This window comes from Micromonospora rhizosphaerae, from assembly GCF_900091465.1.
Taxonomy (GTDB): domain Bacteria; phylum Actinomycetota; class Actinomycetes; order Mycobacteriales; family Micromonosporaceae; genus Micromonospora; species Micromonospora rhizosphaerae.
In genome coordinates this window covers 3437451-3495121 of record NZ_FMHV01000002.1, presented here as the reverse complement: position 1 = coordinate 3495121, position 57671 = coordinate 3437451, and the positions used below count along the sequence as shown (strand labels likewise).

The following is a 57671-nucleotide window of genomic DNA, read 5'->3' as shown; positions in this document are numbered from 1 at the left end:
AGGAATGCCCGAGGTGGTAGAAGGGCGAGGACGAGGGCGTCGGCGTCTTACCAACCGTCAAGCCCCGCCACCGGCCGCTCTCGATCGAGTGCGGCCGGTGGTGGACCGTCGGGGTCAGCACCCGCGGTCGCCAACCCGAGCTGGGCCGCTCGTGTAACCGTGCACGCAACCGGCGTCACGCCCATGAAGGTTGCGGCCGTCCTCGGTGTGGACGTCGGCATCTGGTGGCACGAATTCGTCGCCCCCAGTCGCCCACTGCTGGCCCTGGTGAAGCGGATGTGGTCGCCGTCGGGGTGAGTGGCATGGGCCCCCGCCTGGGTCGCGGACAACGAACCCGAGTTGCTCCAGCGCGCCCGTCGCCTCTTCATGCCCAGCTCCTGGCTCGCCTTCCAGCTCACCGACCAGTACGTGCTCGACCAGCAACTCCGCCAGCCAGTGCACACCGCTCTACGACACAGACAACCGGGACTGGTACCTGCCGTGGGCCACGGCGATCGCGCCGGAGTTGATCCTGGGGACGTTGCCGGCCGCGTGACGGCGGAGGCGGCGGCGGTGACCGGAGCCCGGGACCTCAATCTCGCCGGCGGTCTGGCGACCTCCGGAGCGATCACGGCCTGGCTGCGCGACCTGTTCGGCTCACCCGACTTTCCCGAGTTGCTGCGTCTGGCCGAACTCTCCGGTCCGGGCGCCAGGGGCTGGTGATGCTGCCGTACAGGCGGCCAGCGGCGACATCCGGCGCATCGTCACCGTCGGCGGTGGCACTCAGGGCTGACTCTGGACGCAGATCAGCTCCGACATCACCGGCCGTGCCCGGCCGATCCCGCCACAGACCGTCGGTGCGAGCTACGGGGCCGCCTTTCTGGCCGCCCAAACGGTCTGGGCCATCTTGATCGAGGCGTGGAACCCCATCAAGGAGATCCGCAAGCCCCGGCCAGAGCTCGCCGGCGAATACGACGAGCTGTACGGGCTGTACCGCGAGCTGTACGCGAGTTCGAAGGGGTAGCCCACGCGCTCGCCGCCCGTCAGGCGCGTCTCATGTCCACCCCCCAGTCGATCTCCGGCTGAAGCGTGACGCGATGAAGGAGTCGCCCCATGACCAGGTACACGCTGCCCGTGTTGGCCGACCCGCCCAAGGCGACACCCGGCACCGTCCACGACACCAGCCATGTCCGCGATCTGCCCCCACTGCCGGACGATCCCGAGGTCGAACTCGATCGGGCGCTGGCCGCCCAGCTGGTCCGGGAAAAGGCGATCATCGGCGTCTTCGACGAGGGTTGTATGGGCATGTACAACGCGATCTTCGACGATGCCGGTGGCTGGACGACGCCGGCATGACCTTCACCTCGGCACGGACGAGGCCCCCCGAGGTTGAGGGCTCGACGTGACGACACTGGTGTGATGGGCTAGTGGTGGATTACAGTCCGGACCGGAATTACCCCTGCCACTCACCGGAGGGCCTGTTGCGACGCAGAACCTTGACCGCCGTCCTCGCCCTGACCGCCTTGGCCCTCGCCGTACCGACGGGGCCCGCTCACGCCGAAGAACCAGCGGTACGAACTGACGACCGGCGGCGGCGCCTGGGCCACCACCAGTGTCGGCACGGACCTCTACGTCGGCACGTACGAACCCGGTGACCTGTACCGGGTGGACACCACCGGCACCGCCGTCACCAAGGTCGCCGACGTCTCCCCCGACCGGTACATCTGGGCCCTGGACACCGCGCCCGACGGGGTCGGCTACGGCGGCACCTACCCCGGCGGGCGGGTCTTCTCCTACGACCCCACCACCGGCACCCAGCGCGACTACGGCGTGGCGGTCCCCGGGGAGCAGTACGTCCGCAGCATCGCCGTCGACGAGACCACCATCTACGCCGGCGTCGGATCGCACGCCCACCTGATCGCGATCGACCGGGCCACCGGCGCGAAGCGGGTAGAAGGTCTCGTACTCGCGGAGTGCGTGGAGAAGCTGGGCCTGGTTCAGGATCAAGGTGCGGTCGAGGAGTTCGGCTCGGCATGAGCGCACCCAGCGTTCCATGATCGCGTTCATCCGTGGTACGCGGACACCTGTCTTCACGATGGCGATGCCTTCGTTGTGGAAGACCGCGTCGAGCGTAGCCGTGTACCTGCTGTCGCGATCGCGGATCACATACCTCACCGTGGCGCCGGTGTCCTGGAGGTCCATGACCAGGTTCCTGGCCAGTTGGGTGGTCCAGGCCGCGGTGGGATGGGCGGTGGCACCGAGCACGCGGACGCGGCGGGTGGCGTGTTCGATGACGGCGAAGACGTACAGGCGTGCGCCGGTCAGGGTGCGGGTTTCGAAGAAGTCGGCGGCGAGGATCGCGTGCGCTTGGCCGCGGAGGAAAGTGGCCCAGGTCTGGTGGTCGCGTTGGGGTGCGGGCTCGATGCCGTTGCGGTGGAGGATCTCCCATCCGGTGGAGGGGGCGACCTTGACGCCCAGCACGGCCAGTTCGCCGTGGACTCGCCGGTAGCCCCAGGTCGGGTTCTCCCGGGCCAGGCGCAGGACGAGGGTCTGGACGCGGCGGTGGGTGGGCGGTCGGCCTGGCCGTTTCGGGCGGGATGCGTTGGCGTGGTGGCGACGGAGCAGGTCGCGGTGCCAGCGTAGGACGGTGTCGGGGGAGACGATCAGTTGCAGTTGTCGCAGCGTCGGCCTCGGTAGCCGGTGCAGGAGGGCGGCGAGGAACGCCCGGTCGGGCGGCGTGAGGCGGGGCTTGTCGATCTGGCGCTGCAGGATGGCGAGTTGGTGGCGCAGCGTCAGAATTTCGATGTCTTTGTCCGTGTCGCTCATGGGCAGCAGCCGTAGAGGGTTGCTGGTGGGATTCAAGTCCCAGCTTTCAGGATCCATGCCGACGCCAGCACGGCGCCATCCAGAGACCCACGTCGATGCAGTGAGACCCTGGTAGCTGGCGTCGGCGGGATCCAGACGACTATCGACACCAGCCAAGCGGGGAGCAGCGAAGCTTGACCTCTTCGGTGTTCTCTGGGAGGTCACGCCGGTCCGCTCTCCCACATCGCCGCAGGTCAGCGCGCCGTCCCTTTTCCGGTCTCGGTGAGCACTCGGACGCGGTGACCACTTCGCCAACCTGCACCCAATCTGCACCCACATGCAAGGCCAGGCCATCCGGCGACTCCTTACCGCCCTGACCTGCACATACTCTCCTGCCAGGCGACATGGAGGACCGTCGACTGCTGCGCAAAACCGCTGAGCACTCCGTGTGAAGCAGGACGCTGCACCGACTCTGACCTGCGCAAACATTGATCCGCAGGTGGGCGTGGTTGCCGTTAAGCGCTGTTCGGTGCCGTTGGGTGCGGTTGACTGCCGTTCGGTGCACCCGCCTGCTCCCATCTCGCTCCCCAATCCTGGGCCCCACGGCAGGCGGCTTCGGTCGCTGAGCCGCTGCAGGGCCGCTACTTCTCCGGCCCGCACACGCCTTTGCCTCCGCGTCGCGACCAGCCGACTCAACGAGGACATCGACGAAGTGGCCGACCTGCTCGCCTTCGCCGCATTCGAGGAGCATGATTCCCCGCAACCGCCCATCGTCCGGCACTGACCGGGCCCTCCGTCAACACAGTCGCGCGCCGCATCCGTGGAGTCGGCGCCTCACAATCGGTTCGGCCGGTTGTTGATGAACCGACGTCGCGCACCGGCCGTGCTGCGCGGCCAGTGGGTCGGCCACCTGGGGGTGGCCGACCCGCTGGATTACGAGCGCCGCACCGGCTGAACGTGTTCAATGGCCTGTTCGGCGGCAGCCGCCAGGCCGAAGCCGATGGGCTCGGTTCTCTCCTCGAGCAGGTGGGCGACGAGGCTCATCGTCCGGCCGATCAAGGGCACCCCCTTCATGGCCTCAAGCGGGAAGTCGACGTCCAGCAGAACTGCCGGGATCGCCCCGGAGACGTTGAGCGCCAGCCTCTTGCCGTACACGTGTTCAACAGCAGCGACCAGCGCGTTTACCGCCTCCACGTGTGGGCCCTTTGCGCCAAGCCGGTCCACCAGTGCCAAGAGGGCTTCCGCTCTGGGGTCGCTTTCCCGGTGCACGGGGTGCCCCACGCCGGGAACGTGCCGCCCCCCTTGACGAAGCTCACCAACAATCTTCAAGGCCACATTGTCAGGCGTCTGGCCTGACCGTTCGGCGTCTTCGACGATCTGCCGCAGTACCTTCGCCGTGTCCTCGGAGCTGCCCAAGATCACGGACCCGCAGCCCAAGAGTCCTGCAGCCACGGCGCCCTGCAGCGCCTCCGGGCCCGACGCGTACGTCATGCGTGCCGCTTGGACGGAAGGCACCAGGCCGTGCTCGGCCAAGGCGACGATGCAAGCGTCCAGCATCTGCACCTGGACCGGAGACGGTCGTGCCCCGGTGAGCAGGATGTAGAAGTACTCGGCCGCGCTGGTCGACCCGATCAGCTCCGACGACAGGTCGAATCCCCTGACCACCACGCGGTCGGGGGAGACCCGCGAGATACCGGTCCGCATTGCCTTCGACGCCACAGTTTCAGTCCTTCCAGTGGTCGGTGGACCCCAACGCAACCTCTTGACGGGTCGCCCGCGTGTACGTAGCTTCGCATAGCGCAGGAGTTTGCGCTATGCGAAGACCTTGAGTAGAACTGGACCGAATTTGATGATTCCCTCTCCTCACCCAGCACCCACCGGGCCACGGAGTGGGCATCCGCTGCCCCTTGAGGGCATCCGGGTGGTCGAACAGGGGGCGTTCATCACCGGCCCCTACGCAGCGATGCTCCTTGCCGACATGGGGGCGGACGTCATCAAGGTCGAGCGGCCCGGCTCCGGGGACGTGTTCCGCTCGTACGACGGCACCATGTACGCGCCCACATTCCGCGCCTTCAACAGGAACAAGCGCAGCATCACGATCGACAACCGTGACGCCGAGGACCAGGCGGTGCTGGACGAGCTGATCAGGACCGCAGACGTGTACATCCACAACTTCCGTCCCGGCGTGGCGGCTCGTCTCGGCGTTGACCACGACCGGCTCCTGGAGATCAACCCGCGGCTGATCTACTGCGCCATCAGCGGGTTAGGCGCCGACGGCCCGTATGCGGACCGGCCGTCGTACGACACGGTGGCCCAGGCCTACAGCGGGATGTTGAGCTTGACGCTGGACCCGGACCAGCCCAAGATCACTGGCCCCGCGGCTGCGGACGCCGTGACCGGACTGTACGCGGCACAAGGTGTCCTCGCTGCGCTCGTCCGGCGATCCGTTGACGGTCTCGGTCACGTCGTGGAGATCTCCATGCTCGAGGCGATGAGCCACTTCCTCATCGAGCCCTTCAACAGTCTCTTCGGGTCCGGGACGAACCCGGGTCCCTTTGGGCGCGCCGCGGTTTCTCAGAGCTTTGCCATGCGGTGCGGGGACGATTCCCTCATCGCCCTTCATCTGTCCTCCCCGCCGAAGTTCTGGCTGGGCCTGCTCGCCGCGGTGGACATGCCGCACCTCGCCGACGATCCGCGCTTCGCCGATCATCAGGCGCGGGTGCGGCATCACGAGGCGCTGCGGGTGGAGCTTCAGGCCAAATTCGCCACTCGATCTCGAGACGAGTGGTTGGAGTGCCTCGTCCTCAACGACGTCCCCCACGCACCCGTCCTTGAGCTCGACGAGGCACTTGACGACCCCCAGTTCAAGCACCTACGCCTGCACACCGTCGCCAGGCATCAGGTTGAGGGCGAGGTGCGGTCCATCAGACCCCCACATCGCTTCGATGGGCAGATCCAAGATCAGATCCAGCCGCCTCCCACGCTCGGAGAGCACGACGCGGAAGTCCGGGCCGAGCTTCAACGGACGCCCGAGGCCCGCGTTACCAGGTGACCGGGCCCGGACTCTCAGCCCGTGAAATTCCCCCACACACCGATTCACACCCCCAAGGAGCAACGGCAGTGACTACTTCAAAGATGAGAAGAGTCGTCGGTGCGGCATCGCTCGGGACGGCCCTCGAGTGGTACGACTTCTTCCTCTACGGCACCGCGGCAGCGCTGGTGTTTCCCCACCTGTTCTTCCCCAAGGACGACCCCACGGTCGGCACTCTCCTGTCGTTCGGCGTCTACGCCACGGGCTTCGTCGCCCGTCCAATCGGTGGGGTGATCTCGGGCCACATCGGTGACCGCTTCGGACGCCGTAGGGCACTTCTGGCGACCCTGCTCGTGATGGGTCTGGGTACCGCCGGCATCGGCCTTCTCCCGACCTACGGCCAGATCGGCGTGGCCGCGCCGGTCCTGCTGGTGGTCCTGCGCATCATCCAGGGACTCGCCACGGGTGGCGAATGGGGCGGAGCATCCCTGCTGACCCTTGAGCACGCTCAGAACCGCCGGGGCTTCTTCGGGTCCTTCATCTCCGCAGCGGTATACGTCGGCCTCATCATCGGCAGCCTCATCTTCCTCGTGTTCGACAAGCTCCTGACCGACAGCCAGCTGCTGTCGTGGGGCTGGCGAATCCCGTTCCTTCTGAGCCTGCTGTTGGTGCTGGTCGGGCTCTACATCCGCCGCCAGGTGCCGGAGACCCCCGAGTTCCAGGAGATGCAGCAGCAGCAGCGTCGGTCCAAGGCTCCGGTGCTCGAGGCCTTGAAGGAGAACCCGCGGAACATTCTTGCGATCTTCCTGATGCGGCTCGGCCAGAACACCAGCTTCTACATCATCTCCGTCTTCTGTCTCTCCTACGCGACGGTCACGCTCGGCGTGTCAAAGTCAGTGACCCTCACCGCTCTCATGATCGGCTCCGTTGCGGCCGCGATCGCGGCCCCGGCCTGGGGAGCGCTGGCCGACCGGATTGGCTACACCAAGATCATGGTGGGCAGCCTGGTGGCCTCCGCGCTCCTTGCGTTCCCGATGTTCATGGCGCTGGACACCAAGTCGACAACCATCATCATCCTCACGCTTCTGGTGATGATCGCGGGGGTCAACGCGGCCAACGACGCAATTCAGCCCGGCTACTTCACGACCATGTTCGGTGCAAAGGTTCGCTACAGCGGCACCTCCATCGGGCGTGAGGGCGGCAGTGTCATCGGCGGCGGGCTCTCGCCGTTGATCGCCGCCAGCCTTCTGGCCAGCACCGGGCACTGGTACGCCGTCGCTGGCTGGATCGTTCTGACAAGCCTCTTGGGTGTTGTAGGTGCGCGCCTGGTGCGGCCGGCAGCCGACAACTCCCCGCGTGGCGCGGATGCCGGCGCGTTCTCGAGCCCTGCCGTCAAGGTCCGCTAGCGATCCCCACCGTGAGTGAGGGGCCCGTTCGCATCGGCCCCTCACTCACGCGGCAGCTGACATGTTGCAAAGGAGCCAGCCAGCCCGCCGCCGTGCTCGGGATTACCAGGCCAGGGTGCCGTCCGGCGCGTCAACGACCCGGACCACGATGATCTACAAGACCTGCACCCGGCTACCATTGCCCGAAGAAGCGGTAGGTCATAATGGCTGACCCTTCAAGAGTCACTTGCCAAGGAAAGGAGGCGGGACGTGGCCTCTGACTTCATCGGATCTCTTGCGAAAGGTTTGGCGGTCCTTCAAGCGTTCAACCGCGAGCGACCTGAGATGACCGTCAGCGAGGTCGCAAAGGCGGTTGACGTCACGCCAGCGGCTGCGCGACGTTGCCTCCTGACTCTCGAAGAGCTTGGTTTCGTCACCAGACACGAGCGGCGCTTTCTGTTGACTCCGAGAGTGCTTCGCCTCAGCGAGGCTTTCTTGTCCTCGGTCAGCATGCAAGAAGTCATGCAGCAGTTCCTGCAGGAAATGGTGGATGCGACCGGCGACAGCGCCTCGGTTGCAGTGCTCGACGGCACGGATGTCCTCTACGTGGCATCCGTGTCCGCCAAGCGTTCCTATCAACTAACGCCCACCATTGGCACCCGCTACCCCGCCTATGCGACTTCCCTCGGCCGCGCGATCCTCTCGCGATCGCCGAGCGACCTGGTGGACAGAGTTCTTGGCACCACTGACTTCACACAGCTGACGGCGAAGACCGTGGTCGACCCCGAGCTGATCAGGAAGGCGATCCGAACGGCGTCCGTCACTGGGATTGCGGGGTCCGACGAGCAGTTGACGTACGGCGTTGTCTCGGTCGCGATGCCCCTCCTCGATTCCTCAGGGAACGCGGTTGCAGCCGTCAACTGTTCGACATCTCCCCATCGCACGAGCCTGAAGGACATGCTCGAGACACGACGGGACGTGCTGGCGAAGGCTCGATCTCAGATCACTTCGGCGCTTCGTCAACATCCCGTGCTGACGCACGCTGTGCTTGGCCTCGATTCGTCGCGGGCTTTCCTGGCTGACTGATTCGGCGCCGCTCGGCGGTAGCCGCCACCCCGGCAGCAGTGGACACCAAGCCAATCACCAGTGACGCAGCGGCCCGAGACGAACCATCGCAGTGACAGGCAGCCTGAACTCTTCGGCCTCGCCGAAGAGGTCAGCGAACAGGAACGCCTGGTCAGAGCGGTGCGGCTGGGATTGATCTCCCAGAGAGTAGGACGGCTGCGGACTGAGAGACAGACGCGCGCAGAGACCTCCGCCTATCCCCGGGCCGCATCGCCGGCGTGCCTCAGCCATCCACTCGCTACCTGAAGTTGCTCGGCGTCCAGTCGTCGGGCGGGTGACCACTTCGGTCTTCTCTGGGAGGTCACGCCAACTCGCTCGCGCACATCGTCGCAGGTCAAGGCGCCATTAGCCGTCCGCCACTGTTGAGCACTTCGGACGCGGTGACCACTTCGCCAACGTGCACCCAATCTGCACCCACCTGCAAGGCAAAAGCAGTCTGGAACTCCTTACCGCCTTGACCTCCGGATACTCCCCTACCAGGCGACATAGAGTGCCGTCGACAGCTGCCCAATGCGGCTGAACACTCCGTGTGAAGCAGGACGCTGCACCCGCCCGGACCTGCGGAAACGTGGAACCGCAGGTCGGGGTGGGTGCAGTTGAGTGCCGTTCAGCGCCGTTGTATGCCGGTCAATGCCGTTCAGCGCACCCGACTGCTCCCACCGTGCTCCCCGACCCCCGGCCCCAAGCGGGAAATTAGGTCGGGCTGCAGTGGTGGCGGTGAGCATGCTTGAGGCCGATTGGGACCGTAAATCGGACCGACGTGTACCGGTTCCTCGTCGCCGAAAAGATCACCGCGACACGAGAGAATCGTCCGGTGTCTGGACGGCTCTCTCCCGTGTGAGCCGGGCCGCTTCATCTTTTGCGCTTGCGGATCTCCTCGGTGGCCTGGGGGACGACCTTGAACAGATCGCCCACCACACCGAAGTCGGCCAGCTCGAAGATCGGGGCCTCGCCGTCCTTGTTCACCGCGACGATGGTCTTCGAGGTCTGCATGCCGGCCCGGTGCTGGATCGCGCCGGAGATGCCGAGCGCGATGTACAGCTGCGGGGAGACGGTCTTGCCGGTCTGACCGACCTGGAACTGGTGCGGGTAGAAGCCGGAGTCGACCGCGGCGCGGGAGGCGCCGACGGCACCGCCGAGAAGGTCAGCCAGTTCCTCGACGAGCTTGAAGTTGTCGGCGTTGCCGACGCCGCGGCCGCCGGAGACGACGACGGAGGCTTCGGTGAGCTCGGGGCGGGTGCCCTTCTGCTCGGCGACCCGGTTGACGACCTTGGCCAGCTTGTCGGCGTCGCCGACCTGCACGGTGAGCTGCTCCACGGCCGGGGTGGCCGGGGCCGGGGCCGGGTTGACCGAGTTCGGCCGGACGGTGACCAGCGGCAGCCCCCGGGTCACCTTGGACTGGACGATGGTGGAGCCGGCGAACGCGACCTGCGTCGCGGTGCCGTCCGCGGTCAGGGCGACCACGTCGGTCAGGATGCCGTTGTCCAGCTTGACCGCCAGGCGGGCGGCGATCTCCTTGCCCCTCTGCGACGAGGCGAGCAGCACCGCGGCCGGCTGCACCCGCTTGACCAGGTCGGCCAGCACGGTGGCCTTCGGCGCCACCAGGTAGCCGTCGATCTCCTCGCTCTCGGCCGCGTAGATCTTCTCCGCGCCGTACTCGCCCAGCTTGGCGCTCAGCGCCTCCGCGGCGCCGGCGCCGCCGAGCACGACCGCGGCCGGGGTGCCCAGCTCGCGGGCGAGGGTGAGCATCTCCAGGGTGACCTTCTTGACGCCGAATTCCCGGGTGGCTTCGACGACGACGAGAACCTCAGACATGTCCAGACCTCTCACACGAACTTCTCGGTGGCGAGGAACTCGACCAGCTTCACGCCGCCGTCGCCCTCGTCGGTGATCTTGGCGCCGCCGGAGCGCGGCGGCCGCTTGGTGTGCTCCAGCACGGCGCTGGTCGCGCCGTCGAAGCCCACCTCGGCCGGGGCGACGCCGAGGTCACCCAGGGAGAGCGTCTGCACCGGCTTCTTCTTGGCGGCCATGATGCCCTTGAAGGACGGGTAGCGCGGCTCGTTGATGGTGTCCCAGACGGAGACCACGGCCGGGGTCGAGGCGGTGACCACCTCGTAGCCCTCCTCGGTCTGCCGCTCGATGGTCAGCGTGGCGCCGTCCACGGTGAGCTTGCGCGCGCCGGTCAGCGCGGCGACGCCCAGCCGCTCGGCGATCATGTGCGGCATCACCTGAACCCGGCCGTCGGTCGACTCGGCGCCGCAGATCACCAGATCCGCGCCCAGTTGACCGAGCACGGCCGCCAGGACCTTCGAGGTGGCCACGGCGCACGAGCCGTGCAGCGCGTCGTCCACCACGTGCACGGCCTTGTCCGGACCCATGGAGAGCGCCTTGCGGATCGACTCGGTCGCCCGGTCCGGACCCATGGTCAGGATGGTGACCTCGCCGCCGTGCGCCTCCTTGATCTTCAACGCCTCTTCGATGGCGTACTCGTCCATCTCGTTGATGACGTTGTTCGCCGAACCGCGGTCGACGGTGTTGTCGTCAGAACGCAGGTTGCGGTCCGCGCCCGAATCGGGCACCTGCTTGACGAGTACGACGATGTTCATCGCGCTTCGACCACCCTCCTTGCCCGCGGCATACCGCGTCAGGCCGCATCTCAGCCGTATTGCATACTAGTTGCATGCCATTTCCAGCGCAGCCCTCACCCCCTCGCCGGATAGCGGTGATCCGCGGCGACGGCATAGGCCCCGAACTTGTAGACAGTGCGGTGGAGGTGCTCTCCGCCGTGGCGGACCGGGAAGGCCTGGAGCTTCACTTCTCCACCGAGCCGGGTGGGGCGGCCACCTACCGCGAGACCGGCCACGCCATGCCGCCGGAGGCTCTCGACCGGCTGCGCACGGAGTACGACGCGACCCTCAAGGGACCCGTCGGGCTACCCGAGGTCCGTAAGGCAGACGGCACCGAGGCCGGCCTGCTGGGGGGCGTCCTTCGCCTCGGGCTGGACACGTACGCCAACGTCCGGCCCATCCGACTCCTGCCCGGCGTCCGGACACCGGTGCGATTCGAGCCGGGCCAGATCGATTACGTCATCGTCCGGGAGAACACCGAAGGCCTCTACCTGTCCCGCGGCGCGGGGGTGGGCAACGAGCGGGCCGCCGCCGACCAGTTGATGGTGACGCGGGAAGGCTGTGAGCGCATTGTTCGCTTCGCCTTCGAGCTCGCACGGACGCGCTCCGGCGCCCCGGCCGACGGCCGACGGCGGGTGACCTGTGTGGACAAGAGCAACGTGCTCCGCAGCTTCGCCTTCTTCCGCCGGGTCTACGACGAGGTCGCCGCGGACTATCCGGACATCGAGCGCGACTACCGCTACTCCGACGCGGCGGCCCACGATCTTGTGGCCGACCCGGCGCACTTCGACGTCATCGTCACCGAGAACTTTCTCGGCGATCTCCTGAGCGACCTCGGTGCGGCCACGGTGGGCGGGCTCGGGATGTGCCCGTCGGCGAACATCGGCAGGGCATCCGCGTACTTCGAGCCGATCCACGGCAGCGCACCGGGGATCGCGGGCCAGGACCGCGCCAATCCCACGTCGCAGGTGCTGTCGTCGGCGATGCTGCTCGACCACCTCGGCGAGCACTCCGCCGCGGAGCGGATCCGGCGGGCGGTCGCGGCGGCGTACGCCGAGGGCGCCGTCGAGATCGACGAGCGAGGGCAGCCGACCTGTGGCACCCGCGGCGTCACCCGGGCCGTCGTCGAACGTCTCTGAGCGCCAGGGGCTGGCGTCCCGCGACGTCAGCCCCCGTGTGGTCCTGCTCCACCTTCCCTGCCCTCCGCCACACGGATGCCGCGGGTCCCGGTCAGGCCGTCGAGCGGGCGTCACAAGCCGACTGGCCGCGACAGGCCGGGTTCTTCCGGTCCTGTCGCGGCCAGTACGCCCTTGCCCGCTCCCGCTAGGACTGCCGGGCGGCCGCCTTGACGGCGAGGACGGGGCAGTTGGCATCGAGCAGGATTCGCTGGGCGTTGCTGCCCAGGAGGAACTTGCCCACCGCCGAGCGGCGGCGCAGACCGATGACGATGAGGTCGGCATCGGTCTCTTCGGCGACGTCCACGAGTTCGTCCGCCGCTTCCCGGCCGCGCACCAGCCGGCGGACCTCATGGTCCACGCCCTCGCGCTCAAGCTGCTCGCGCAGCCCGTTCAGCTCGGAGTCGGCCAGCTCCAGATTCGGGTCGAAATCCCCGCCGACGTGCGCATGCTCACCGGAGACGTTGACGACGACCAGCCGGGCGCCCCGTAGTTTGGCCTCCTCGATTCCTCGCTGCAACGCCGCTCGTCCCTCGGGCGAACGGAGGTACCCCACTACAACGGTCACGGTTCCGATCCTTCCTCGTTCGCGATCTCAGCCAGCTGCTCCGTTGCCGGTCAGGTCGGTCAGGCCGCAGCCGCGGCCGTGGCGGCACCGCGTCCGGCGATCTTGCCGAACACCGAGCCGTTCGTCAGGCCGCTGCCGCCCGGGTAGTTGAAGTAGAAGATGCCGCCGACGAGTTCGCCGGCGGCGAAGAGTCCGGGAATGGGCTTCAGATCCGTGTCCAGCACCCGGGCAGAGGTGTCGATCCGCAGGCCGCCGAAGGTGAAGGTGATCCCACAGGTCACCTGGTACGCCTCGAAGGGCGCCTCGTCGATCCGGTTGGCCCAGTTGGTCTTCGGCACCTCCAGGCCGCGGGTTCCTCGTCCGTCCTTCACGTTCGGGTTGAACGGAGTGTCGACGTCGACCGCGGCGTTGTAGGCGGCGATCTCCTTGAGGAACGCCTCCGGGTCCACCCCTTCGAGCTTGTCGGCGAGCTCTTCGAGGGTGTTGGCCTTGACCTTCGTCACCTGGCGGATCCGGTACTCGTCCCGCAGCAGGTGGGTCACCTTGGCGTCGAAGATCTGCCAGGCGAACTGCTGCGGCTGCTCCAGGATGACCCGGCCGTACTTGGCGTACGTGTAGTTGCGGAAGTCCGCGCCCTCGTCGACGAAGCGGCGGCCGTGGGCGTTGACCATGATTCCCCACGGGTAGCTGTGCTTCTGGAAGTGGTCGCCGACGGCGAGGTCGCCGAACTCCGGGGCATTGCGCTCCCAGCCCACGGCGTGGCAACCGGACCAGTTCCCCGCCGGGCTGGCCCCGATCTCGAGCGCCATCTTGATGCCGTCCCCGGTGTCGTACATCGTCCCGCGCACCTTGGCGAGGTCCCAGTTCGGACCGAGGTAGCGGGCGCGCATCTCCGTGTTCGCCTGGAAGCCACCGCTGGCCAGCACGACGGCGTCGGCGGCGAGCTCGGCGGTACGCCCGTCCTGGCGAACCCGTACGCCGTGCACACCCTCGTCATCGGCGATCAGCGAGAGCGCCCGGGCGCCATACCGGATCTCCACGCGGGCGTCCAGCGCCGCCCGGGTCAGTGCGTCCACCAGGCCGGGCCCGCCGCCGGACGCCTCCACCGTCAGGCCGCCCCAGAACTTGAACCGCCCGTCGACCTGGAAGGCCTGCCGGCCGTAGATGGGCAGGAACCGAACGCCCTTGCGCTGCATCCACTGCAGCGTCGGCAGGCTCTCCTCGACCAGCAGCGAGGCCAGCTCCGGGTCGGTGCGGTACTCGGTGACCCGGGCGAGGTCGTCCAGGAAGGCATCCTTCGGGTAGGAGCCGAAGTCCGTGATGGCCCGCTGCGACTCGTCGAGGTCCGGCATCAGCGTCATGAGGTCGTCGACCCCGTCGTACGCGACCCGCATCGCGCCCGCGGTGAAGGTGCTGTTGCCGCCCTTCGCTTCCTGCGGGGCCCGCTCGAGGAGCGTCACCGCCGCCCCCTGCTCCCGGGCCGACAGCGCGGCGCACAGACCCGCGTTGCCACCTCCGACCACGATCACCTGGCGCTGAGCCGTCATCCCGTCCTCCGCTGTCTCCAACGCGAATGCAAGTTGTATTCAATCGTAGAGGATTTGGATTCACTAGTCGACCCGCGTCCAGTACTGTTGACCGGGTGGAGAGCACGCAACGCAAGCGCGCGGCAAAGGCGCCGCGGACGTCCGACCAGGCCGCCCCCCGGACGCGAGGCCGGAGCGCCTCGGCTGCGGAGGCCGACCTTGCGCGGTACCTGCGCGACGCACCGTCGTGGGGCGGGACGACCGACGCGGTGACCAACGCCCTCCGGGAGGCCATCCTCGACGGTGCGCTGCAGCCGTCCGCATGGCTACGGGAAGACGAGCTGGCCCGGACGCTTCAGGTCAGTCGCACGCCCGTCCGGGAGGCCCTCCGCCGGCTCGCCGACGAGGGCCTGGTCATCAAGACCGCCCACCAGGGGACGGTCGTGGCCAGCCTGTCGCTGGAGGACATCCTCGCCCTGTACGTGGTGCGGGAGAACCTCGAAGGCGTCGCCGGGCGCCTGGCGGCCGTGCGTTGCACCCCCGAGCTGCTGGCCGGGCTGGAGGCCTCGCAGGAGCGCCTGTCGCTGGCCGTCGCCGACGGCGACACCGCGGAACTGGCCCGCGAGAACCTCGAGTTCCACCGTCTGTTGCGAACCGCCGCGGGCAACCCCTACCTGGAACGATTCCTCACCCAGGTCGAGCACGCCGTGCGTCGTCTCCCCGTGAGCACCTTCGCCAAGCAGGGTCGACCGCAGGCCGTCCTCGCCGAGCACCAGGCGATCATCGACGCGATCCGCGCTCGCGACGGGGACGCCGCGGAGGCGGCGGCGAAGAAGCACATGCATGAGGCGCGCAACGTCCGCCTCGCGCTGGTGCTGGGTTCCTGACCGGCCCATCATTCGGCGGGTCCGTCGCCCTTTCCGTCGCGGCGCAGCCACCGCACCGCGAAGTGCAGTGCGGTGATCACCACGAGCAGGCGTACGAAGTGCATGCCCGCGACGAGGGCACTGTCGCCGCCCAGGCCCGCCACGGCCGCGACCATCTCACCGACGCCACCGGGCACCATGCCGAACACGGACTCGACCAGACCCGCTCGTCCGGTGGCCCAGATGGCGAGGCCGACACCGATCCCGGCCGGGATGATGACGAGCACCGCGGTGATCCCCGGCACCAGGATCGCCCGAAAGTCCTGCAGGACCGACGGCCCCAGGCGGGAGCCCACCGCGCTGCCGACGGCGATCTGCGCGATGAAGGCCCACCACCACGGCAGCCCTCCGGCACCGCCAATGGTCAACTGAAAGGCGGCCGAGCCGAGGATCGCTCCGGTGAGCGCCCACATGGGTAGGCGCAGCAGGCGCCCGGCAACCGCGCCGATCGCGCCGCTGGCGAACAGTCCCAACAGGGCGGGGAGGCTCATGCCGGCCCCAGGATCGCGATGAGCAGGGGCAGCGCCACGAGTACGACGATCAGCACCCGGACGACGTGCACGGCGATGACGATCCCGCTTCGCGCGCCGACCTGCTCGGCGACCACGGCGATCTCACTGACTCCGCCCGGTGCGCAGGCCAGCAGCGCGGTGACGGGATCGATCCCGTACTTCTTGGTGAGCAGGGCGGCGAGCAGCCCGTCGACGAGCAGCATGGCGGCGACGGAGGCCAAGAGCGGGACGGCCAGGTGGAGCAGCGTCTGCAGGGTCTGCGGTTGCAGCCGGATCCCCGCGGCGCAACCGAGCAGGATCATGCCGATCAGCCGGACCTGGGCGGGCACCGGCGGACGGGCCCGGACAGTCGACACCGCAGCACTGCCAGCAACCGCTCCCACGATGCCCCCTGCCGGCACGTGCAACAGCGTCAGGAGTGTGCCGCCGGCCAGTCCGCCGAGCAGCGCCGGGAGCCCCGGCGGCAGGAATCGTCCGAACCTGCCGGCCGAATCACCGGGCGCGCTCACGACGACCCGGCCTCCGCCAGTCCGCCGGCCCGGCCGGGTGCCGGCTGGATGTCGGGATCGAGGAGTTCGTCCCGCCACAGCACTCCCCCGAGGTAGTCGCGCACCTGGTCGGCGGCGATGGCCGCGAACTCGGTGAACACCTCCTCGACCGTCCACCCGAGGTGCGGCGTCAACACCGCGTTCGGCAGCGATCGGAGTGGACTGCTCGCGGGAAGCGGCTCCTCGGTGAAGACGTCCAGGCCAGCCGCGGCGAGCGGGCCGTCCCGCAGTGCCTCCACGAGCGCGTCCTCGTCGACGATGGCCCCTCGGGCGGTGTTCACCAGCACGGACCGCGGCTTCATCGACTGCAGCCGCGCGCGGTCCAGCAGCCCCCGCGACTGGTCGGACAGTCGCAGGTGCACGGTGAGCACGTCGGTGCTTCGGAGCAGGTCCTCCAGCGGCAGCAGGGGGACGCCGTCGACACCGGTACGCGCCGTTCCCGTCCCCCGGTCCTCGCCCGCTCTGTCCCAGGCGACCACGTCCATCCCGAACGCCCGCCCGAGCCGGGCGACGTTGCGCCCGTGCCGACCCAGTCCAAGGATGCCCAGCCGCCGGCCGGCGAGCAGCCGACCGGTCAGCGGCGCCCACTCCCCCGCGGACATCTGACGGGACGCTTCGCCGAGCCGGCGCAGGCAGGCGATGGCGAGCATGAAGGTGAGCTCGGGCATGGCGGCTCGGACCACCTGGGCCCGCCGGCCCAACGCGGTGACGATCCCGCGCCGGCGCAGCTCGTCCCGGTCGACGTGGTAGGCGTGTCCGCCCGTCTGCAGCAGCAGTTCGAGCGCGGGAAACCGGGCCAACGTGGCGGCGTCGAGCCGGGTCCGCTCCCGGATCGCGAGGAGGAATCGCACGTCGCGCAGGTCGGCGTCGGGCACCTCGGCCAGCGGCCGGTCGAGGATCGACACCTCGCACAGCTCGCGCAGCGCGGCGGTGCCGGGTGCCGCGGCGACGAGACCCTCGCGGTCGTCCAGGACCAGCAGGCGCGGGCGGTCGACGCTCGATCCACTACCCACGCCGCGCCGCCTCCGCCCTCCGCTGCGCCGCCTGCCGGGCCGCGGCCTCGCCGGCGATTCGACCGAAGACCGCACCGCGTACGAGCCCCGCTCCCGCCGGGTAGTTGTGGTAGAAGAACCCTCCGGTGATCTCGCCCGTGGCGTAGAGCCCGGGCATCGGTCGACCGGCGAGGTCGTGGACCCGCGCATCCGTGTCGATGCGCAGACCCCCGAAGGTGAACGTGATGCCGCAGGTGACCGTGTAGGCGACGTACGGCGGCCGGTCCAGCGGTTGTGCCCAGTTGGACTTCGGCGGTTGTCCCGCCGGGCACGCGGCGCGCCCGTCCTTGCGGAAGGGGTCGATGGAACCGTCGGAGCACGCCGCGTTGAAGGCATCGACCGTTTGCCGAAGGCGGTCGGGATCCACGTTGAGCTTTTCCGCGAGCCCCTCGATCGTGTCGGACTCGACGGGCACCCCGGTGCTGTACCGGGGCTCCAGCAGGTGCACCGTACGCTGATCGAAGATCTGCGCCGCCCAGGCCCGCGACTGTGCTCGGACGGCGGCCCCCGTCTTGGCGTAGGTCAGCCAGACCTCGTCCTCTCCCTCGTCGACGAAGCGTTGCGCCTCGGCGTTGACCATGAGCCCGTACGGGTAGCTGTACCTGCTGTACTTGTCGGTCATCTTCAGCTCGCCGACCGGTGGGGCGTCCGCGTCGAGGGGAACGGCGTGACAGCCTCCCCAGTGCCCGAACGGCTGGCCGCCCTGACGCAGGGCGGCCTCCAGCGGAACACCCAGGTTGAATCGCGTCCCCCGGACCTTGACGAGGTCCCAGCCGGGCCCGAGCCACCGTTGCCGCATCTCGGGGTTCGACTCGAAGCCTCCGGACGCCAGCACGACCGTCCCGTAGACCCGCTCGTCGCCGGTGGGACGTCGCACGATCACGCCCTGGCAGGAGGAGCCGTCCATGATCAGGTCGACCACCGGCGCGTCGTACCACACCTCGATTCCGGCCCGCTCGACCGCGCCGAACAGGTCCTCGACAAGTCCCACGCCCTCGCCTGCCGCACGCAGCGCGCCGCCCGGCGGCAACGAATAGGCCTCGCCCTCCGGCAGCTTCGCCGGGTCGATCAGCTTGCCGACGCTCAGTTCCCACCGCACCCCGCGCTCGTGCATCCAGCGAACAGTCTCGTAGGACTGGCCGACGAGGATGTCGACGAGGTCGGAATCCGCACGTCCGTCGGTGGTGGTGGAGATCTCGTCGCGGTACCGCTGGGCCGGATAGGGACCGACCGAGACCTTCTCCGACCACCCCCGCGACTCATCCGTCAGCAACGGCAGCAGATGGGCCAGACCATCGTGGGCGATGCGGAAGATGCCGCCCGTGAACCGGCTGTTGCCGCCGCGGAGTTCCTGCGGGGCCGCCTCCAGCACGAGCACTCGCGCTCCCGCCTCGTGCGCGGCCAGCGCTGCGACGAGAGCCGCGTTGCCGGCGCCGACGACCACGACGTCGGCGACGTGATCCGCTGTCTCGGCGCTGCCCACCGACGTCGTTTCGAGGAATGTCACTTGAGGACCTCCGGGGTGTAGAGACCGACCGGTAGCGAGATCTCGGCGTACTGGTGCAGCACCCACAACGCCGCCAGCACACCCAACGTGTAGATGACGATCTTGAGCGGCTGCCACCTGCCCACCCGCCAGAGGAACAGCGGGATGAACAGCGCAGCGGCGATCATGGTGCCCGCGACGTAGACGAACACCAGGAACACCACGAGCCAACCGAAGGCGACCGCGACGTTGGCCACCTGACCGCGCCAGTCGGCGGGAGCCCGCTGCCCGGTCCTGCGGCGGGTGCGGAGTTCGGTGGCGACCACGCCCGCCGCGAGCAGCATGCCGACCACTGCGATGATGCGCGGCATCAGCGCCGCCCGCTCGCTGAAGCCGGCGCTCAGGACGAGCGCGCCGGCGAAGAGGGCGAGGAACACCGCGGCGAGCCCGACCGGGAGCAGGCTCTTGTCGAGGGCGCCGGCCTGCGGGCCTTCGTCCTCGTCGTCGAGGTGCTGACCGTCCTCGGCACCGGCTTCGGGCGCCTCCACCTTCGGCCGGGCCAGCTTCCGGCGCAGCGCCAGCAGCAGCGGCAGGACGAGCACCGCCATCATGATCAGAACCCCGGGGCGGCTGAGCCATTCGCCGGTGGTGTACAGGCGGTCGGTCAGGAAGTAGTAGCGCTCCATCGGGATGCTCAGCACGAAGCCGATGAGGAAGGGCGCCCGGGGAAACCCGCCGACCTTCATCAGCCAGCCCAGCAGCGCCAGCAGCAGCATGACCTGCAGGACGGCGAACTGCTGCGGCTCCTGGTAGGCGCTGACGAACATGATGACGACGAGACCGGCGCCGAGGATCGGGAACGGGACGCTGCTGAGCCGGGCGAGCGGCACGCTCACCCCGAAGCAGAGGGCGGCACCGAGGACGCTGGCCAGGGCGAAGGACCACACGATCGTGTAGACGAGGTCGAGGTGGTCGGTGATGAGGCGGGGGCCCGGCTCGACGCCGTACAGCAGCAGCGCTCCCATGAGCAGGGCGGCCGGTGCGCCACCGGGGATACCGAAGAGGAGCGTGGGGATGAGGTCGCCCGCCTCCACGGAGTTGTTCGCGCTCTCCGGTCCGATGATGCCCCGCGGGTCGCCCTTGCCGAACTTGCGCTTGTCCTTCGACGACGCCACGGCCTGGCCGTAGGCCATCCAGGTGCCGGCCGTCGCGCCCACGCCCGGGAGAACGCCGGCCCAGATGCCGATCAGCGCTCCGCGGATCACGTGGGTCCAGTGGGTGAAGAAGTCACGGATGCCCACCCGCCAGCCACCGCCGATGCCCGACACCTCGGAGACGGCGCCGCGACGCGCCACGAGGTGCACGACCTCGGCGAGGCCGAAGATCCCGAGCGCCACGGCCACGAGGTCGAGGCCCTCCTGGAGGAACAGCGAGTCGAAGGTGAAGCGGTAGTCGGCCGCCGCGGGAGCACCGCCGACCTGGCCCAGGAGTACGCCCAGGGCGCCGGCCAGCAGGCCCTTCATCATGTTTCCGCGGGACAGTGTCGCGGTGAGGCTGATGCCCAGGATGGTCAACATGAACAGCTCAGGCGAGCCGAAGGCCAGCACGAGCGGCCGCGCGATCGGGATCGACAGGGTGAGTCCGATGGCCCCGAGCAGGCCGCCGGCCATGGAGGAGAGGAAGGCGATCGAGAGCGCGCGGGCGGCCTGCCCCTGTTTGGCCATGGCGTGGCCGTCCATCAGGGTGACCGTCGATGACGCAGAACCGGGCACACCGATCAGCACGGCCGAGATGGTGTCGGAGGTGTGTACGACGGCGACCGCTCCGATGATCAGCGCGAGCGCCTGCTGGGGTTCCAGGATGAACGCGAAGGGCAGCAGCACGGCGACCGCGCCCGTGCCGCCGAGACCCGGGATGATGCCCATCACCAGGCCCGCCAGCACCCCGCAGGCCAGTAGGAGGAACAACGAGGGGTCGAGTAGTGCGCCCAGCGCGCTCAGCGCGGCGTCGAACATGGAAGGGGCCTTTCAGGTGCCGGGAGGGGACGCGGACAGGGGCCGGGCCCGATCGCCGGGCCCGGCCCCTGCGCACTACTTCGTCTCGATCTTCGTCTCGTACTTGGTGGCCAGCAGGTCCAACACGTACTTGCGTGCCGCGTCGCTGATGGAGAACGACTGGCGGACCTGGTCCGCGACCTTGTCACCGGGGTAGATCGGGTACCCGCCGAGGACCTTCTCGCCCTTGGCATTGAAGTCACTGTCGTCGACCAGCTTCTGCGCCGCGGCGTAGAACGGCGTGGTGATCGAGTCGGGCGTCTCCTCGTTGACCCAGATGCCCTTCTGGTACGGGAAACCGGCCGCGAGGAAGGCCTTGTACGCGTCGTAGGCCTCGCCGCTGGGGGCCTTCCCGTTCAGCTGCTGGTAGACCTCCTCGACGGTGGGCAGGTCCGGCAGGTTCGGGTCCCGAACGACCTCGCCCTTCTCGTTGATCATCCCGAAGGACATGAGCGGGACGGCCTGCTTCTTGTCGACCATCGGTACGACCTCGGTCTTGTACGCGGAGGTGGTCTGGTAGTCGATGTTGACCTCGCCCCGCTCGACCGCCAGCCGCGCCGGGCCCCGGCCCTCGAAGCCGAACGTGGCGTCGACGTCAAGGCCGAGGAGGTCGAAGGCGAGCAGAGCGCTCAGGTCCAGACCCGTGGCGCTGATGCCGCCGTACTTCAGCGGCTTCGGCGGGTTCTTCAGGTCCTGCACCGAGTTGATGCCGGCGGCCTTCGACGCGTAGATGACGCCGCCCGTGCCGTTGAGGATCAGCGGCCTCATCTTGGCGAAGTCGAACTTCACCTCCTTGCGCCCGAGCAGGGACTGGAAGTAGGTGGTGCCGGAGGTGACCAGTACCTGGGCACCGTTGGTGCCGCCGGACTCGACGAACTGGTTGGAGCCGGTGATGCTCTCCCCACCGGGCCGGTTCTCCGGGATGAAGGTCGGCTGGCCGTCCACCGTCTTCTGGAGGTAGGGAGCCATGAAACGGGCCCAGGTGTCCGTGCCGCCGCCCTCGCCGTAGGGGATGACCAGGGTGACCCGGTCCGGCAGCTTGGCGCCTTCCTCGGCCTTCCCTCCGCCGGAGCGCGACTCCGGGGAGGCGCAACCGCTCACGAGCAGCGAGCCGACCAGGGCCATCGCGGCCAGCGGACGCAGAAGTCGTTTCGGTCGGGACATCATCGTTATCCTCTTCTCCGTTTCCCCGCCGTGGCGGGCGCTCATATCGCTCGGGGAATGCGGCCGAAGGCGTCCTGTGTGTTCCTAGGCGGGACCGCCCGGCCCTGCTTTCAGCTTTGTCTTGACTAGGCGCCGACCGCCACCGGCACCGAGAGCACCCGGTCGGGCACCAACGCCCACCCCTCCATCAGGCGGCGGGCCGTCCGGTAGCCCGCGACCGCGTCGACGGTCCAGGCGCCGTCCACCAGCTCGGGGTGGGCTTCCATGTCCATGACGCCCGCGGGATGCCCGATCCGGGTGACCCCGTTGTCGGCCCCGGACGCCTCGGCCGCGATCGTGCCGGGGATCGCCGCGGCGACGGCCGTGCAGATCGCCCCCGTCAACGGGTACGAACGGTGCAGCCGGCCCATCGACATCATCGAGGCACGCAAGGTGATCTCTTCGGCGGCGACGGCCCCACCGTCGGCCCGCCGGTACGGCCGGGGCGGGCCGACGAAGGCCAGCTTGGGCACCGACGGGACGTCGCGGGTCGCCTCCTCGACACTGCCCGCGATGCCGGCGAGCACGGAGGCCGCCGCGCGCACGGCCTCGATCCGCGCGAGCAGCGCGGGATCCGCGTCGATGGCGTCCGGCTTCTCCGAACCATCCAGTCCGAGGTCGCGCCACCGGACGAAGACGAGCGGATTCGCCGCGTCCACCAGGGACACCTCGATAGTCCCGACGCCGGGCACCTCAAGGGTGTCGCGGACGTTGCCGGTCGGCAGGAGGCGGCCGGTGACCGCGCCGCCGGGGTCCAGGTAGTCGAGCCGGATCCGCGACCCCGTCCCCGGTACGCCCGGGATGGCGAAGTCGCCGATCGGATCGAACGCCCCCGCCGTCGTCGGCACGTGGGCGACGATCTTCTTCCCGGTGTTGAGGTTGAGGAAGCGGACCTGGGTGATCGGATCGGTCAGGGTCACGAGCCGCTCGTCGACGGCGAACGGACCGACCGCCGAGGAGATGTTCCCGCAGTTGCCGCGGCGGTCGACGAGGGGCTGGTCGATGCTGACCTGTCCGAACTCGTAGGTGATGTCGACGCCGTGCGCGGCTCCGTCGCCGATGATCGCGACCTTGCTGGTGGTCGACGTCGCCCCGCCGAGGCCGTTTATCTGGCGGCGGTCCGGGTCGGGGCTCCCGTAGGCGGCAAGGATGAACCTGTCCCGCTCCACCGGGTCGGTCGGCAGGTCAGCCTCGTGGAAGAACACCGCCTTGCTGGTGCCGCCGCGCATCAGGACTGCCGGTACGCGCACTCGCAACCCCCTAGCCTCTGCTCGCCACTCTGCTGCTGTGACGTGGATTGCATGCAGTTTGCACGCCGAATGCGTACGTGTAAACCCCTCACCTCGCTTCCCCGCCGAAGCTGGGGCAGCCCGGCAGGTTTCAGCCGGCGTAGCGCCGCTCCACCTCGTCGAATTGCGGCTTGCGCACGACGCGTTGGCGTTCCGCCCAACCGGCCAGATGCTGGGACGCGACCGCGAGCGATCCGGTGTCGCGGAGGGTGGCCAGGGCGCGTTGCATGCCCAGCACCGCCGCCTGCAGGGCCGCGTTGGCGAAGAGCGCGAGGCGGAACGAGCCCAGCTCCGCCACGGGGAGCAGCGGCGTCCGGCCGCCCTCGACGAGGTTCACAACCTGCGGGATGCCGGGCAGGCGCTCCGGGACGGCGAGCAGCTCCCCGACGGACTCGGGTGCTTCCACAAACGTCACGTCGGCGCCGGCCTCCGCGAACATCCTTGCGCGTTCAATCGCGGCGTCGAAGCCCTCGACCGATCGGGCGTCCGTCCGAGCGATGATCAAGGTGGTGTCACGCGCGTCCGCGGCGGCACGTACCTTCGCCTCCATCTCCGCAACCGGCACGACCTGCTTGCCGGCGAAATGGCCGCAACGCTTGGGAAACACCTGGTCCTCGATCTGGATCGCGTCGGCTCCGGCGCGCTCCAGCATCCGAACCGCGCGCTGTACCCCGACCGGGTTACCGAAGCCGGTGTCCGCGTCGACGACCAACGGGATGCCGACCGCGTCCCGGATCGCGGCGACGTGCCCGGCGAGCTCGTTGAGCGTCAACAGCCCGATGTCCGGAGCTCCGAGGTAGGTGTTGGCGATTCCGGCGCCGGTGACGTAGCAGGCTTCGAAGCCCGCCTCCTCGATGAGGCGCGCGGCCAACGCGTTCGCCGCACCAGGGCAGACAAGGACGGGGCCGTTGTTGAGGCGGGACTTGAGCTGTTGGGTTGGCGTCATGGCGGGAGAATACAAGTTGCATACATCTGCGCAAGGGGCTGCGTAGATGTGGCTCCTCGGGCTCCGCACCGTTGAGCATCTAGACGTCGATAAGCGCGGCGAGGTCGAAAACCACCACATCGACCCCGCAACAGAACACCAGCTCGCCGTACTCGCCAATTGCTAGGGCATCCGCCCGCTTGCGCACGACCAACGCCGCGCCGACGTTTCGATCGACCAGGTCTACCAGTCGTACGACCTTGTCGTCGCAGCCCACGGCCGCGAGTGCCCGGCCGCTTACTTCGGCGACGGCGACCACGTCGACGGGGCTGGGCAACTCCACCGCGGTCGGTGGCCCCGCGTCGTTCCACCCCCAGAGCCGCAGCCTCCGGTCACGGTCCAGAGTCACCAGGGTGGGCACCCCGTCTATGGCGACCAAACCATGGACCCTGTCGTATAGCCAGTCCCGCTCCGGCGTCGGCAGCAGAGCGCGGTCGGTCAGATCCCAGATGCGCAGCGGGTCGAACAGCACCCGGGTGACGACCGCGACGGGCCGTCCGCCGACCACGCCGGTCACCATGCCGTCGGACGGAAGGTTTTCCACCTGCTCGCCGAGGTGAGCACCGGTGGCGATGTCCCAGAGTGCCACTCGCCCGTCGCAGCCCGAGCTGAGCACCACCGCCCGCCCGTCGACCACCGCCGCGGCCAGATGCTTGGTCTCGCCGCGGTCGCCGGTGTCGATCGGCGGACCCCACTCCCGCCCCGAACGCAGGTTCCACCGCCGCAGGGTCGAGTCCTTCGTCTGGTTGACGTCGCCACCGCCGCTGACCGCCACCGGCACGCCGTCCACGCTCGCGCAGGCGACCGTCCGCACGGGACCCGGGTGGCCGGTGAGGGGCCCGCCCACCGGCTGGCGGTCGGTGGCCCGCCACCGACGTACCGTGCCGTCCTCGCTCCCAGTCACCACCAGGCGCTCGTCGGCCGCACCGACGAGAGCGACCGCGTGGATCCGGTCGGTGTGGCGAGCCGTACGGGGCAATGGCGGTGTGACGGAGAGGTCCCAGAGGCGCACTTCCGCCGCGTCGCGGGAGGCGGTCACCAGGTGGGGCGACCGGCCACGTGCACCGCGGCAAGGCTCGCGTACCCGGTGCAGCCAGTCAGCGGCGGCGCTGGCTGTCCGGTCGCCAGGCCAACCAGCTCGACCTGGCCGGACCGGGCGACGGCCAGGAACGTACCTGCAAGCGTCAGAGCGGCCCCGCAACCGTGACCGCGCACCTGACCTCGCCGGTCCGGACGTCGCGGACAACTACCCGCCCGTCGCTTTCCCCGGTGACCGTGACGAGATCGGAGTCGAGGTGGGCCAGGCTGTGCGGGTATCCGAGAAGCTCCGCCGACGACTCGCGTCCTGGCTCGGCCGCCGCCACGTCCCACCACTCGACGGTGCCCCGGAAGCCGCGGAGCAGCAGCGTGGCCCGGCCGTCCACCTCGTCGACCACGAGGTCGACCACGGGTTCCCCAGGCTGCACGACCTCGGCGCTCTCGCCCGTGTCCAGGTCCCAGCGGCGGATTGGCTCGGTCCAGTCGGCCAGCAGTGCCTGCGGCCTCCCGTCGAGCAGCGCGAGCGCGACCGCCGGATCGTCGCCAACCGCCCGCAGGATGGTCCGCAGCAGGTTCCCGCTGCGGGCGTCCCAGCCCCGCACCGCAGGCGCGCAGTCGTGCGTCTCACCAGCACGGCACTCGTCGTGCGCCCGGTTGGCGGTCGCGACCAGGACCTGTCCGTCGTGCCACAGCGCGGCCACCGCGTCGACCTCGCCGGTCGGGACCCTGCTCACGAGGCGAGGACCAACACCGGGATCGGTATGCCAGCGAGCCATCCCAAGATCTACCGACACGTGCGAATGCTAGGGCGTGACCCTGAGTAACTGCCAGAGCGAGGGCGTCCGAGCCTGTTGCTGTCACTCGTCGCTGTCACGATGTCCCGCCGACGGTGGACGAAGGGAGTCAGGGGTGGGCGACTGTTTCGAAACGATCGCTGACATCGAGACGACACCAAAGGAGGCTGACCTCCTGGGGGCCGAGGTGTTGTCGTGGCTGGTTGAGCAAGGCATCGTCCTTACCGGCCTGACCTGCGGATACTCCCCTATCAGGCGACATAGAGTCTTGTCGACTGCTGCTCAATACGGCTGAGCACTCCGTGTGAAGCAGGACGCCGCTCCCACTCTGATGCGATGAAGGAGCGGGGCCTCCGCTCCTCGTGACCTCCCGGCGGGATGCTGGGACTGCTCACGTCCACGACGAAGGAGGCCCCTGGTGGAAGGGTATGCGGGACAGCAGTTCGTGGGTATCGACCTGCATCGGCGCCGCTCGGTGATCGTCCGGATGACCGAGTCGGGTGAGGTGCTGGAGAGCGTGCGGATCGTCAACGACGCCGACCGGTTGACAGAGGTGATCACCCGAGCTGGGCAGTCGCCGGAGGTGGTGTTGGAAGCCACCTACGGCTGGTACTGGGCGGCCGACGCGCTGCAGGCGGCCGGGGCCAGCGTGCACCTGGCACACCCGTTGGGAGTCAAGGCGTTCGAGTACCGTCGGGTGAAGAACGACGTCCGCGACGCGATCGACCTGGCCGATCTGCTGAGGATGGGTCGCCTCGCCCAGGGGTGGATCGCCCCGCCAGCGACCAGGAAGTTGCGGGAGCTGGTCCGCCACCGCGCCAAGCTGGTCGCCGTGCGCAGCCTGTGCAAGGCGGAGGTGCACGCTGTGCTGGCCAAGTGTGGTGTGCAGGTGCCGATGACCGACCTGTTCGGGGTGGCCGGCACCGCGCTGCTGGACCGGCTGGACCTACCCGCCGCCTACACGGCCCGGATCGCGTCGCTGCGCCGGTTGATGGACGCACTCAACGTCGAGATCGACCTGTTCGCCCGGCTGGCCCGCGCCCGGCTCGCCCGGGATCCGGCCTACACCGCGGTCCAGACCATCCCCGACATCGGACCCACCCTGGGTGCGGTGTTCGTGGCCGAGATCGGCGACGTCACCCGCTTCGCCACCGCGCCGCAGCTGGCATGCTGGGCCGGATTGACCCCGCGCCACCACGAGTCTGACAACCGGGTGCGCCGCGGCTCGATCACGAAACAGGGCTCCCGGCTGGTGCGCTGGGCCGCGGTCGAGTCGGTGCAGACCTTGTCCGCGACCAGCAAAGTCGGGCAGATCCGTGACCGCATTGCCGCCCACCGGGGCCGCAACATTGGCGTCGTCGCGGCTGCCCGCCGGCAACTGGAGTACGTCTACTACGCGCTACGCGATCACCACGTGCGCGCCCTCCAACCAAACCCCACGGCGGCAGCATGAACCGCCCCTCGACTGGTCGGCGCGGGTCGTGCAGGTCATGACCCCCACCACACCAGGCGTGGTCGCCCCTTCTGATTGACCCCGCCGACCGGAGCACCGCGCACCCCATCATGCCCGCCCTGCCGCAGGCGAAGGGATGACCGGCAGCCCCCACGGGCCTGCCCACCGCCGGGATACCGGCACTGATGAGCGCAACGCCCCCGACCAGACGACAGACTTGGGGAGCCGCCACCTACGCTTCTCCGCCACCCACATCGTGCGCCCAGCGGCGCCGGCGTCAAGGCCCTACGGCCGCTACGCGGTCGGGCTACGCCCGAGCCCTGACCCCGACGCCTCACCTCGGCGCGCCCACAACACGACGAAGAAGACCAAAAACAAGGCCAGCACACCCCTTGACCGGCCCCGCCCCTTCAGGGATGACCTGCGCATACTCCCCTATCAGGCAACATAGAGCGCCGTCGACTGCTGCTCAATACGGCTGAGCACTCCGTGTGAAGCAGGACGCTGCACCGTCTCTGACCTGCGAAGACGCAAGACCGAAGGTCGGGCGTATGCCGTTGGGCGCCGTTCGCTGCCGTTGATTGCAGTGCAACGCCGTTCAGCGCACCCGACTGCTCCCAACCCGCTCCCCGGATCTCCCTCCCCGCATGGAGCCACACGGTCACAGCCGGGACAGTCTGCCAAACGCAGGACCGCAGACCCCGCGGCACCAAACGAGCCATCCGACGGTCGCCTATGGTGAGGGAATTAAGCTCCCATCTCGTCGATGTTTCACAGTCAGGCATCCGCCACGATCCGGTCCAGGGTGCGCCGGCCCATCCGGCTCATCGAAGGGTTGCTGTCCACGTAGTACCAGACCGCGCCCATCGCCTGCTGGAACGCCCACGCCTTACCGCGTTCCCACTCGACGTCGCCGCATCCGAGCGCCTCGCGCAACGCCTGCCGCGGCCCAGCTTCGAGCAGATGCCATGCGCTGACGAGGTCGAGCGCCTGGTCGGCCGGTCCCAGCCCGCCGACGTCGAGCACCCCGGCCAGACGGCCCCCGGACACCAGGACGTTGCCGGGGATGAGGTCGCCGTGGGTCATCAGGTCGGGCGCCTCGCGCGGCAGCACCCGCAGCGTCGCCCAAATGGCGCGCAGCCGTGGGACGTCCAGCAGACGCTCGCTGCGCCCGAAACAGGTCTCCAGCCATTGGTCGTGCGCGGTCAGCTCGCCACCTCGGCCGCTTCCGCAAAAGGTCCTCCCCCGGGTGTCGATGGAACGCACCCCGGCGATGAACTCGGCCAGATCCCGGGCGAACGCCACCGACTCGCCCGGGTCGTCGTCACTGGCCACCAAGCCGGGCAGCCACGTCTGCACCGACCAGGGCATCGGGTAGCCGGCTCCCGGCTCGCCCACCGCCACCGGCTCGGGCGTCGCGAACCGCGTACGGCCGGCCAACTCCCGCGCCGCCTCAGCCTCGGCCCGCAGCCCACGCCGGGTCTGCTCAACGTCACGGGGCTGCAACGGCAGGCGAGCGGCCAGCTCCTCGCCGATCCGGAAAATCGCGTTGACCGTTCCCTGTCCGCCCACGGCCCGCACCGGCAGGTCACGCCACTGCGGGAACTGCTCGGCGATCAGATCGCGCACGGTCTGCGGGGACACGGTCAACTGGTCGGCATGCATCTGCATCCCGGCGAGCCTAATCGGGTACGCCGACCGGGCGCTCGGTCCGCCCGGCCCTGCGGAGGTTCGATTGCCGGTATGCCGCCGGGCCGACCAGCGCCGCCACGGCGAGTGCTGCGACCAGCAGACAGGGGCCCAGCCAGCCCAGCTGCGCGTACAACCGGGTGCCCAGCCAGGAACCCGCACCGCCGGCCAGATACGCGCAGGTCATGTACGCGGAGTACAGGCGACTGCCGGCAGCGGAGCTGATGCCGTAGATTCGCACGCCGTTGGCGACCATGCCGGACTGCATCGCCACATCCAGCAGCAACAGCCCGGCTGTCAGCCAGATCAGTCCACCGGCGCCGCCGGTGGCGCCGACGGCGAGCACGATCGCCGAGCCGGCCACCCCAGCCAGCGTCACCTGGTTCACCGCTTCCGGACCGTACCGGTCCACCAACCGGCCGGCGATCGGCGTACATACCATGGTGGCCGCGTTGACCAGGGCCAGCAGGCCCACCACCCGGGTGTCGAGCCGGTACGCCGGTCCCGTCACCAGCATCGCCACGCACGTCCACACTGCGGAGAACCCGGCGAACGCCGCCGCCTGATACCAGCACGACCGGCGTAGCATCGGTTGGCTGCGCAGCAGCCGCAGAGGCTCGGCGACCAGGCTGCGATACGTCTGCCGCGACGTCGGGGTGGTCGTCGGCAGCGTCCACGCCAGCATCAGCGCCATCGTCAACGTCAGCGCCGCCGCGAGCAGATACGGTGCCCGCCAGCCGAGGGACTGGCCGACCACGCCACCGAACGCCCGTGATACCAGCATCCCGGCGATCGACCCGCTCAGCAGCGTTCCGCTGACCACACCGCGCCGCTCCGCCAGCACCAGACGCGCCGCCAGCGGTCCGGTGATCGGGGCGGCGACCGCGGCCGTCCCGGCGAGCAGACTGGCCCCGGCCAGCGCCGGCAACCCGGGGGCCAGGCCGGCGCCCAGCAGCGCCACGGTGGTCGCGGCGAGCAGGGTCACCAGCAGCGGCCGGTGCGGAATCCGGTCACCCAGCGGCACCAGCAGGAAGATTCCGAGGGCGTACCCGGCCTGCGTCGCGGTCACCACGCCGGCGGCGGCACCGGCCGAGACGCCCAGCCCGGCGGCGACCAGCGGACTGACCGCCTGCGGGAAGTAGACGGTGCCAACCGCCATGCCGCAGGTCAGCGCGAGGATTCCGACCAGCCGGCCGGTCTTGTTCGTCGTCACGGCCGCCAGTCCACGGCAGCCGGACCCGATCCGGAATCGATGTAGGCTCTGCCTTAATGATCAGTTACGAGCTCGGCGTCGAAGACCTCGCCGACACCCGCTTTACCTTCTCGCCGATCAACGAGACAGTGCTCAGCCTCCGCGTGCTGCGCGACCCGGGCGTACACGCGCTGCACCTGCCGTGGCGCCGGACCGTGCTGGAGCAGCTCGACCCCGCCGACGTCAACCTGCTGCTACTCCTGGTCGGGCCACGGCTGACCCTGCCGGACTTCCTCACCCCGCGGCCGGCCGTCTTCGCCCCCTCCTTCGACGACGAACTGCCCGGGCTACTGGCCACGCCTGTCGACGTAATCCGCCGGGATGTGGCCGCGGCGTACACGCCGAGCCAGCCACCGGCATCGTTACGCGCTGACGACGACCGCGACATCGCCGCGCTGCGCGACCGCATCGGCGCCGCGCTGCGCCGGTACTGGACCATCGCGATCGAACCGGTCTGGCCGCAGATCCGCCTGATCCTCGAGGCGGACATGACCTACCGCGCCCGGCAGCTGGCCGTCGGCGGCGCCCGGCTGCTGTTCGCCGACATGCACCCGCACGTGCACTGGCGCGACGGCGTGCTGTCGATCGACCGGATGATCAGCGACTTCCGGGTGGCCTCGGCCGGCCGTGGTCTGCTGCTTATTCCGTCGGTGTTCGCCCACAAACCGGCCGGACCGGTCACCGCGGACATGCCGCCGTCGCTGACCTACCCCAGCCGCGGCGTGGCGACCCTATGGGCGCCGCCGGCCCCCAACCCGGCCGCGCTGGCGTCTCTAGTCGGCCCAGCCAAGGCCCGGCTGCTCGGCCTGCTCGGCGAGCCACTGTCCACGGCCGAGATCGCCCGCCGGGTCGGGGTCAGCCCCAGCGCCGTGTCCCAAACCTTGCAGGTGTTACACGACAGCGGGCTGGTCACCCGCGCGCGCAGCGGCCGGCAGGTGCTCTACCGTCGCACTACGCTGGGCGACCAACTCCTCCGGTAGCGGCATGGACGACCATTGAGCAGGGTGATGGGTGAGAGCGTCGAGTACACGCTCCTGTTCGGGGCGGTTGGCGGTAGAGCCGGATCACGACGTTTTGAGCTGCCCCGGATAGGGTTTTCGGCACCCGCGATGTGCTGACCATTTCACCAACGGGCAGCGCGGCGGCCGACTGGGCCAGGGCGATATGAGGTGGTCGACCACTGGCTGGACCGGGGCGCTCGATCATGGTCGCGATTGCGGTGCGGGATTGATCCGGACAACTCCGGTGGAGTCATCGCCTCGGCCGAGTTGCATCTGCGCCGGCCGAGACCACCGAGCCGGGAACGCTGGGGGCTCTTCTTCCCCCGCGGCTGCCTCCACTAGCCGTCCTACACGTCGGACACGAGATCGGCGCGAGGCACGATCACCACGTGCAGGCGTCGAGGCCCGTGGACGCCCTCCACCCGGTTGAGCTCGATGTCGCTGGTGGCGGAGGGTCCGCTGATCCAGGTCATTGGGCGGTGTGGGTCGAGCCTGGCGAGAGCGTCCGGCACACCGGCGACGACCTGATCGGTCCGCAGCACGCAGATGTGCACGTCGGGCAGGAGCGTGACGACCCGCCGGCCCTGGTCGGCGGCTGCGTCGAGCACGACGGTGCCGGTTTCGGCGACGGCCACCGCCGCCGCGGTGACGACCCCATCGAAGGCGGCGATCTGCTCCGTGGTGAGGTGCTCGTCGGTCACCGCGTCTACCGTGGCGGGCAGCCAATGTCGGGGCACCCCGGGTGGCACCACGATGCGCCGGCCGCCAAGGACCTCGTCGACCACCTTCGCCACCTCTGCGTCCGAGCATCGGTGCACGGTGGCCTTGTAGTCGGTGAGCCGGTGCACCAGTACGTCGAGGTCGGCGGCGGCGCCGGCCGGCCGGTAGTTCCGTGGCACCTCGGCCGGTGACCGCGTACCGGGGCCGATGGCGGCGCGGAGGCGGCCGAGGATCTGTTCCCGTGAGCTCACCGTTCTGCCCACCAATCGCGGAAGGTCTGCGGGGGCGGCTGCGGCAGATCGCGGCCGATGGCCCAGCCGGACAGCGGCGGGGGCAGGCCGCGGCCGCGGCGGCCGGCGAGGCGGGTGAGCCGCGCGGCGCGCTGCGCGGCCGCGTACAGCGCCGGGTGATCCATCGTGTACGCCGCCGCGGCCATCGCGATGGACTCGGCGGTGGGTCGCCGTTGGGCGGCGACGTGGGCGGCCCGCAGATGCACCAGCAGCTCCGGGATATTGATCTTCACCGGGCATGCGTCGAAGCAGGCGCCGCAGAGCGACGACGCATACGGTAGGGAGGCGTTGTCCTCGACGCCGGTGAGCTGGGGTGACAGCACCGCCCCGATCGGCCCCGGATAGACCGAGCCGTATGCGTGCCCGCCGGCACGCTCGTACACAGGGCAGACGTTGAGGCAGGCGGAGCAGCGAATGCAGTGCAGCGCCTGCCGGCCCACCTCGTCGGCCAGCACGGCACTGCGCCCGTTGTCTAGCAGCACCAGGTGCACCTGCTGCGGGCCGTCCCCGCGGGTGACCCCGGTCCACATCGAGGTGTACGGGTTCATCCGCTCCCCCGTCGACGCCCGCGGCAGCAACTGGAGGAACACCTCGAGGTCCAGCCAGGTTGGCACCACCTTCTCGATGCCCATCACGGTGATCAGGGTCTCCGGCAGAGTGAGGCACATCCGCCCGTTCCCCTCGGACTCCACCACCGCCAGGGTGCCGGTCTCGGCCACCGCGAAGTTCGCCCCGGAGACAGCCACCGGGGTGTCCAGGAACGTCTGCCGCAGATAGCTACGCGCGGCGGCGGCCAGGGCCGCCGGATCGTCGGTGAGCGCTGGGTCCACGCCGGGCATCTCGCGCAGGAAGATCTCCCGGATCTCAGCCCTGTTGCGGTGGATGGCGGGCACCAGGATATGGCTGGGCCGGTCGTCGCCGAGCTGCACGATCAGCTCCGCGAGGTCGGTCTCCACCGGGCTGATCCCGGCAGCCTGCAGCGCCTCGTTGAGGCCGATCTCCTGCGTGGCCATCGACTTGACCTTGATGGCCCGGTCGCTGCCGGTCGCGGCCACCAGCTCGGTCACGATCCGGTTCGCCTCCACCGCGTCGGCCGCCCAGTGCACGGTCCCACCGGCCCGGGTGACCGCCGCCTCGAGCTGTTCGAGCAGCTCGGGTAGGCGGCTCATGACGTCGGCCTTGATGGCCGCGCCGGCGTCGCGCAGCTGTTGCCAGTCAGGAGCTTCGGCGATGACCGCGGCGGACTTGGCCCGGATCGTGGTGGTGGCGTGGCGCAGGTTCCGGCGGAGCTGCGGGTCGGCGAGGCTGCGTCTGGCCGCCGCGGGGAACGGTTCGTCGCCGCGCAGGTGCCCCACACCACGGGGTGCGGTGGCGGGCATGCCGAGGAATGTGCTGGTCACGATACCTCCGTACTGGCCAGGACCTCGGCCAGGTGCACGGTCCGCACCCCGGCGCGCAGCCGGGACAGGCCACCGCCGATGTGCATGAGGCAGGAGACGTCCCCAGCGGTGCAGACGTCCGCGCCGGTGGACAGGACATGGCGTATCTTGTCGGCCAGCATCGCCGTCGAGGTGTCCGCGTTCTTCACCGCGAAGGTGCCGCCAAAGCCGCAACACTGCTCCGCGGCCGGCAGCTCCACCAGCGTCAAGCCGCGGACCCGCCGTAGCAACCGCAACGGCCGGTCCCCCACCCGCAGCATCCGCAGGGAGTGGCAGGTCGGGTGGTAGGTGACGCGGTGCGGGTAGTAGGCGCCGAGGTCCTCGATCCCGAGCACGTCGGTGAGCAGCTCGGACAGTTCATAGGTGCGTGACGACACGGCCTCGGCCCGGCTGGCCAGCCGCTCGTCGCCGGCCCGCCGGGCGACCATCGCGTGCTGGTGCCGCACCGATCCGACGCACGAGCCGGACGGCGCCACCACCACGTCGTACGGGTCGAAGGTACGCACGTGCCGGCGTACCAGCGGCAGCGTGTCCTTCGGATAGCCGGTGTTGACGTGCATCTGCCCGCAGCAGGTCTGATCCGTGGGGAAGACGACCTCGTGGCCGAGGCGCTCCAGCAGCCGCACGGTGGCCTTTGCCGCCTCGGGGAACATGGTGTCCGCCAGGCAGGTGACGAACAACGCGATGCGCATCCTCACCTCCCGATCCGCGCGGCGGCGGCACGCCACGGCTCGTCGGTGCCCTGCGGCTCGTACACCGTCAGCTGTTGCGTGTTGCGCAGCAGCTGCCGCAGCACCCGCAGGTCCCTGTGCACCACACCGGCTGCCCGGGCCTGCACGAGCACGTTGCCGAGGGCCGCGGCTTCGACCGGCCCGGCCACGACGGGCCGACGGCAGGCGTCCGCGGTAAGCTGACACAGCAGCCCGTTGCGGGCGCCGCCGCCGACGATGTGCACGGCGTCGACGTCGCGGCCCGACAGCCGTACCGCGTCGTGCACGGCGGCGCGGTAGGCGAGGGCGAGGCTGTCCAGGATGCAGCGGACCGTCTCAGCCTGGCTCTGCGGCGGTGTCTGGCCGGTGCGCCGGCACGCGGCGGCGATGCGCGCCGGCATGTCGCCCGGGGGCAGGAACGCCGGGTCATCGACGTCCACGACCGCCGAGAAGGCCGGTACGCGGGCCGCGTCGTGCAGCAGCGACGCCAGGTCGGCTGGGAGCCCGGCCGCGTTCCACGCGTGGATTGACTCCTGCAGCAGCCACAGGCCCATGACGTTGCGCAGGTAGCGGGTGGTGCCGTCGACGCCCCCCTCGTTGCTGAAGTTGGCGCGCCGGCTCTCCTCGGTCAGCACCGGCGAGTCGAGCTCCACCCCGACGAGCGACCAGGTCCCGCACGACACGTACGCGAAGCGCTCGCCGGCCGCCGGGACACCGACCACCGCGGAGGCCGTGTCGTGCGACCCGACGGCGGTCACGGGCACCGGACCGACCAGACCGGTCTCGTCGAGGACGTCGGGCAGCAGCTCGCCCGCCGGGTCGCCGGGCTGGCGCAGCGGCGGAAAAAGGTCCGCCGACACGCCGGCCGCGGTGAGGAGCCGGTCGGACCAGGTGCGGGTGCGGACGTCGAGCAGCTGCGTGGTGGAGGCGTTCGTGACCTCGGTGCCGGCGATCCCGGTGAGCCAGTAGCTCAGCAGGTCGGGGACCAGGAGCAGGTTCCGCGCCGCGGCGAGCTGCGGTGACCCGGCGGATGCGGCGAGCTGGTAGATCGTGTTGAACGGCAGGAACTGCAGCCCGGTGATCCGGTAGATCTCCTCCGCCGGCACGCTGGCGAACACCTTGTCCATGGCGCCGTCGGTGCGCTCGTCGCGATAGTGCACGGGATTGCCGAGCAGGGTGCCCTCCGCGTCGAGCAGACCGTAGTCGACGGCCCACGAGTCGATCCCGACGGAGGTGATCCGGCCAGCCTCCCGGCCCGCCGCCCGCAGCCCCTCGAGGACGCCCCGGTACAGCGCGAGGATGTCCCAGTGCAGGGTGCCCGCGACCCGTACCGGCAGGTTGGGAAACCGGTTCACCTCGACGAGGTCGAGCCGGTCGGGCGCCACCCGGCCGAGCATCACGCGCCCGCTGGACGCACCGAGGTCGACCGCGGCGACCGCGGTCGTGCCGTCCGCAACCGTCACGTTCACTGCGGGTATCCCTCCAGCTCGATGATGCGGGAGTAGGCGTTGTCGTTGGCGGACCGGACGATGACGCGTAGCGCGGTCGCGGTGACGGGCGCGAAGGTCCGGCGCACCAGACCGTCGGTGTTGCCCCGGATCTCCGCGACCGTACGCCACTGGCCGCCGACCAGAGCCTGCACGTCGGCGTCGCGCAGCCCCCATCCCTTCGCGGGGAACTCCGCGGAGTCGATCGTGTACAGGTCGACCCGACCGACCGGCGCCGGCGCGGTGAAGTCGACCGTCAGCGTGTCGGGGAACGCCCCCTGCGTGGCGTCGTTCCACCCGTTGCCCTGGCCCCACCGCTCCGAGCTGCGGTCCCCGTCGATGGCGCCCTCCGGCCGGAAGGAGGCGTGGGTGGAGGAGGCGCTGGCCTGGCCGAGCCGGGTCGCCAGGTCGATGGTCACCGGCACGTCCCGGCGCTCGCCGCCGACCGTGACCGTGAGACCGCCGGTGCCGGGCACGGCCGTGTCCACCGGAGCGGTCAACGTGACCGGGATCAGCGCCTCGCCGACGCGGTCGAACTTCACCTCGGTCCGGGCCGGCGTGACAGTCAGCCCACCGCTGGTGGAGAAGTCGACCTCTGCGGTGTCCTGCGAGCCGCCGAAGCGGCGTACCCGAATCTGCAGGTCACGGGATTGTCCCGGCGACACGGTCGGCGCCGTTGGCAGGGCGACCTCGTACACCGGCTGGTCTCCGACCGGCGTCAGCTCGGCGGACACGGCCCGCTGCGGCCGCAGCGTCACCGGGCCGAGCAGGCCTGCGGGACGGTGGTCCCCGTGCCGGTTGGCGAGGGTGTTCGTGACCCGCACCTGGATCTCGTTGCGTCCCGAGTGCAGCGCGGCGGTGATGTCCTGGCGGTACGGCTTCCACAGCAACGGGTCGAACGTCTGCCCGTTGACCGTGACCTCCGCGACGTCCCGCACATCGCCCAGGTCAAGGACCAGCCGGCGCCCGTCGAGCGTGGCCGGGTCCAGGTCGACCGAACGGGAGTACGTGGCCGATCCGGAGTACGCCGGATCGATCGCGGTCCACGACCCGAGCGGCCGGTCCTGCGTTTGCGCGCCCGGCTTGTCCAGCCGCACCGTCCAGTCGCCGCCGAGCGGAACCGGGGTGAGCGGGTCGTCGGTAGCAAGCGTGCCGCCGAACAGCTGACCGTCCCAGGCGCCGACCACCCGGTGGCTGCCCGGCGCGTCGAGCAGGGCGTCGACCCGCAGGGTGCCGGAAGCGCCCGGCCCCACCGCCGTGGCGGTGACATCGCCGGAGACCAGGTGCGGTACCGCAGCCGGTGGCCGCGCCGCGGACCGGAAGGCGACCACCACGGTCTGGTACGGCTGCAGCTCGAGCGGCACGGCGGTGCCCAGGCGGCCGGGCGCGTCGCGGAAGGTGGTGGCGGTCGCCGTCCGACCGGTTTCCGGCTGCCACAGCTCGGGTGTCCCCTTGGCCGGGAACGTCGCGGTGGTACGGATGACCGCTGCGCTCTCGTTGGTGACCAGGAACGCCTGGTCCTTGCCGGTCTCCAGCCGGAGCACCCGCACCGCCCGCTGGGCCGGTTCGAGGACGGCCGCGGCGACCCCTGCCGAGCGGGTCGCCTCCCCGAGCCCGGCCGGGTCGGCCAGGCGCACGGCTCGTCCGGCGCCGTAGGCGCGCTCGGCCGGCGCCGTGCTGTCTCCGAACAGCGCCGTGAGCGCGTCCCGGAGTTCGCCGTCGTGGCCGGCGGCCTCCTCCCTCGGCAGGCCGCCGACCGCGACCAGGGTGCCACCGGTCCGGACGAACTCGGTCAGCGTCCGGACGGTGGCCACATCCAGGGTCGGAGCCTGCGGGAGCACGGCGAGGCGGTAGGACTGCTCCCCCACGTGCAGCCGCCCGCCGCGGGCCTCGGCGCGGGCGCGGATCGCCGGATCGCCGGCCAGCGCGCCCTCGTCGAGCAGGTCGAAGTCGACCTGCGTGTCCTCCAGGCCGTAGGCGGCGGCGGTGAAGTCGCGGTCGATCGCATCCTGGGTGGGTGTGCCCTGCCAGGCCTCGGCGGCGCGCTGCGGCTGGATGAGCACGGTCTGGGCGGCGGCCCGGCCGCGGGCGACCTCCATCACCCGGCCGATCCAGTCGGTGAGCGGTTTGGCGGTGCGCCACCACGGGTTGCCCGAGCCGAACGGCGGTGGGTAGACGACGTTGTTCTCGTCGGTCCACATCGCGTGCAGCACGGTGAGGTTGATCCCCCGGGCGGCGAACGCGCCGAGCAGCGCGTGCGAAAACTCGGGCGACACCTGCCAGCCCATCGCGCCGAACGCCTCCAGCAGTACGCGTTCCTGCCCGTTCTGGTGGGCGTCGCTCGCCGCGTACCGGGGCAGCATCGTGCGCCCGCCGGCCGCGTAGTGGTCGAACACGACGTCGGTGCCGGGCACCTGCGCCCACTGGTTCTCCTTGTGCAGGTCGCCGGTGCTGGCGACCTGCTCGGCGGGGCCGTACTCGTCCCACAGCGGGTTGGAGATGTAGCCGACGCCGTGGTCGGCCATCCACCGGGCCTGCTGGGCGTAGTACGCCTCGCCGAAGCGGTCGGAGACGGCGCGCCAGTACCGCCCGCGCTCGGTGCGCCCGTCGCGGCCGAGGTCGTCGAAGAGAGCCGCGTACGCCACGCCGGGGGTGGTGCCGACGTTCTTCAGCGCGGCGTGCAGGCTCGGCGACCACGGCTTCTGCTGGAAGTGGGCATCGGCGGAGGCGATGAACGGCTCGTCGTCCCAGAAGCCGCGCAGCACGGTGCCGAACGCCCACGGGAACCGCCGGTAGTACTCGCCGGGCACGGCGTCCAGCATGCGGGCCACGGCGTCGTCGTTCAGCAGGTCGAGGTAGTACCGGCGGAACGACCACGAGTTGTCGTCGGCCAGCGGCGTGGCGGTGAAGGTGTCCACCCGCCACTGGCCGGCGGGCGCCGGCCAGGCTCGGCCGGACCTCACGTAGTCGGTGAGGTCGACGAACTCGCCGACGTCGTTCGAGCCGGCCGGTCGGGCGACCGCGGAGATCACCTTCGCCGCGGACTGGCGGGGCCGGAAGTCGCCGAGGGCGCCCGCCGCGTCGAACGTCTGCCGGTACAGCTGCTGGCCATCGGGCCCGGTCACGGAGAGTTCGTCGTACGTCGAGCGCTGGTCGGCGACCGCCCGGACCCCGACCGTGCCGCGCGGGAACGTGCCGTCGGTGGCCGATGGCTGGGCCTTGCCGTCCACGTACGGGGTGATGGTGTTCCCGGCGACCGCGACCTTGATCTCGTGCTCGGCGGTCGGGCCCCAGCCGGGCACCCCGCCGGGGTGGCTGAGCAGGCTGAACGTCCCGTTCTGCTGGCGCCAGATGTCGACGCCGCCGTCGTCGCGGCGGGTGTCGACGAGGTATCCGTTGCGCTCGTCGGTCGCGCGGACGACGATGCCGGCGGTGCCGCGGTCGAGGCGGGCCCGGGCGGTGAACGTGTAGTCGCTCCACTCTCCTCCGGTCTTCAGCACCGCGACGCCGTTCAACGTCGTGGCGTCCACGACGAGGCGGCCGTCCGCGACGTCCAGGCCGGTCGTGTCACCGTCGAGGTCGACCTGCGCGGGGCCGGTCACGGTCCTGCTGGTCCGTCCGAGCCCTGTCGGGCGCAGCTCGGGGTGCGGCTCGTAGGTCCGGTCGCCGACCTTGCCCCCGTTGATGACCAGACCGCCGCCCCGGCCGCTCGGGAAGAAGTCGTCGTTGAACAGCCACAGGTGCATGCCGGTGCGCTGTGCCTCGCGCAGTGTGTGCTCGATGATGGCGAACCATTCCTCGCTGAAGAACGCCGGCTTCAGCGCGGTGGTGTCGAACGGGAACACGATCGCCTCGTAGACGCCCTGCGCCCGCAGCTCGCCGAGCTGCCGGTCGACCAGCGCCGGCGTAACGGTGCCGTTCCAGAACCAGAGCACGGTCGGTCGGCTGTCCGGACGCGGCTCGGCGAACCGCGCCGCGTCCAGGCCGCTCACCGGCTGAGCGGTCTCGTCTGGCTGGGCAACCGCGGCTGACTGGGGAACTGTGGCGGTGGCGACCGAACACAGCACGGCGAGCGCGGCCGCGGCCACTCGCCCGGCGAACGGCTGCATGGGCTTACTCCTCATCGGCGGGGTGAGCGCTGATCGTGTGGGCGCCGGCGGGCAGACCGGTGAGGTAGACGTACCGGCCGTCGGTGTGGGCGCCGTACGCCTTCGCCTTGTCGCCGTTCCAGGCGAGCCGCCCGTCGACGGTGACCGTCGTCGGGCCGTCGGCCGGGACGGCGATCGTGCCGGTGGTGCCCTGCGGGGCGGTCACGTCCATGACGAACCGGTCACGCCCTCGGTCCTGGCGCCAGGACACCCAGATCGCGCCGTGCGCGGTCGGCACCCGGCCCTGCGCCCACTCCAGGTCTCCCGGATGCGGCTTGACCGTATACGTGGTGAACCCGGGGCCGGTCGGCCGGACGCCGAGGACCTCGTTGGTGAGCAGGGCGGTGCCGCCGGCGGACCAGGGGTGGGACATGCTGCCGTCGCCGTGCCGGTAGGGGCTGCCGTCGAGGTTGATGTGCTCCCAGGCGCCGGTCGCCAGCGGTTCCTCGACCCCGTTGATCGGCTTGCGCTGCGCGAACTGGTAGCCCCAGACGGTGCGCAACAGGTGCCAGGCCTCGGCGTCGCGTCCTTCGTCGAACCGGGCGAGCGCCTCCCAGTAGTTCATGAACGGGCCGACCAGCTGCGGCATCGAGCCGGTGCCGGACTTCGAGCCGTACGCGGTCCACAGCTGGTCCTTGAGCGTGTCAAGAGCCCGGGTGGCACGATCGGCGGGGGCGATCCCGGACAGCACCGCGAACACGTTGCCGTCCTGGGCGATGTTGCCGGGCTGGCCGGTGGACTGCCGGTACGCCCCGGCGGCCTCGTTCCAGAGCTGGTCGTTGACCCCGCGCACCACCTCGGGGATCAGCTCCCGCCAGTGGGCGGCCGTCGGCTTGTCGTCCTGCAGCTCGGCGAACACCGCCGCGTCGCGCAGCACCTCGACGTACAGGGCGTTGACCTCGGTCTCCTTGCCGGAGTCTCCGTAGATCCAGTGGCCGCCCTGGTCGTAGAGGTCGAGCAGCCGCGTCCGGCCGTCGCTGACGGTTGCGATCCGCAGGGTGCGGTCGCCGGCGATCGGCTTCCCGTCGGCCAGGGCGGTGCCCTGCGGGTAGGCGTCGGTGGAGTTGGTCCACCAGGCGATCGTGCCCGAGGGGTCGGACTGCTCCAGGTAGTAGGTTCCCGGGGCGGCCGCGTCTGGCAGGTCGATCATGAGCCAGGCGTTGTCCACCACGTCCTCGAACCGCTTGCTCGCGACGAGCTGACCCGCGCCGGGTTGCCCCCGGTAGAGCGACAGCGTCATGTCGGCGCCGGTGGTGTTGTACGTCGGGAACCGGCCACCGGCTGCGGTGAACCGCGAGGTGGTGGTGAAGGTCTGGCCCTGGGTGTGGCCGGGCAGCAGCTTCGGCGCGGAGTCCTGCGCCTCGCTGCCCTCGAATCCCTGTGCGGTCAGTCGGGTCTCCAGGAAGGCCATGGCTCTGGTGAACGTCGGCCACATCTCGGCGACGAATGCCTTGTCGCCGGTGTAGAGGTAGTACTCCTGAAGCCCGCGCAGCCACCACAGGTGGTACTCGAGGAAGCCCTGGCAGACGGGGCCGCCCAGCCCGTTCGGTGAGCAGGCCGACAGGTAGCCGTCGCCGCGCTGGGTGCGGGCGATGCTGCGCAACGAGTCGCGCATGGCCTGCCGGTCGTCGGTCGAGACGTACGCGATGCGCCCGGTGATCGCGAGGTCGCCGTTCCACACCAGCCGGTCGCGCTTGGCGCCGTCGACGATCACCCGCTCACCGACGCCGATCGTCTCGGTGCCGTTCTCGATGCCCTGCTTCGGATCGATCGTGCCGCTGACGATCGTGTGCGCGCCGCCGTACCAGATCTTGTTCAACGCGTCGTCGGAGGAGAGGAACCAGCCGGGCAACAGCCCGTCGCGGTCGGCCAGGTCGATGCCAGGCGCGGCCGTGTACCGCACGCGGACTGCGTCGATGCTCACGCTGGACCCGGCGGGTGCTTCGGGCGCGAGCCGGATCATCAGGTAGCGGAAGCCGCCGCGCAGCTCCGGGTCGTGCCAGGTGCCCGCTGCGGCCGGTGCCTGCTCGTGCGGGCTCTCGAACCGGCGCTCGCGCTGTGGCTTAGACGCGTCACCGTTGGCGATCCAGCTCGTCGTGCCGAAGGTGTCGCCCCAGTCGCCCAGGTAGCCGAGCGTCTCGCTGAACGCGAAGAGCGTGTTCGGGGCGGCGCCGGCGAAGTCGACGCTGAGGTAGCCGGAGACCTCGCGGCCGAAGTCGATGACCAACCGGGGGTCGGCGGCCGCACCGGTCTTGGTGATCTTCACCGCCTGTTCGTCGGCGGCCAGCACCGCGGCCGGGTTGGTGATCTCCCCGCCGCGGCCCTCCGCCGAGACCACGTGGTCCGGCGGGACCTCGCGTGTCTGCGGAGTGAGCACGTATCGCTGCCAGTCACCGGGCGCCGGTGCGGCGAGGCCACCGGTTTCGGCGCTGGCCACACCCGTGCTGGCTACGAGCGCGGCCGCGGTGGTCAGCGACAGGGCGGCGAAGCGGTTACGTCTCATGTGGTCACCTCGGCGATCTCGGGCGGGGGCAGTGGCGGTCGTTCATCCGGCAGCGGCGGGTTGGGGGCGCTGGTCGAGGATCACGGTCGTGGGGCCCGGTGCCACGCCGCTCAGCACGAGGTGGCCGTCGACGACGGTGCGCTCCGGGTGCGGGCCCGGGCCGATGACGTGGAAGGCCTGCGGCGGCGAGCCGTCGAGCGGCACCAGGATGCGGCCGTGGACGTTCGGCGGCAGGTCGACGTCGAGCCGGTAGCCGTCGCGGCGGTCGACGCGCACCCCGACCGGTCCCCGGATCGTCGGCACGCGGCCCTCCGCCCACTCCAGCGGACCGGGCTGTGGCCGTACGTCCACCTGCGCCGCCCCCGGCGCGGTGACGGTGACCCCGAGGAGGCGTCGCATGACGACGTTCGCGGGTGCCGAGCCCCAGGCGTGCGAGAACGTCATGTTCGGCTTGAGCGCCGGGTCCCATGCCTCCCCGACGATCGTCGCGCCGAGATCGTCCATCAGGTGCAGCCAGCTCTCCCGGGCGTGGCTCGTCATGAGCGCGTACCCGGTATCGCCCCGCCCGCCGCGGTAGAGCGCGTCGAGGAGGAACTGGGCGCCGTACACGCTCATCCGCATCCCGCCACTGGCCAGCGTGGCCGCGAGCGCGGGCAGGTCGGCGTCGTCGGCCACGCCCAGGGCAATCGGGAATGCGGTAGCGTGCTGGGCCCGGTGGGCGGTGCTGAGCCCGTCCCGGTAGGCCGCGGCCGGCCGATCGATCAGCTGCTCGTTGACCGCCTGCCGGAGCCGGCCCGCCAGGTCGGCGAACCGGCGTTCCTCCTCCGCCTTGCCGAGGACCCGCGCCACCTCGGCGCAGGCGGCGAAGGCCGCGCACTGGAAGGCGTTGACCACCGTGTTGACGGTGGTGAGCACGTATCCGTCGCGGTTGCTGACCGGCCAGTCGACGAGGTCGGAGACGCCACCCACGGACGTCGGCTTGTGCAGCAGGCCGTCCTCGGCGAGGAACTCGTCGAAGTTCTTCTCCACGTACAGCGACCAGTCGCGGGCCAGCTGATCCGGATCGCCGGTGTGCAGGTAGTCCAGCCATGCCGACAGCACCGACATCAGCCGGTAGTCCGACGGCCACGTCGGGCGCCGCGCGAGGTAGGAGTTCGACCAGCGGGCGAGCGCGTACGAGCGCTGCGTCGCGTACTCGGAGAGTTGGTTGACGTACGCGTCGCCCTCGTACGGCCCGCGCTCCCGCGTGGGGGTGTCCTGGTAGAGGTCCAGCCGGGTCGCCTCGATCGAGTAGCGACACATCTCCCAGACCCGGTTGAGGTCGTCGTCCGAGCAGCGGAAGGCGGCGTCGTCCGCCCGCCAGGGCAGCCGGATCGCGACCCCCCGTACCGCGGAACTGAGATCCAGCGCCGGGTCGGTGATCAGCTCGGCGTAGCGGAAGCCTCGGTAGCCCCAGTGCTCCAGGTGCTGGGTGCCGTCGCGCAGCGTCCACACCTCGCGGTAGACGTTGCCGCCGCGCAACTGGTAGCGGACCGTGTCCGGCCCGGACAGTTCCTCCCCCAGCCGGATCTCCACGGTCCGCCCGGCGTACGCCCCGTCGAGGTCGAGGGCGAGGCCGCCGACGATCTCCCGGCCGAGGTCGACGATCCATCGGCCGTCCCCGACTCGCCGAACGGCGGCCGGGGTGACGGCCTCGCGCCGCAGGTTCGGTGTCTGGGCCGGGAGCAGTCCGTCGATCGGCGCCCGCTCGGCTGCCGGCGTCCAGGACGAGTCGTCGAAGCCGGGCGACAGCCAGCCGACCGGCTCCTCCCGGGCGTCGATGAACTCCTGCGGTGCGGTGTAGTAGCCACCGCGCAGGTCCCCCGCGGCCGGGAGCCAGCGGCCGCCGCTCCTGGCCCGCCAGTCCGCACCGGTGCCGACGGTGAGGCGGGAGCCGTCCGCGTAGCGGACCTCCATCTGCGCGAGGAACCGCTGGTCGGCCGGTGTGTAGCAGAGGGCGGCGAGCGCGTTGGCCTCGCCTGGGCGGAGCAGTGCGGTCACTTCATAGGAGTGGTACCGCGGTTCGCCGGCCGGCGCACGGGTCGGGCCCGAGCCGACGAACCCGCCGTTGACCCAGGCGGAGTAGACGTACTGCCGGATGGGGTCCGGGGACTGTCCGGTCAGGTAGAGGATGGCCGACTCGATCGGCTTGTCGGCCAGCCGCACCTCGGTGCGCAGCGCCGCCCAGTGGTCCGGTGCCGGGCCGGCCAGGAGTTGCTGGCCGCGGGCGACGGCCAGCGCGCCGTTCTGCACGGTCCCGCCGGGAAAGGCGCCCGGCCCGTGGGAGAAGCCCTCGGCGAGCAGCACCGTGCCGGACGGGCCGGTGAAGGTGACGTCGTCGTACGTCTGCGACTCCGAGCCGCCGTTGCGGAAGCCGACCGTGCCGCTCGCGTACGTCGGGTCCTCGGTCGTGTCGACCAGCTGGCCGTCCAGATAGGTGCGGATGCGCGTACCCGCCAGCTCGATCTCGACCGGGATGGGCGTGCCGAGCGGGACGGCGCGGCCGATCGGGTGCTCGGCCAGCACCCGGTAGGCGCCGTTGACCTGCACGTGGGTCTTCAGCACGCCGGTCGGTCCGGCGATCAGCTGCCACAGGTAGTTGTTGCGGAGGTCGGCCGCCCGGAACACCAGGCCCGCCGACTTCTCCTTTATCACCGTGGTCACCGCGAACCGACCGTCGCCGAGGACCGGCGGGGGTGGCGGCGCCGGGGCCCAGACGGGGATTGCCGCCCACTCGGGCCCGATCCCGGTGACGATGCGCTGCGGCGGGGACCATCCCGACGGCAGGTTGCCGGTGGTCCAGGTGCGCACCCGCCACCAGTACGCGCCGCGTGACTCCAGCGGCGGGCCGCCGAGCGGCACGGCCGTCGAATCGGCCGAGGCAACCCGACCGCTGTCCCAGACCAGGTCTTCCTCGAGCAGGCGGTCCCGGGTGCGGGCGACCTGCACCTGGTAGGCCGTCTGCGTCGCCCGCGGCCCGTCGGCGGGAACGATCCAGGACAGCCGCGGGTGGGGATCGACGATGCCCAGCGGGTCGTCGAGCAGGGCGGTGAGCAGCCCGCTGGGAACGTCGGCGGGCGCCTGCGCCACGGCCGCCGGTGACCTCAGCAGGTCGAGGCCACCGAGCGCGGCCGCGGCGCCGCCGGCAACGCCGAGCTGGATGAATCGCCGGCGGTCCATTGACGGGCTCATGCGCCACCTCCGGGCAGGATCCTGATCGCGTCGATACGGATGTCGCCCTGGGTCGTCATGGGATCCAGCCGCAGGCCGGTGAGCCGCGTGCCCTGTGCCGGAATCGTGACGGTGTAGGTGCGGGTGGGCCCGCCGGTCACGGCGAACTTCGCGCTCTTGTCCTCGGAGAACCCGCCCTGGGCGGCGGTCGTCCAGAAGATCTGCCCCTGGCTGCTCGCGGACGTCGCCATGGTCACCTCGACGGTGAGGCCCTGTGCCAGGTTCTGCGAGAGCGGTTGGCTCTGAATCAGGTACGGATCGCCCCCGGTGGCCGATGTGGCGAGCACGCCGCCGGAGACGGTGAACGGCGTCAGCTGGTTGGCGGCCGTCCAGCCCTCGGCGTCCCCGTCGTGGGCGAACTCCCACGCCACGAGCGAATGCGCCACCACCACCTGGACGGTCGCGGTCGCCGTCCGCCCGTCGTCGCCCGCCGCGGTCAGCCGCACGTCGTACGTGCCGTCGGCGGTCGACGTCGGGGCGGTGACCATCACGGTGGGCCGCAGCGACACCGGCGTCCCCGACGAGGCGGCGTCGTAGCGCTGCGATGCGGGTTGGACCGTCCAGCCGTCGGTCGCGGAGACGGCGAGCGTGCCGGAGAGCCGCTCCGGCGCGATCCCGTCGATCACCGCGGCGAGCTGCACGCTCCCGCCGGCGAGTACCCGCGCCGACGCGGGCGCCGCCGCCAGGGCGAGCGAGCGGACCTGCTCCCCCTCGCCGAGCGCGACGTCGAGAACGCGCTGGGGGCGCAGGACCACCGGCCCGAGCAGGCCGGACGGATTGGCCCGGCCCTCGAAGGCGTTGGTCTGGGTGTTGGTCACCCGCACCTCGACCGTGTTCGCGCCAGCATGGAGCAGGTCGGTCACGTCCACCGTGTACGGCTGCCAGTCAACGTGCCGCGGCGGCGACCCGTTCACCGAGACCGCGGCCAGGTCCCGCACCGAGCCCAGGTCGAGGAGAACGCGCCGCCCGTCGGTGAGGAAGCTGTCCGGGATGTCGACGTCCCGGCGGTAAACGCCGGTGCCGGAGAACGCCGGGTCGAGCGCGGTCCACGAGCCGAGCGTTCGGCTCACGGTCGGTGCGCCCTCCCGGTCGAACCGGAACTGCCACTGACCGTCGAGCGCGATCGGCGCGAGCGGGTCGTCCACCGTCACGCTGCCCCCGTACGTCTTCCCGCCGTACCGTCCGGTGACGTAGACGTCGCCGGTGCGCTCCACCGCGACCCGCGCCCGCAACGCGTCGCCGTCCGCGGTGATCTGCGAGACCGCGGCGTTGCTGGCGGTGGCGTGCGGAGTCTGGCCGATCGGATGCGCGCCGGGCCGGAAGACCAGCCAGGTCGCCTGGTACGGCCGCAACTGCATCGGCACCGTCACCTGCTCGTCGCCGAGCCGGAACACGGGGGCGACGTCGGTCCGGCCCGTCTCCGGGTCCCAGATCTCGGGCACCTGCGGCACGCTGACCGTCACGTCGGTGCGTACCGTCGCGGCTGAGAGGTTGGTGACGAGCACCGCGTCGTCCGCCGCCCGCTTCACGTGCCGTACCCGGATGTCCGGACTGGCCGGCGAGAGGGTGACGCCGGGGTCGATCCGATCCGTCAGGGTCGCGGCGAGGTCGGCGCGGGACGGCAGGTAGACGGCGAGTCCGCCGGCGGCGCTGGTCTTGCGGGCGGCCGAGGGTGCGGCGGGGTCGGTGCCGAACAGGGCCGCCAGGCGCTGGCGCAGCTCGGCGTCGCGGCCCTCCGCCTCCCGGGTCGGTAGGCCGTCGACGGCCACGAGCGTGCCGCCCTGGGCGACCAGCCGCTCGGCGGCGGCTAGCGCCTCCAGCGACAGCACAGTCGTCTTCGGCATGACCAGGGCCTGGAAGGTCTGGTCGTGCAGCCGCAGCCGGCCCTGGTCGACGGTGAGCCCGACGTCGAGGTCCGGGTCCCCGGCGAGCGCGAGTTCGTCGAGATAGTCGAAATCGAGCTGCGCGGCGAGCAGGGCGTTGGACGTGCCCTTCCACGAGCCGTCGACCTCGCTCAGCCCGGGCCCGTTGCCGGCGAAGCCGCGGACCGTCCACGGCGTCCCCTCCGCCATCACCGACGAGCTGGGATAGAGCAGCCCGACCGGGTTCACCGGGGTGGCTCCCCGAGCCGGCTCGACGAGGCGGCCGGTGAAAGAGGCGTACGCGCCGAAGCGCGGCCAGAACGTGTTCTGGAAGAACTCGCTCGGCTGCGACTCGAAGCGCCGCTGCCCGTCGATCGAGTAGTAAAAGGCGTGGTTGTCGATGAGGTCGACGCCGCCGGCCACCTCCCAGGCGACCGTGCGCTTCATCTCCTCCATCGACAGGTCCCACCCGAACGCGCCGAACGTCTCCGCCAGGTTGCGCTTACGGTCGAACAGGTGCGCCACCGACGAGTTCAGCTTCGGCGTGATGACGTTGGTGTCCAGGCCGCTGATCAGGTCCATGCCGGGCAGCTGGTAGTGCTTGCTCATCTCGAACCAGCTGCCGCCCTCGATGAGCCGGTGGCTGCCGAGGTCCTCCTCGACCAGGGGGTTGGAGATCAGGGCGATGTGGTGTGCCGCGGCCCAGTCGGCCAGCGGCTTGGTGTGCGCCTCGTTGTAGCGGTCGGAGAGCGCGTCGTAGTAGTCGATCCTGGTCTTGGTGGTCGCCGCGCCGCTGTCGTACCAGATTGCGGCGAGCCGGGCGGTGAGGTCGTACCCGGCTTTGCCGGTCAGGTAGTCGCGGAATCCCGGCGTCCACGGGATTGAGCCGAGCGAGTCGATGCCTCCCCGGTTGTCCGGGAAGTTGTTGTAGAAGCCCGGCTCGTCGTTGAAAATGCCCTGGATCGTCGAGCCGAAGTGGCCGCCGAACCGGCGCGCGTACGTCTCGTGGGTGATGTCGATGAACTTCTGTGTCGCCTTGGGGTTGAGCATGTCGACGTACGGCTGGTCGGGCTCGAGGTCCGGGTGGTAGTTGACCAGCGGCCGCTGCACAAGGTGCAGCAGGCACCAGCGGCCCTCCGGCACGTCCCAGCGCAGCCGTCCGTCGGCGCCGACCTTGCCGGTCAGCTCGACGGCCGTGTCGCCGTCCAGCGCGCTACCACGAGCCTGCCCGCCGGTCACGCAGCTGCCGTCACCGCGCTTGCGCAGGGCGACGGCGGCGACGAGCGACGACGCCGGCGACTGGGTGACGTCCCACCGGGCGAGGCCCGCTGAGAAGTCGTCCGCCAGCAGGATGGCTCCGCCGTCGAGCGCGGTGACCTTCAGGTTGTCGAAGTGGGCCCGTTCGTCCTGGCCGGACCGCAGGCCGACGCGACCCTTGGCGAGCGCGGCGATTCGCGGATCGCTGCGGCTGCCGACCTCCCGGCCGTCGAGGAACAGCGTCACGGTGTCGCCGCGGATGTCGGTCGCGACGTGGTGCCGCTCGTCGTCGCGGATCGTCGTTCCGGCCGGGATACGGGCGCCGATGAGCTGGTACGCCCCGTTCACTCGGACGTGCACGCCGAACGTCGAAGCGGCCTCCGGGTTGAACGGGGAGGTGGTCGTCAGGTTGACCATGACGAGGTTGGCGGCGTCCCGGCTGTGCAGGGTCCACCCGCCGGCCAGCGCGTCGACGGTCAGGTCGAACTCCATCCGGTATCCCGACCAGTCGGCCCCTTCCTTCGCCAGGCCGATCTCCCCGCCGTTGACGGTGAGGACCCCGTCGCTGACCGACCAACCGGCGGGCACCGGCACGGGTACCGGCTGGTCGTAGTCCGCCGGCCCGGTGACGTCCTTGGCAACCGGGGTGAGATACCACGGCAGGTAGTCGGGATTGGCGGACACCGCCTTCCCGTCGACGTCGCCGCCCTTGACCGTACGGCCCCCGGCGAAGCCGCTCGGCCAGTTGAGGTCGTCGTAGAGCCAGGCCTTCATGCCACGGCGTTCGGCTTCGGCGAGGGCGAAGCCCACCTTGTCGAAGTAGTCCTTCGACAGGTAGTAGCTGTTCTCGGTGACGCCGAAATCCCCGCCCAGGCCCTGCCGCGGGTGGATGAAGAACTCCTCGACACCCTTGGCCTTCATCTCGTCGAGCTGCCGGGACAGTTCGTCCTCGGTGAGCTTGCCGTTCCAGAACCAGAAGGCGTGCGGCCGAGCCGTGGTCGGCGGGCTCCGGAACGTGGCCGGATCCAGCCGCCCGGTCTTCCCGTCCCACGCGGGCTGCCCGCCGCTCGGGCTGGCCGCCGCGGCCAATGGGACGGTCGCCGCGAGGAGCAGCGCGGCCACGCCACCCGCCGTCCAGCTCATGAACCGTCGCGCCATGACATCCCCTCTGGTCACTCGGAAACTGCCGCCTGACCGGGCTCGTCGCCACCCGCTCACCCGGTGCGGCGCCAACGGCCTCGATCGCTGAATTCGGGCGCTCATGGTTTGACCTGCGCCCCGTACGCCTCGAGCTCGGCGAGCTGGAGCCGGTACAGACCCCGCTGCGCGTCATCGCCCGCCGGCTCGCCGAGCACCGTCACATACACGCGGACGAAGCGAGCGGTCACGCCGTCGAACGTGTACGCCTGCGGCGTCGTGCCTTGCTGCACGTGATCCGTGACCGTCCGGACGGTTTTCCACGTCGACCCGTCGTCGGAGGTCTGAATCTGGAACGTGCGGGGGAAGGCTGCCCCGTCCGCCGACACACCGTTGTCGTTCGGCGTCTGCGTGCGCGGGCAGAGCACAACCCGGTCCAGGGATGTCGGCGCGCCCAGGTCGACCGACACCCACTCGACGGCGTCGCGGCTGGTCGAGGCCGGGTTGCTGGTGTAGCCCTTGGCCGAGTCCTCGCTGCGGCGTTTGCCGTCCACGAGCAGGCTCGTGGACCAGTTGGCGACCTCCAGGCTGTGCGCGGCGCCGACCGGCCGGCCACGGGCCAGGTTGCCCACCCTTACCGTGGCCGGCAGGCGCAGCTCGTCTGTACGCCCCTCGGGATGCAGCGTCAGGGACAGGGCGATGTCCGCGCTCGGCGGTATGGCCTCCCCGGTTGGTGTCAGCCGGAGCTGCACGTTGGCTGTGCCACCGGCCGGGACGCGCAGCTGTGCTGTCGCCGGAGACAGCGTCCACCCCTGGGGGGCGCTCGCCTCCGCCGTGCCGGCCAGTGCCACGTCGGCCGCGTTGGCAACCGGCACGTCGACGGTCACCGGAATGCCGGATTGGTCGGGCCAGGCATCGGCGCGGGGCGTCCCGACCGTGACGGCGGGCCGCACGGCGAGAAACTCGTCGTATGCGGTGTCCGCGGTGCCGCCGCCGGCGGTCCAACCCAGCGCGAGGTGCAGCGGGACGCTGTCTGCGGACGCGGACAACGGCGCGGTCACGTCCAGCGGCACCGAGAAGGTGTCCCCAGGGCGGATTGCACCGGCGCCGGAGTCGCCGGGCGGACGAACCATCCAGCCGTCCGGCACGCTCGCCACCAGGTGGACGTCGCGCACCGGCGCCGCGCCGCTGTTGCGCACGACCGCGGTGAGCCGCGCCGTGCTGCCCGCGACCAGCGGGTCATCTGCGCCGGTCAGCTCCACTGTGATGCCGAGCAGCACAGCCGACGCCTCCGACAGCGTCTTGTGCAGCGCGGAGAGCGCCTGGTCCAGGCGCTGCCGATCCGCGTCGGGCAGCCCGTCCTGCTTCGCGAGCCACCGGGACAGGTGCGCCTCGGCGGCCAGAGTCTGCTGCACGAGCTGGCCGGCCACGTCGATGTCGCCGCGCGCGGCTTTCTCCAGCGACTGGCGCAGCGCCTCGGCGATGCTGCGGGTGCGCGCGTCTGCGTAGCCGCGCTGGCCTGCGGTGAGGTCCGCGCTGGTGACGGCGTCGCCGAGCGCCGAGGCGGCGTCGATCGCCGCGCCGATCCGGGCAGCGTGGGGACTGACTCGGAAGGCGTACGTACCGGAGCCGACGGAGAACACCGCTCGGCCGCCCGCGAACTTGACGAAGGTCACGCCGGGCGCGTCCGCCGCGGGGCGTCCGCTCTCCGTCACCGCCCAGCGGTTGGCGGCGGGGACGGACACCGTCGCAGTGGCCCCCACCGGCACCGTCACGTCCAGGTCGAGCGCACCACCCCCGCGCTTGCGCCACGCGCTCGCCACCGCGCCGCGCACCGTGTTGATACGCGCCGACGCGGAGGTGAGGTCGTCGACCAGTTGGGGTGTCACGTCGAAGCGCTCGTAGCCGGGCGCGGTGGGCCGGATACCCGCCAGGTCCTCGTAGAACCACTCGCCGATGGCGCCGCCGAGGAAGGCGTGGTCACGAGAGCGCGCGCCGACGTCCCACCGTTCCCACAGTGACGTCGCGCCGTTGTCGAGCCAGTAGCCCCAGGAGGGGTACGTGCGCTGCGTGGCGATCCGGTAGGCCAGGTCGCCGTAGCCGCGGCGGGTCAGCTCGGGGAGCAGGAACTTCGTTCCCAACGCGCCGGTGTCGAGGTGGTCGCCCTTGACGCCGATTTCCCGCACGAGACGGGCCACGACGGCGTCCACCTTGTCCGCCGGCACCATGTCGAATGCGAGCGGCAGGAGGTTGTTGGTCTGCCGGTAACCCGGGTCGGACGACGTGACGTACGCGTCTCCGCGCAGGAACGCCGCGTTGAAAGCATCACGGATCTTCGTCGCTGCTGCCCGGTAGCGCGAGGCATCGGCGTCCTTGCCGAGGACGTCCGCGATCTGAGCCATCGCCGTGACGTTCGCGTAGGCGTATGCCGTGCCGGCCAGGGTCGGGTCCTCCGGGCTGTTTCCGCCGTAACCGGGAGCGAGGTAGTCGTTGAGCGAGCTCGAGTGCAAACCAGCCGGTGCGCGCCCGATCTCGTACTCGATGTACTCGCGAATGTCGGGATAGTGCGCGGCGAGGATGTCCCGGTCGCCGTAGCGCTCGTACATGGCCCACGGGATCAGCACGTACGCCGCATCCCACGGCGGCGCCTGGCCGGGCCACCCCAGCCCCCAGCCGTTGTCCGGCGCGATGCCCGGCACGAGGCCGTCCGCGCCCTGGCTGTCCCGAATGTCGCCCAGCCACTTCTCGTAGAACCGTCGCATGTCGAACTCGAACATGTCGGTCTCGGCCATGAGCTGCGCGTCGCCAGCCCAACCGTTCTTCTCGTACATGGGAGTGTCGGTGGGGATGCCATGGGCGTTGTTGAGCACGGTGCGCCGGGTCAGCTCACGCACCTTCTCGAACAGTGGCTGGGAGCTCGACCAGTCTCCGTCCGAGGCGAGGTCGGTGTGCACGACGCGGGCGTCGAGTTCTTCGACGGTCGGGGTGCCGGGCCAGCCGGTCACCTCGACGTACTGGAAGCCCTTGTAGGTGTAGCGGGACTCCCACTGCTCCGGCTCGGGGCGCCCGGCGAGCACGTATTCGTCGGTCTGGAAGCGGCCGGTGACGAGACCGTTGGCGGACACGAGGTTACCGGCGTCGTCGAGCGTCTCGCCGTAGCGCAAGGTGACCTTGGTGCCGTTTGCTCCCTGCACGCGGATGCGCGCCCAGCCCGCGACGTTGCGCGGCAGGTGGAACACGTACACGCCGGAGCGCGGTGAGGTGACCTTGGTCGGGCGGAGCGTCTCGGTGACGCGGATCGGCTCCTGGCTCTCGGCGACGAGTCGTCCCGCCGGGGCGGTGAGCACCACGGCCGGCCGCCAGGTGCCGGCGTCGAAGCCGGCTGTGTCCCAGCCGGGCTGCTCGGTGCGGGCGTCGTAGGTCTCGCCGCCGTAGAGCGAGTCGTACCGCACCGGCCCCTCGGCGGTGCGCCACGATCCGTCGGTGGCGATCACCTGCCGCGTGCCGTCGGCGTACTCGATCTCCAGCTGGCCGAGCACCCGCGGCTCGCCGGTCCACGAGGTGGTGTGCCAGTTCCAGACGTTGGCCTGGGTCATGCCGTAGAAGCCGCGGCCGAGCCGTACTCCCACGGCGTTCGTCCCGGGCCGGAGGATGTCGGTGACGTCCCGGGTGACGTACTGGACGGTCTTGTCGTAGCGGGTGAAACCCGGTTCGAGCACGGTGTCGGTGGTCGGTCGGCCGTTGAGCGTGGCCTCGGCGTACGCGACGCCGCTGAGATAGAGGCGCGCCCGGCGCACGGGCGTGTCGCGCACCGCGAACTCCTTGCGCAGCAACGGCTCCGGCGCCGTCGGGCTCGCCACCGCCACCTGGCCCCACGGGCTGCCACCCCAGGCGGTGATCACTTTCGCGGCCGGCCAGGCCGTGTCGTCGAAGCCCACCTGCTGCCAGCCGTCGGCGGGCCCGGTGGCCGACCGCCACGTCCCGTCCGTGTCCACGCGGGTCGTCGTCCCGTCGGCGAAGCGCAACTCCAACCGGCCGAGCAGGCCGGCAGGGCTGACCCGGCCGTTGGTCGCGGCCACCGCGAGCACGTTCGCACCGTCCCGGACCGCCGAGGTGACGTCGGTGACAACGGGGGTACGCCAGCTTTCCAGCTCCGGGCGGGGGTCGGCGCTGGCGACCTGGGTGCCATCGATCCACGCGGTGAAGCCGTCGTCGCCGGTCATGACCAGCCGGGCCGAGGCCAGCTCCGCCACCGAGGGCACCGAGAAGCCACGTCGGAACACCCGGGTGGCCGCGGGCGCGGAGTTGCCCGGATCGCCCTCCGGATACCAGATCCAGGACGCGCCCTGCAGGCTCGGCTTGTCCGCGGTGGCTACCGGCGCGCCGATCCACGAGCCCGTCCACTGGTTCGCGTCGACGAAGGCCGTCTCAAACCAGGCCGGGGCACTGAAGCCTGAGGCGCGGCCCTGCGCGTCCCAGGAGCGGACCCGCCACCAGTAGCGGGTCCGCGACGCGAGGTCCGGGCCGGCGTAGCGCACGTCGAACGTGGCGCCCGAGCTGACGCGGCCGCTGTCCCAGACATCCGCTTCGCCGGACTCGAGCCGGCTCGGCGAGGTGGCGACGAGGATCTCGTACGCGGTCTGGCGCTGGCCGCGCTCCGACGATGACAGGGTCCAGCCGAGCCGTGGGCGGGCCGCGTCGATGCCGAGCGGGTTCTGGGCGTGCTCGGTTTCCACTGACGTCACACTCAGCGCGGAAGCGCTCGCGGCCACCGCGGGGGGCGCCGGGGCCAGTGAGACGACCAGGGCGACGAGCAACAAGGGGAAGGAGTGCCGGGTGCGTGAGCTCATGTCGGATGTGCCTCCGGATCCTCGTGAACGTTGGACCGTTTCAACCACTCGCAGGTGTTCGCGCTGCTGGCAGTAGTCAGGTGGTCGGCGGGGAGGTGCCTGGGGCGTACGCCTCGAGTTCGATCACTCGACTGAACTGGCCGTCGTTACTGGCCAGCGCGACCAGCCGCAACGCCGTCGTGCTCGTGGCGGCGAACGTCGTGTCCACCCGGCCGGCGGTGTTGCCGCGCACCGAGGTCACCGTTCGCCACTGGCCGTCGACGAATGCCTGGAGGTCGAAGTCCCGCAGCGCGTAGCGGGCGTCGGGGTGGGTGTAGAGCCGGGCCCGGTCGAGGGTGACCGGACGGCTCCACGTCGCGGTCAGGGTGTCCGGGAAGCTCTGGAAGGTGCCGTCGTTCCAGCCGGCGCCGCCGTCCCAGCGCGCCGCGGAGGTGTCGCCGTCGTTCGCCTTGGCGGCCGAGAAGCCGGGCCAGGTGCTGGAGGCGGTCATCGCCGCGACGCGGGTGAGGGTGCTCGCGACGAGCGGCACGCTCGCCGTGCTGGTACCGACGGCGAGCGTCACCGTGCCGCTCGTCGTGCCCTGGTCGGTCCGCTCGATCGCGACCGGAACCTCCACGCCCTGCCCGGCGGGCACGATGACCGAGTCGGCGTCCAGGGTCGCGGAGAAGCCGGCGGAGGCCGTGACCTGCGGCCGCGCGGTCACCTCGGTGTCGCCGAGGTTGACCAGCCGGAACGTCGCGGTCGAGGTCCAGCCCGGCACGACCGCGGCCTGGCCGGTGGACGCCTCGACAACCACCGGGCTCGTCTGCGGCGGCGTGTCCGGGGTGCGGGTGACGAACGACCACCGACCCGAGCCGACCCGGTAGACCGCGCGGTCGCCCTCGATGCCGACGAACGTGGCGCCCGCGGTCGCCGAGGCACGCCAGCGACCGGAGCCCTCCCCGAACAGCGGCACCGAGACAGTTGCGCTGCTGTTGACGGGCACCTCGACGTCGAGGTGCAGGCTCCTCCCGTCGCGGCGCCACTCGCTGACGATCCGGCCGTACGGCGAGCGCTGCTCGGCTCGTACGTGGGACATGTCGCCGGTGACCTCCGGCTGCACGAGGAAGGTCTGGTAGCCGGGTGCTTCGGAGCGGATGCCGCCGAGGTACCGGTAGTACCAGCCGTCGATGGCGCCGAGCATGAAGTGGTTCTGCGAGGCTCCCGCCGTCGGGCCGTCCCACAGCTCGGTGAGCGTGGTCGCGCCGTGCAGCACCTGGTAGGCGTAGCTGGGGCTGCTCGGGTTGTTGGCCAGCGCCTGGACCAAGTCGGCGTGGCCGCCGTCGGCGAGCACGTCGAGCAGGGCGGGCAGGCCTATCTCGCCCGTGGACAGGTGGTTGCCGCGCGCCTTGACGTCGTCGACGACGTGCTGGAGCACAGCCTCCCGGGCCTCTGCGGGCACCATGCCGGCCCACAGCGGCAGCGCATTGCTGGCCTGGCTGCCCGAGGCGTAGCTCTTGGTATCGGTGTGGAAGTACTTCGCGTTGAAAGCGGTGCGGATCTGTTGGGCCCGCTCGGCGTACGCGGCCTTGCCCGCCGCGTCCCCGACCGCCTCGGCGATCTGCGTCATGGCGGTGGCGAACCGGTAGTACGCGGTGGTCGCGGTGACGGCCAGCGGCGTGCTCGTGTCGAACGCGACCCAATCGCCGAGCCCGTACGAGAGGATGTGCCCGTCCGCTTTCCTGCCGAGATAGTCCATGTAGCGTTTCATCGCCGGGTAGTGCTCGCGCAGCACCCGCGCGTCGCCGTAGGAGCGGTACATCTGCCACGGCATCAGGATGAGGGCCCCACCCCAGTTCGGGTCGTCGCGGAAGCCGCCGGAGAAGACGGTGTATTCCGGCGCGATGTCGGGGACCATGCCGTTGGTGAGCTGGGCGCCTTCCATGTCCCGCACGATCTTGTTGTAGTAGGCGGCGAGGTCGAAGTTGGCGGTGAGGGCGTCGCCAACCAGGTGCGACTCCTCCAGCCAGCCGAGCTTCTCGCGGTGCGGGCAGTCGGTGAGGACGGAGAACATGTTGCCGTCGATGGCCGTGTTCACGATGTCGTGGATCCGGTTGACCATCGGGTCGGAGGTGTCAAGGCTGCCGGTGCGCTCGTTGTCGGCCCGAAGCACGATCCCCTGGACGTCGGCGAGCCCCGGTGGCGTGTCCGTGCCGGAGATCTCGACGTAGCGGAAGCCGTAGTACATGAAGCGGGGGTGCCAGGTGACGGCGGCGTCCGTCGCGGGCGTGACGTCGAAGTAGACCGGGGAGCCGACCTGGCCCTGGTCGACCCGGCCGTTGGCCAGCGACTCCGCCGGCCGCAGCCGCACCTTCGAGCCGGCGGCGCCGCGCAGCGTCACCTGCGGCCAACCAGCGATGTTGCGGCCCAGATCGTAGAGCCACGTGCCCGCGGCGACCTCGGTGCGGGAAACGGCGTTCAGGTTCGCCTGGCCACGGATCGGTGGTGCCGCGCGG

At 70.4% G+C, this 57671-nt stretch carries 37 protein-coding genes (1 of these 37 only partly in view); 10 read left to right on the top strand and 27 right to left on the bottom strand.

Annotation, left to right across the window (positions count from 1 at the left end):
- The first annotated feature begins 297 nt into the window (after positions 1 to 297).
- The 3 genes from GA0070624_RS16460 to GA0070624_RS34780 all read left to right on the top strand — a co-directional run bounded on the left by GA0070624_RS16460 (position 298) and on the right by GA0070624_RS34780 (position 2016).
- Positions 298 to 702: a hypothetical protein gene (locus tag GA0070624_RS16460; RefSeq protein WP_091342084.1), complete on the top strand. Its 405-nt coding sequence runs from the start codon at positions 298 to 300 to the stop codon at positions 700 to 702.
- 390 nt (positions 703 to 1092) lie between these two features.
- Positions 1093 to 1335: a hypothetical protein gene (locus GA0070624_RS16455; protein ID WP_091342082.1), complete on the top strand. Its 243-nt coding sequence runs from the start codon at positions 1093 to 1095 to the stop codon at positions 1333 to 1335.
- A gap of 309 nt (positions 1336 to 1644) precedes the next feature.
- Positions 1645 to 2016: a hypothetical protein gene (locus GA0070624_RS34780; protein WP_176731725.1), complete on the top strand. Its 372-nt coding sequence runs from the start codon at positions 1645 to 1647 to the stop codon at positions 2014 to 2016.
- Between the two features lie 1701 nt (positions 2017 to 3717).
- Here GA0070624_RS34780 and GA0070624_RS16445 read toward each other — a convergent pair.
- Entirely contained in the window at positions 3718 to 4503 is a 786-nt protein-coding gene (locus GA0070624_RS16445) for a citryl-CoA lyase (protein WP_218105166.1), read from the bottom strand.
- 130 nt (positions 4504 to 4633) lie between these two features.
- Between GA0070624_RS16445 and GA0070624_RS16440 the strand changes: the two genes are divergently transcribed.
- The 3 genes from GA0070624_RS16440 (at position 4634) to GA0070624_RS16430 (ending at position 8286) form a co-directional block, all read left to right on the top strand.
- Positions 4634 to 5836, top strand: coding sequence for a CaiB/BaiF CoA transferase family protein (locus GA0070624_RS16440; RefSeq protein ID WP_091342078.1), 1203 nt, complete (start codon positions 4634 to 4636; stop codon positions 5834 to 5836).
- A gap of 83 nt (positions 5837 to 5919) precedes the next feature.
- The gene (locus tag GA0070624_RS16435; protein WP_091342076.1) at positions 5920 to 7221 is read left to right on the top strand and encodes an MFS transporter; all 1302 of its coding nucleotides are present in this window, start codon (positions 5920 to 5922) and stop codon (positions 7219 to 7221) included.
- Positions 7222 to 7470: 249 nt separating this feature from the next.
- Complete coding sequence (locus GA0070624_RS16430; protein WP_091342074.1) at positions 7471 to 8286, top strand: IclR family transcriptional regulator domain-containing protein; 816 nt, start codon at positions 7471 to 7473, stop codon at positions 8284 to 8286.
- An 891-nt stretch (positions 8287 to 9177) separates the two neighbouring features.
- Here the strand turns inward: GA0070624_RS16430 and GA0070624_RS16425 are convergent.
- Both GA0070624_RS16425 and GA0070624_RS16420 read right to left on the bottom strand, forming a co-directional pair.
- On the bottom strand, positions 9178 to 10140 hold the full coding sequence (locus GA0070624_RS16425) for an electron transfer flavoprotein subunit alpha/FixB family protein (RefSeq protein WP_091342072.1): 963 nt from the start codon (positions 10138 to 10140) through the stop codon (positions 9178 to 9180).
- Between the two features lie 11 nt (positions 10141 to 10151).
- Positions 10152 to 10931, bottom strand: a complete 780-nt coding sequence (locus GA0070624_RS16420; protein WP_091342071.1) for an electron transfer flavoprotein subunit beta/FixA family protein — start codon at positions 10929 to 10931, stop codon at positions 10152 to 10154.
- A gap of 74 nt (positions 10932 to 11005) precedes the next feature.
- Here GA0070624_RS16420 and GA0070624_RS16415 point away from each other — a divergent pair, with 74 nt between their 5' ends.
- Positions 11006 to 12091, top strand: a complete 1086-nt coding sequence (locus GA0070624_RS16415) for an isocitrate/isopropylmalate dehydrogenase family protein (RefSeq protein ID WP_091342069.1) — start codon at positions 11006 to 11008, stop codon at positions 12089 to 12091.
- Between the two features lie 184 nt (positions 12092 to 12275).
- Here GA0070624_RS16415 and GA0070624_RS16410 read toward each other — a convergent pair whose 3' ends face one another.
- Entirely contained in the window at positions 12276 to 12695 is a 420-nt protein-coding gene (locus tag GA0070624_RS16410; RefSeq protein ID WP_091342067.1) for a universal stress protein, read from the bottom strand.
- A gap of 59 nt (positions 12696 to 12754) precedes the next feature.
- Positions 12755 to 14242, bottom strand: a complete 1488-nt coding sequence (gene tcuA / locus GA0070624_RS16405) for an FAD-dependent tricarballylate dehydrogenase TcuA (protein ID WP_091342065.1) — start codon at positions 14240 to 14242, stop codon at positions 12755 to 12757.
- Positions 14243 to 14337: 95 nt separating this feature from the next.
- Between tcuA (GA0070624_RS16405) and GA0070624_RS16400 the strand changes: the two genes are divergently transcribed.
- The gene (locus GA0070624_RS16400; RefSeq protein WP_218105164.1) at positions 14338 to 15108 is read left to right on the top strand and encodes a GntR family transcriptional regulator; all 771 of its coding nucleotides are present in this window, start codon (positions 14338 to 14340) and stop codon (positions 15106 to 15108) included.
- Between the two features lie 8 nt (positions 15109 to 15116).
- Here GA0070624_RS16400 and GA0070624_RS16395 read toward each other — a convergent pair whose 3' ends face one another.
- The 10 genes from GA0070624_RS16395 to GA0070624_RS16350 form a co-directional block, all read right to left on the bottom strand.
- Positions 15117 to 15638: an AbrB family transcriptional regulator gene (locus GA0070624_RS16395; RefSeq protein WP_091342063.1), complete on the bottom strand. Its 522-nt coding sequence runs from the start codon at positions 15636 to 15638 to the stop codon at positions 15117 to 15119.
- Positions 15635 to 16168 carry an AbrB family transcriptional regulator gene (locus GA0070624_RS16390; RefSeq protein ID WP_176731724.1) on the bottom strand — a complete coding sequence of 178 codons (534 nt, stop codon included), beginning with the start codon at positions 16166 to 16168 and terminating at the stop codon, positions 15635 to 15637. Before GA0070624_RS16390 ends, GA0070624_RS16395 begins: the two co-directional genes overlap by 4 nt.
- Positions 16165 to 17220 (bottom strand): NAD(P)-dependent oxidoreductase, encoded by a 1056-nt coding sequence (locus GA0070624_RS16385; RefSeq protein ID WP_091342061.1) that lies wholly within the window; start codon positions 17218 to 17220, stop codon positions 16165 to 16167. The genes GA0070624_RS16390 and GA0070624_RS16385 overlap by 4 nt, the downstream gene beginning before the upstream one ends.
- Entirely contained in the window at positions 17213 to 18766 is a 1554-nt protein-coding gene (gene tcuA / locus GA0070624_RS16380) for an FAD-dependent tricarballylate dehydrogenase TcuA (RefSeq protein WP_176731723.1), read from the bottom strand. Before tcuA (GA0070624_RS16380) ends, GA0070624_RS16385 begins: the two co-directional genes overlap by 8 nt.
- A complete protein-coding gene (locus GA0070624_RS16375; RefSeq protein ID WP_091342056.1) occupies positions 18763 to 20760 on the bottom strand; it encodes a tripartite tricarboxylate transporter permease in 1998 nt (665 codons plus the stop codon). Before GA0070624_RS16375 ends, tcuA (GA0070624_RS16380) begins: the two co-directional genes overlap by 4 nt.
- A 75-nt stretch (positions 20761 to 20835) precedes the next feature.
- Positions 20836 to 21963, bottom strand: a complete 1128-nt coding sequence (locus tag GA0070624_RS16370) for a type 2 periplasmic-binding domain-containing protein (RefSeq protein WP_218105163.1) — start codon at positions 21961 to 21963, stop codon at positions 20836 to 20838.
- A 125-nt stretch (positions 21964 to 22088) separates the two neighbouring features.
- Positions 22089 to 23252, bottom strand: coding sequence for a 2-methylaconitate cis-trans isomerase PrpF family protein (locus GA0070624_RS16365; RefSeq protein ID WP_091342052.1), 1164 nt, complete (start codon positions 23250 to 23252; stop codon positions 22089 to 22091).
- Positions 23253 to 23382: 130 nt separating this feature from the next.
- Positions 23383 to 24237, bottom strand: a complete 855-nt coding sequence (locus tag GA0070624_RS16360) for an isocitrate lyase/PEP mutase family protein (protein WP_091342050.1) — start codon at positions 24235 to 24237, stop codon at positions 23383 to 23385.
- A gap of 79 nt (positions 24238 to 24316) precedes the next feature.
- Positions 24317 to 25315, bottom strand: a complete 999-nt coding sequence (locus tag GA0070624_RS16355; RefSeq protein ID WP_091342048.1) for a WD40 repeat domain-containing protein — start codon at positions 25313 to 25315, stop codon at positions 24317 to 24319.
- Positions 25316 to 25460: 145 nt separating this feature from the next.
- Positions 25461 to 26048 carry a WD40 repeat domain-containing protein gene (locus GA0070624_RS16350; protein WP_091342045.1) on the bottom strand — a complete coding sequence of 196 codons (588 nt, stop codon included), beginning with the start codon at positions 26046 to 26048 and terminating at the stop codon, positions 25461 to 25463.
- A gap of 478 nt (positions 26049 to 26526) precedes the next feature.
- Between GA0070624_RS16350 and GA0070624_RS16345 the strand changes: the two genes are divergently transcribed.
- Positions 26527 to 27561 (top strand): IS110 family RNA-guided transposase, encoded by a 1035-nt coding sequence (locus tag GA0070624_RS16345; protein ID WP_091342043.1) that lies wholly within the window; start codon positions 26527 to 26529, stop codon positions 27559 to 27561.
- A gap of 777 nt (positions 27562 to 28338) precedes the next feature.
- Here the strand turns inward: GA0070624_RS16345 and GA0070624_RS16340 are convergent.
- The gene (locus tag GA0070624_RS16340; RefSeq protein WP_245718823.1) at positions 28339 to 29232 is read right to left on the bottom strand and encodes an aminoglycoside phosphotransferase family protein; all 894 of its coding nucleotides are present in this window, start codon (positions 29230 to 29232) and stop codon (positions 28339 to 28341) included.
- Between the two features lie 10 nt (positions 29233 to 29242).
- A complete protein-coding gene (locus tag GA0070624_RS16335) occupies positions 29243 to 30463 on the bottom strand; it encodes an MFS transporter (protein WP_245718822.1) in 1221 nt (406 codons plus the stop codon).
- A 56-nt stretch (positions 30464 to 30519) separates the two neighbouring features.
- Here GA0070624_RS16335 and GA0070624_RS16330 point away from each other — a divergent pair, with 56 nt between their 5' ends.
- Entirely contained in the window at positions 30520 to 31482 is a 963-nt protein-coding gene (locus GA0070624_RS16330) for an ArsR/SmtB family transcription factor (protein WP_091342041.1), read from the top strand.
- A gap of 368 nt (positions 31483 to 31850) precedes the next feature.
- Here the strand turns inward: GA0070624_RS16330 and GA0070624_RS16325 are convergent, their stop codons facing one another.
- The 10 genes from GA0070624_RS16325 to GA0070624_RS16280 form a co-directional block, all read right to left on the bottom strand.
- The gene (locus GA0070624_RS16325; RefSeq protein WP_091342039.1) at positions 31851 to 32474 is read right to left on the bottom strand and encodes a LutC/YkgG family protein; all 624 of its coding nucleotides are present in this window, start codon (positions 32472 to 32474) and stop codon (positions 31851 to 31853) included.
- Positions 32471 to 33892, bottom strand: coding sequence for a LutB/LldF family L-lactate oxidation iron-sulfur protein (locus GA0070624_RS16320; RefSeq protein ID WP_091348944.1), 1422 nt, complete (start codon positions 33890 to 33892; stop codon positions 32471 to 32473). Before GA0070624_RS16320 ends, GA0070624_RS16325 begins: the two co-directional genes overlap by 4 nt.
- A gap of 17 nt (positions 33893 to 33909) precedes the next feature.
- Positions 33910 to 34644, bottom strand: coding sequence for a (Fe-S)-binding protein (locus GA0070624_RS16315; protein WP_091342037.1), 735 nt, complete (start codon positions 34642 to 34644; stop codon positions 33910 to 33912).
- Between the two features lie 2 nt (positions 34645 to 34646).
- Entirely contained in the window at positions 34647 to 36131 is a 1485-nt protein-coding gene (locus GA0070624_RS16310) for a rhamnulokinase (RefSeq protein WP_245718821.1), read from the bottom strand.
- On the bottom strand, positions 36128 to 40258 hold the full coding sequence (locus tag GA0070624_RS35765) for a glycosylhydrolase-like jelly roll fold domain-containing protein (protein WP_141715049.1): 4131 nt from the start codon (positions 40256 to 40258) through the stop codon (positions 36128 to 36130). Before GA0070624_RS35765 ends, GA0070624_RS16310 begins: the two co-directional genes overlap by 4 nt.
- Positions 40259 to 40262: 4 nt before the next feature.
- Positions 40263 to 42800: an alpha-L-rhamnosidase-related protein gene (locus GA0070624_RS16300; RefSeq protein ID WP_091342028.1), complete on the bottom strand. Its 2538-nt coding sequence runs from the start codon at positions 42798 to 42800 to the stop codon at positions 40263 to 40265.
- A 42-nt stretch (positions 42801 to 42842) separates the two neighbouring features.
- Complete coding sequence (locus tag GA0070624_RS16295; RefSeq protein WP_091342025.1) at positions 42843 to 46031, bottom strand: family 78 glycoside hydrolase catalytic domain; 3189 nt, start codon at positions 46029 to 46031, stop codon at positions 42843 to 42845.
- Complete coding sequence (locus GA0070624_RS16290; protein WP_176731722.1) at positions 46028 to 50347, bottom strand: glycosyl hydrolase; 4320 nt, start codon at positions 50345 to 50347, stop codon at positions 46028 to 46030. Before GA0070624_RS16290 ends, GA0070624_RS16295 begins: the two co-directional genes overlap by 4 nt.
- Before the next feature lie 101 nt (positions 50348 to 50448).
- Positions 50449 to 55176 (bottom strand): family 78 glycoside hydrolase catalytic domain, encoded by a 4728-nt coding sequence (locus GA0070624_RS16285; protein WP_091342019.1) that lies wholly within the window; start codon positions 55174 to 55176, stop codon positions 50449 to 50451.
- A 76-nt stretch (positions 55177 to 55252) separates the two neighbouring features.
- Positions 55253 to 57671, bottom strand: the 3' portion of a protein-coding gene (locus tag GA0070624_RS16280; protein ID WP_091342017.1) for an alpha-L-rhamnosidase. Its footprint extends 1553 nt past the window's final position; the window shows 2419 of its 3972 coding nt (coding positions 1554-3972); the start codon falls outside the window, past its right edge; the stop codon is at positions 55253 to 55255.

What these genes read in the sequence shown, in the direction of transcription:
- GA0070624_RS16455 (WP_091342082.1), top strand. Translation starts at nt 1,093, where the DNA reads ATGACCAGGTACACGCTGCCCGTGTTGGCCGACCCGCCCAAGGCGACA.
- GA0070624_RS16440 (WP_091342078.1), top strand. Translation starts at nt 4,634, where the DNA reads ATGATTCCCTCTCCTCACCCAGCACCCACCGGGCCACGGAGTGGGCAT.
- GA0070624_RS16435 (WP_091342076.1), top strand. Translation starts at nt 5,920, where the DNA reads ATGAGAAGAGTCGTCGGTGCGGCATCGCTCGGGACGGCCCTCGAGTGG.
- GA0070624_RS16425 (WP_091342072.1), bottom strand. Translation starts at nt 10,140, where the DNA reads ATGTCTGAGGTTCTCGTCGTCGTCGAAGCCACCCGGGAATTCGGCGTC.
- GA0070624_RS16420 (WP_091342071.1), bottom strand. Translation starts at nt 10,931, where the DNA reads ATGAACATCGTCGTACTCGTCAAGCAGGTGCCCGATTCGGGCGCGGAC.
- GA0070624_RS16415 (WP_091342069.1), top strand. Translation starts at nt 11,006, where the DNA reads ATGCCATTTCCAGCGCAGCCCTCACCCCCTCGCCGGATAGCGGTGATC.
- tcuA (WP_091342065.1), bottom strand. Translation starts at nt 14,242, where the DNA reads ATGACGGCTCAGCGCCAGGTGATCGTGGTCGGAGGTGGCAACGCGGGT.
- GA0070624_RS16395 (WP_091342063.1), bottom strand. Translation starts at nt 15,638, where the DNA reads ATGAGCCTCCCCGCCCTGTTGGGACTGTTCGCCAGCGGCGCGATCGGC.
- GA0070624_RS16375 (WP_091342056.1), bottom strand. Translation starts at nt 20,760, where the DNA reads ATGTTCGACGCCGCGCTGAGCGCGCTGGGCGCACTACTCGACCCCTCG.
- GA0070624_RS16370 (WP_218105163.1), bottom strand. Translation starts at nt 21,963, where the DNA reads ATGTCCCGACCGAAACGACTTCTGCGTCCGCTGGCCGCGATGGCCCTG.
- GA0070624_RS16360 (WP_091342050.1), bottom strand. Translation starts at nt 24,237, where the DNA reads ATGACGCCAACCCAACAGCTCAAGTCCCGCCTCAACAACGGCCCCGTC.
- GA0070624_RS16340 (WP_245718823.1), bottom strand. Translation starts at nt 29,232, where the DNA reads ATGCAGATGCATGCCGACCAGTTGACCGTGTCCCCGCAGACCGTGCGC.
- GA0070624_RS16330 (WP_091342041.1), top strand. Translation starts at nt 30,520, where the DNA reads ATGATCAGTTACGAGCTCGGCGTCGAAGACCTCGCCGACACCCGCTTT.
- GA0070624_RS16320 (WP_091348944.1), bottom strand. Translation starts at nt 33,892, where the DNA reads ATGCCCGCCACCGCACCCCGTGGTGTGGGGCACCTGCGCGGCGACGAA.
- GA0070624_RS16315 (WP_091342037.1), bottom strand. Translation starts at nt 34,644, where the DNA reads ATGCGCATCGCGTTGTTCGTCACCTGCCTGGCGGACACCATGTTCCCC.
- GA0070624_RS35765 (WP_141715049.1), bottom strand. Translation starts at nt 40,258, where the DNA reads ATGCAGCCGTTCGCCGGGCGAGTGGCCGCGGCCGCGCTCGCCGTGCTG.
- GA0070624_RS16300 (WP_091342028.1), bottom strand. Translation starts at nt 42,800, where the DNA reads ATGAGACGTAACCGCTTCGCCGCCCTGTCGCTGACCACCGCGGCCGCG.
- GA0070624_RS16295 (WP_091342025.1), bottom strand. Translation starts at nt 46,031, where the DNA reads ATGAGCCCGTCAATGGACCGCCGGCGATTCATCCAGCTCGGCGTTGCC.
- GA0070624_RS16290 (WP_176731722.1), bottom strand. Translation starts at nt 50,347, where the DNA reads ATGGCGCGACGGTTCATGAGCTGGACGGCGGGTGGCGTGGCCGCGCTG.
- GA0070624_RS16285 (WP_091342019.1), bottom strand. Translation starts at nt 55,176, where the DNA reads ATGAGCTCACGCACCCGGCACTCCTTCCCCTTGTTGCTCGTCGCCCTG.